This is a genomic window from uncultured Parvibaculum sp., assembly GCF_963975745.1.
Lineage (GTDB): Bacteria > Pseudomonadota > Alphaproteobacteria > Parvibaculales > Parvibaculaceae > Parvibaculum.
Map to the genome: position 1 here is coordinate 1 of NZ_CAXBIB010000019.1, position 57,671 is coordinate 57,671.

At 66.2% G+C, this 57,671-nt stretch carries 47 protein-coding genes (1 of these 47 running past the window's edge); 10 read left to right on the forward strand and 37 right to left on the reverse strand.

Annotated features, from left to right (window positions below):
* Positions 1 to 61: 61 nt before the first annotated feature.
* Positions 62 to 547 carry a MarR family transcriptional regulator gene (locus AAC071_RS14050; protein WP_339833594.1) on the reverse strand — a complete coding sequence of 162 codons (486 nt, stop codon included), beginning with the start codon at positions 545 to 547 and terminating at the stop codon, positions 62 to 64.
* Positions 548 to 688: 141 nt separating this feature from the next.
* Between AAC071_RS14050 and AAC071_RS14055 the strand changes: the two genes are divergently transcribed.
* The 3 genes from AAC071_RS14055 (at position 689) to AAC071_RS14065 (ending at position 5,640) form a co-directional block, all read left to right on the forward strand.
* Positions 689 to 1,864, forward strand: a complete 1,176-nt coding sequence (locus AAC071_RS14055) for an efflux RND transporter periplasmic adaptor subunit (protein WP_339833597.1) — start codon at positions 689 to 691, stop codon at positions 1,862 to 1,864.
* 22 nt (positions 1,865 to 1,886) lie between these two features.
* Entirely contained in the window at positions 1,887 to 5,021 is a 3,135-nt protein-coding gene (locus tag AAC071_RS14060; RefSeq protein ID WP_339833599.1) for an efflux RND transporter permease subunit, read from the forward strand.
* Positions 5,022 to 5,103: 82 nt separating this feature from the next.
* Complete coding sequence (locus AAC071_RS14065) at positions 5,104 to 5,640, forward strand: hypothetical protein (protein WP_339833601.1); 537 nt, start codon at positions 5,104 to 5,106, stop codon at positions 5,638 to 5,640.
* On the opposite strand, the gene AAC071_RS14070 is transcribed toward AAC071_RS14065, so the two are convergent.
* Positions 5,637 to 6,263 (reverse strand): GNAT family N-acetyltransferase, encoded by a 627-nt coding sequence (locus AAC071_RS14070; protein ID WP_339833603.1) that lies wholly within the window; start codon positions 6,261 to 6,263, stop codon positions 5,637 to 5,639. The two genes, AAC071_RS14065 and AAC071_RS14070, sit on opposite strands and share 4 nt — an antisense overlap.
* 97 nt (positions 6,264 to 6,360) lie before the next feature.
* On the opposite strand from AAC071_RS14070, the gene pepN reads away from it, so the two are divergent.
* Positions 6,361 to 9,000 (forward strand): aminopeptidase N, encoded by a 2,640-nt coding sequence (pepN, locus tag AAC071_RS14075; protein WP_339833606.1) that lies wholly within the window; start codon positions 6,361 to 6,363, stop codon positions 8,998 to 9,000.
* A gap of 231 nt (positions 9,001 to 9,231) precedes the next feature.
* Entirely contained in the window at positions 9,232 to 11,055 is a 1,824-nt protein-coding gene (locus tag AAC071_RS14080; RefSeq protein ID WP_339833609.1) for an ATP-binding protein, read from the forward strand.
* A 385-nt stretch (positions 11,056 to 11,440) separates the two neighbouring features.
* Here the strand turns inward: AAC071_RS14080 and AAC071_RS14085 are convergent, their stop codons facing one another.
* The 18 genes from AAC071_RS14085 to ccmI all read right to left on the reverse strand — a co-directional run bounded on the left by AAC071_RS14085 (position 11,441) and on the right by ccmI (position 33,376).
* The gene (locus AAC071_RS14085) at positions 11,441 to 12,826 is read right to left on the reverse strand and encodes a glutamine synthetase family protein (protein ID WP_339833612.1); all 1,386 of its coding nucleotides are present in this window, start codon (positions 12,824 to 12,826) and stop codon (positions 11,441 to 11,443) included.
* Positions 12,827 to 12,838: 12 nt separating this feature from the next.
* Positions 12,839 to 14,179, reverse strand: coding sequence for an FAD-binding oxidoreductase (locus tag AAC071_RS14090; protein WP_339833614.1), 1,341 nt, complete (start codon positions 14,177 to 14,179; stop codon positions 12,839 to 12,841).
* 46 nt (positions 14,180 to 14,225) lie between these two features.
* Positions 14,226 to 14,759: a periplasmic heavy metal sensor gene (locus AAC071_RS14095; protein ID WP_339833615.1), complete on the reverse strand. Its 534-nt coding sequence runs from the start codon at positions 14,757 to 14,759 to the stop codon at positions 14,226 to 14,228.
* Positions 14,756 to 15,250, reverse strand: coding sequence for a hypothetical protein (locus AAC071_RS14100; protein WP_339833618.1), 495 nt, complete (start codon positions 15,248 to 15,250; stop codon positions 14,756 to 14,758). The genes AAC071_RS14095 and AAC071_RS14100 overlap by 4 nt, the downstream gene beginning before the upstream one ends.
* 28 nt (positions 15,251 to 15,278) lie before the next feature.
* The gene (locus tag AAC071_RS14105) at positions 15,279 to 15,851 is read right to left on the reverse strand and encodes an RNA polymerase sigma factor (protein WP_339833620.1); all 573 of its coding nucleotides are present in this window, start codon (positions 15,849 to 15,851) and stop codon (positions 15,279 to 15,281) included.
* A 98-nt stretch (positions 15,852 to 15,949) separates the two neighbouring features.
* Complete coding sequence (locus AAC071_RS14110; protein ID WP_339833622.1) at positions 15,950 to 16,687, reverse strand: EF-hand domain-containing protein; 738 nt, start codon at positions 16,685 to 16,687, stop codon at positions 15,950 to 15,952.
* Positions 16,688 to 16,901: 214 nt separating this feature from the next.
* The gene (locus AAC071_RS14115; RefSeq protein ID WP_339833624.1) at positions 16,902 to 18,200 is read right to left on the reverse strand and encodes an aminomethyltransferase family protein; all 1,299 of its coding nucleotides are present in this window, start codon (positions 18,198 to 18,200) and stop codon (positions 16,902 to 16,904) included.
* Positions 18,197 to 19,750 carry an NAD(P)/FAD-dependent oxidoreductase gene (locus AAC071_RS14120; RefSeq protein ID WP_339833626.1) on the reverse strand — a complete coding sequence of 518 codons (1,554 nt, stop codon included), beginning with the start codon at positions 19,748 to 19,750 and terminating at the stop codon, positions 18,197 to 18,199. The genes AAC071_RS14115 and AAC071_RS14120 overlap by 4 nt, the downstream gene beginning before the upstream one ends.
* Positions 19,751 to 19,754: 4 nt before the next feature.
* A complete protein-coding gene (locus AAC071_RS14125) occupies positions 19,755 to 21,353 on the reverse strand; it encodes an NAD(P)/FAD-dependent oxidoreductase (protein WP_339833628.1) in 1,599 nt (532 codons plus the stop codon).
* A 214-nt stretch (positions 21,354 to 21,567) separates the two neighbouring features.
* Positions 21,568 to 24,537, reverse strand: a complete 2,970-nt coding sequence (locus AAC071_RS14130) for a bifunctional [glutamine synthetase] adenylyltransferase/[glutamine synthetase]-adenylyl-L-tyrosine phosphorylase (RefSeq protein WP_339833630.1) — start codon at positions 24,535 to 24,537, stop codon at positions 21,568 to 21,570.
* Between the two features lie 68 nt (positions 24,538 to 24,605).
* A complete protein-coding gene (locus AAC071_RS14135) occupies positions 24,606 to 26,006 on the reverse strand; it encodes a HAMP domain-containing sensor histidine kinase (protein ID WP_339833633.1) in 1,401 nt (466 codons plus the stop codon).
* Positions 25,993 to 26,670: a response regulator transcription factor gene (locus tag AAC071_RS14140; RefSeq protein ID WP_339833634.1), complete on the reverse strand. Its 678-nt coding sequence runs from the start codon at positions 26,668 to 26,670 to the stop codon at positions 25,993 to 25,995. The genes AAC071_RS14135 and AAC071_RS14140 overlap by 14 nt, the downstream gene beginning before the upstream one ends.
* A 182-nt stretch (positions 26,671 to 26,852) precedes the next feature.
* The gene (locus tag AAC071_RS14145; protein WP_339833636.1) at positions 26,853 to 28,310 is read right to left on the reverse strand and encodes a DegQ family serine endoprotease; all 1,458 of its coding nucleotides are present in this window, start codon (positions 28,308 to 28,310) and stop codon (positions 26,853 to 26,855) included.
* Between the two features lie 134 nt (positions 28,311 to 28,444).
* The gene (locus AAC071_RS14150; protein WP_339833639.1) at positions 28,445 to 28,918 is read right to left on the reverse strand and encodes a cytochrome c-type biogenesis protein; all 474 of its coding nucleotides are present in this window, start codon (positions 28,916 to 28,918) and stop codon (positions 28,445 to 28,447) included.
* 4 nt (positions 28,919 to 28,922) lie between these two features.
* Positions 28,923 to 30,911 carry a heme lyase CcmF/NrfE family subunit gene (locus AAC071_RS14155; RefSeq protein WP_339833641.1) on the reverse strand — a complete coding sequence of 663 codons (1,989 nt, stop codon included), beginning with the start codon at positions 30,909 to 30,911 and terminating at the stop codon, positions 28,923 to 28,925.
* Positions 30,908 to 31,390 (reverse strand): cytochrome c maturation protein CcmE, encoded by a 483-nt coding sequence (ccmE, locus tag AAC071_RS14160; RefSeq protein ID WP_339833644.1) that lies wholly within the window; start codon positions 31,388 to 31,390, stop codon positions 30,908 to 30,910. Before ccmE ends, AAC071_RS14155 begins: the two co-directional genes overlap by 4 nt.
* 113 nt (positions 31,391 to 31,503) lie before the next feature.
* Positions 31,504 to 32,436: a peptidoglycan-binding protein gene (locus AAC071_RS14165; protein WP_339833646.1), complete on the reverse strand. Its 933-nt coding sequence runs from the start codon at positions 32,434 to 32,436 to the stop codon at positions 31,504 to 31,506.
* A 73-nt stretch (positions 32,437 to 32,509) separates the two neighbouring features.
* On the reverse strand, positions 32,510 to 33,376 hold the full coding sequence (ccmI, locus tag AAC071_RS14170; RefSeq protein ID WP_339833649.1) for a c-type cytochrome biogenesis protein CcmI: 867 nt from the start codon (positions 33,374 to 33,376) through the stop codon (positions 32,510 to 32,512).
* 161 nt (positions 33,377 to 33,537) lie between these two features.
* On the opposite strand from ccmI, the gene AAC071_RS14175 reads away from it, so the two are divergent.
* Positions 33,538 to 35,697 carry an acylase gene (locus AAC071_RS14175; RefSeq protein WP_339833652.1) on the forward strand — a complete coding sequence of 720 codons (2,160 nt, stop codon included), beginning with the start codon at positions 33,538 to 33,540 and terminating at the stop codon, positions 35,695 to 35,697.
* Between the two features lies 1 nt (position 35,698).
* Here AAC071_RS14175 and AAC071_RS14180 read toward each other — a convergent pair whose 3' ends face one another.
* Entirely contained in the window at positions 35,699 to 37,528 is a 1,830-nt protein-coding gene (locus AAC071_RS14180) for an ATP-binding protein (protein ID WP_339833653.1), read from the reverse strand.
* Positions 37,529 to 37,760: 232 nt separating this feature from the next.
* Between AAC071_RS14180 and AAC071_RS14185 the strand changes: the two genes are divergently transcribed.
* Both AAC071_RS14185 and AAC071_RS14190 read left to right on the forward strand, forming a co-directional pair.
* Positions 37,761 to 38,993: a CoA transferase gene (locus AAC071_RS14185; RefSeq protein WP_339833655.1), complete on the forward strand. Its 1,233-nt coding sequence runs from the start codon at positions 37,761 to 37,763 to the stop codon at positions 38,991 to 38,993.
* 2 nt (positions 38,994 to 38,995) lie between these two features.
* On the forward strand, positions 38,996 to 40,012 hold the full coding sequence (locus tag AAC071_RS14190) for a D-cysteine desulfhydrase family protein (protein ID WP_339833658.1): 1,017 nt from the start codon (positions 38,996 to 38,998) through the stop codon (positions 40,010 to 40,012).
* On the opposite strand, the gene AAC071_RS14195 is transcribed toward AAC071_RS14190, so the two are convergent.
* Positions 40,009 to 41,436, reverse strand: coding sequence for a hypothetical protein (locus AAC071_RS14195; RefSeq protein WP_339833661.1), 1,428 nt, complete (start codon positions 41,434 to 41,436; stop codon positions 40,009 to 40,011). The two genes, AAC071_RS14190 and AAC071_RS14195, sit on opposite strands and share 4 nt — an antisense overlap.
* Positions 41,437 to 41,710: 274 nt before the next feature.
* Between AAC071_RS14195 and AAC071_RS14200 the strand changes: the two genes are divergently transcribed.
* Entirely contained in the window at positions 41,711 to 41,917 is a 207-nt protein-coding gene (locus AAC071_RS14200) for a cold-shock protein (RefSeq protein WP_293509728.1), read from the forward strand.
* A gap of 120 nt (positions 41,918 to 42,037) precedes the next feature.
* Complete coding sequence (locus tag AAC071_RS14205) at positions 42,038 to 43,405, forward strand: YihY/virulence factor BrkB family protein (RefSeq protein WP_339833669.1); 1,368 nt, start codon at positions 42,038 to 42,040, stop codon at positions 43,403 to 43,405.
* Positions 43,406 to 43,943: 538 nt separating this feature from the next.
* On the opposite strand, the gene AAC071_RS14210 is transcribed toward AAC071_RS14205, so the two are convergent.
* From AAC071_RS14210 to AAC071_RS14280, 15 genes are all read right to left on the reverse strand, one after another.
* Entirely contained in the window at positions 43,944 to 44,429 is a 486-nt protein-coding gene (locus tag AAC071_RS14210; protein WP_339833671.1) for an RT0821/Lpp0805 family surface protein, read from the reverse strand.
* Positions 44,430 to 44,545: 116 nt separating this feature from the next.
* Positions 44,546 to 45,916, reverse strand: coding sequence for an ATP-binding protein (locus AAC071_RS14215; protein WP_339833673.1), 1,371 nt, complete (start codon positions 45,914 to 45,916; stop codon positions 44,546 to 44,548).
* Positions 45,906 to 46,577 (reverse strand): response regulator transcription factor, encoded by a 672-nt coding sequence (locus AAC071_RS14220; RefSeq protein ID WP_339833676.1) that lies wholly within the window; start codon positions 46,575 to 46,577, stop codon positions 45,906 to 45,908. The genes AAC071_RS14215 and AAC071_RS14220 overlap by 11 nt, the downstream gene beginning before the upstream one ends.
* A gap of 24 nt (positions 46,578 to 46,601) precedes the next feature.
* Positions 46,602 to 46,964 (reverse strand): PepSY domain-containing protein, encoded by a 363-nt coding sequence (locus AAC071_RS14225; protein ID WP_339833678.1) that lies wholly within the window; start codon positions 46,962 to 46,964, stop codon positions 46,602 to 46,604.
* A 73-nt stretch (positions 46,965 to 47,037) separates the two neighbouring features.
* Entirely contained in the window at positions 47,038 to 47,709 is a 672-nt protein-coding gene (locus tag AAC071_RS14230) for a nitroreductase (protein WP_339833680.1), read from the reverse strand.
* A gap of 28 nt (positions 47,710 to 47,737) precedes the next feature.
* Positions 47,738 to 48,751 (reverse strand): acyl-CoA dehydrogenase family protein, encoded by a 1,014-nt coding sequence (locus AAC071_RS14235; RefSeq protein ID WP_339833683.1) that lies wholly within the window; start codon positions 48,749 to 48,751, stop codon positions 47,738 to 47,740.
* Between the two features lie 10 nt (positions 48,752 to 48,761).
* Complete coding sequence (locus AAC071_RS14240; RefSeq protein WP_339833685.1) at positions 48,762 to 49,913, reverse strand: acyl-CoA dehydrogenase family protein; 1,152 nt, start codon at positions 49,911 to 49,913, stop codon at positions 48,762 to 48,764.
* Between the two features lie 10 nt (positions 49,914 to 49,923).
* Positions 49,924 to 50,715, reverse strand: coding sequence for an SDR family NAD(P)-dependent oxidoreductase (locus tag AAC071_RS14245; protein ID WP_339833688.1), 792 nt, complete (start codon positions 50,713 to 50,715; stop codon positions 49,924 to 49,926).
* 140 nt (positions 50,716 to 50,855) lie between these two features.
* On the reverse strand, positions 50,856 to 51,062 hold the full coding sequence (locus tag AAC071_RS14250; protein WP_339833689.1) for a hypothetical protein: 207 nt from the start codon (positions 51,060 to 51,062) through the stop codon (positions 50,856 to 50,858).
* Between the two features lie 165 nt (positions 51,063 to 51,227).
* Complete coding sequence (locus AAC071_RS14255) at positions 51,228 to 51,437, reverse strand: hypothetical protein (protein WP_339833691.1); 210 nt, start codon at positions 51,435 to 51,437, stop codon at positions 51,228 to 51,230.
* 49 nt (positions 51,438 to 51,486) lie between these two features.
* On the reverse strand, positions 51,487 to 55,395 hold the full coding sequence (locus AAC071_RS14260) for a glycoside hydrolase/phage tail family protein (protein WP_339833694.1): 3,909 nt from the start codon (positions 55,393 to 55,395) through the stop codon (positions 51,487 to 51,489).
* A 3-nt stretch (positions 55,396 to 55,398) separates the two neighbouring features.
* On the reverse strand, positions 55,399 to 55,842 hold the full coding sequence (locus tag AAC071_RS14265) for an NlpC/P60 family protein (RefSeq protein WP_339833697.1): 444 nt from the start codon (positions 55,840 to 55,842) through the stop codon (positions 55,399 to 55,401).
* 1 nt (position 55,843) lies between these two features.
* Positions 55,844 to 56,728: a DUF2163 domain-containing protein gene (locus AAC071_RS14270; protein ID WP_339833700.1), complete on the reverse strand. Its 885-nt coding sequence runs from the start codon at positions 56,726 to 56,728 to the stop codon at positions 55,844 to 55,846.
* A 3-nt stretch (positions 56,729 to 56,731) separates the two neighbouring features.
* Complete coding sequence (locus AAC071_RS14275) at positions 56,732 to 57,364, reverse strand: DUF2460 domain-containing protein (protein ID WP_339833702.1); 633 nt, start codon at positions 57,362 to 57,364, stop codon at positions 56,732 to 56,734.
* Between the two features lies 1 nt (position 57,365).
* Positions 57,366 to 57,671: the 3' end of a phage tail tape measure protein gene (locus AAC071_RS14280; protein WP_339833704.1), read on the reverse strand. The gene runs 324 nt beyond the window's last position; 306 of the gene's 630 nt are visible here — the last part of the coding sequence; the start codon falls outside the window, past its right edge; the stop codon is at positions 57,366 to 57,368.

Sequence of the window (57,671 nt, forward strand, 5' to 3'; positions counted from 1 at the left end):
AGTTTCAGGGCGACGGGCAAGTTTCAGGGCGACGGGCAAGTTTCAGGGCGACGGGGGCCGTTCAGGCGTCCAGGCCCTCGGCATCCTGCAGATTGGCCTTGATGCGCTCGAGGAATTCCATCAGTTGCGCATATTCGGCCGGGCTGAAACCCCGGACCGCGGTGTCGAACATGCCGAAGGCGGCCTGCCAGAGATCGCCCGTCAGTTCCTCGATCAGCGGCGTGACATGGACGCGGCGGACGCGGCGGTCGGCCGGGTCGTTGCGACGTTCGACCAGGCCCTGCGCTTCCAGCGCGTCGAGCAGGCGGCCGAGCGGCGCCTTTTCCATTTCGACCGCTTCGGCCAGTTCGGTCTGGGTCAGGCCGTCGCGTCGGCGCAGTTCGGCCAGGATGCGCGACTTGGCCGGATTGATGCCGGTGCCGGAGGTGGCGAGACGGCGCGCCCAGGCCTTGCGGAAGAGGCGGTAGACATCGTGATGTAGCCAGCCGAAAGCCTCGTCCGGGCGGACGCCCTGCCGGTCTGCCTGCTGTCCGGTTCCTCCGGCCATCGGCGCGGGTTCCCTTGCGATTTCGCTTCCCCGATATCGTAACCAACGATACGATAACCTTCCATACGATTTTGCGGCGCCGTGCCGGCCGGGCTCCCTGCCCGTCCGGTACGCGGCGTCATGCCAGCGAGAGGCCTGCCGATGTCTGCCGGATTCGCGTTTTCCTCCCTGTGGCGGCCGATGGCGGCCGGGCTGCTGGTGCTGGCGCTTGCCGCCTGCGGCGAGGAGGCCCAGGAGGAAGCGGCCGATCCGCAGGCCGGCGCGATCGGCGTCTTTGCCAGCACGGTCGGCTTGCGCGAACTGGCCGAGCCGATCACCGGCACCGGCACCATCGCCGCGCACAAGACGACGACGCTGGGGCCGCGGGTCGACGGCATCATCGAGGAGATCATGGTGCGGGTCGGCGACCGGGTGAGCGAAGGCCAGCCGCTATTCCGCACGCGCGACGTCGAACTGCGCCTCAAGGTGACCGAACTCGAAAACCAGGTGCAACTGGCCAAGGCCGATCTGCGCAATACCGGCCTTGCCTTCTCGCGCGCACGCGAACTTCACGCCAAGGGCTTCGTCGCCGACGGGCGGCTCGACGATGCGCGCGCCGCGCGCGACGCCTCGCAGGCAAGGCTCGGCATCGCCGAGGCGCAGCTTGCCGGCGCAACGCAGATGCTGACGGATTCGGTCGTCACTGCACCGTTCGACGGCGTCATCACGCGGCGCGATGTCGACGAAGGCAAGTTCATGGCGACGCGGATGGGCGGCATGGGCGGCATGGGCGATGCCGGCGGCGGGGGTGTGCTTCAGATCATGAAGATCGACATCGTGGCGGCGATCGTGACCGTGCCCGAAATCCATCTTTCGAAGATCGCGGTCGGGACCAAGGGCCGCGTCTTCATCGACGGCATCGAGCGGAGCTTCGACAGCTATGTGGCGATCCTCAACGACTATGTCGATCCGGTGACGCGTTCGGTCGAACTCCGGCTGCCGATCCGCAACGAGGACTACACGGTCAAGCCGGGGCTGTTCGCGCGGGCCGAGATCTATCCCGAACCGCGCCAGGGGCTGGCGCTCGACCGGCGCATGCTCTATGGCGCGGAGACCGACCGGCATGTCTTCGTGGCGCAGGACGGCATTGCGCGTCGGGTCAGCGTCAACGTGCGCCAGATCGATGCGCAATCGGTCGAAGTGCTGTCGGGGCTTGCCGAAGGCGACCGGGTGCTGGGCGGACCCAATGCGCCGCTGCTGGCCGACAGCCTGCGGGTGCGGATCGAGGCCGAGCCCGGCCAGGTCGCGGCCGGCGCGCCGGACAGCGCCACCCCCTAACGAGAGCCGCGGGAGAGAGCCGATGTGGATTTCCGACGTTTCGATCCGCCGCCCGGTCTTTGCGGTCATGGTCATCGGCGCGCTGGTGGTGCTGGGCTGGATCTCGCTGGGGCGGGTCGGCGTCGATCTGTTCCCCAAGGTCGAGTTCCCGGTGGTGTCGGTGACGACGGTGCTCGAAGGCGCCTCGCCCGAAGGCGTCGAAAGCGACGTGACCGATCCGATCGAGGAGCAGGTCAACACGATCTCGGGCATCGAGACGCTGTCCTCGACCAGCGCCGAGGGGCTTTCCCAGGTCGTCATCCAGTACGACCTCAACGAGAATGTCGACGTCAAGGCGCAGGATGTGCGCGACAAGGTTTCGCTGGCCCGCGCCAATATTCCGCCCGAGGCCGAACAGTCGATCGTGCAGAAGGTCGATCCCGACGCACAGGCGATCATGTCAATCATGATTGCCGGCGACATGCCGATCCGCGCCCTGACGCATTTCGCCGACAAGGTGGTCAAGGAGCAGCTGCAGCGGATATCGGGCGTCGGCTCGATCGAGCTGGTCGGCGGACGCGACCGCGAGATCCGGATCTGGCTCGACGCGGTCAAGATGCGCGCCTATGGCGTGACGGCCGAAGACGTGACCAGCGCGCTCAGGCGCGAACATGCCGAAATTCCCGGCGGGCGGCTCGAGACGCCGGGCCTCAAGGCCGAATTCCCGGTCAAGACCAAGGGCGAGGTGTCGAGCGTTCCCGACTTCCGCAGCATCGTCGTCGCCTTCCGGCGCGACGGCGCGCCGACGACCATCGGCGACGTGGCGCAGGTCGAGGACGGTATGGCCGACGAGCGTTCCTATGCCGAACTCAACGGGCGGCGCGGCGTCTCGCTCGATGTGCGCAAGCAGTCGGGCCGCAACACGGTGGAAGTGGCGCGCGCGGTGCGCGAGGCCGTCGCCGAGATCGCGAAGAGCGCACCAGCCGGGCTCGAAATGCGGATCGCGCGGGACACGGCGGTCTTCATCGAGGGGTCGGCGGCCGACGTCTTTGTCGACATCCAGCTCGGCATCGTGCTGGTGGTGCTGGTGACGCTGGCCTTCCTGCTGTCGGTGCGGGCCACCGCGATCGTCGCGGTCGCCATGCCGACGGCGCTGATCTCGACCTTCTTTGCCTTCTATGTGATGGATTTCACCATCAACATGATGACGCTGATGGCGCTGTCGCTGGCGGTCGGGCTGCTGGTCGACGACGCGATCGTGGTGCTGGAGAGCATCTATCGCAAGCTCGAAAGCGGATTGTCGCCGGTCCGCGCCGCGGCCGAGGGCACCAGGGAAGTCGGGCTGGCGGTGCTGGCCGCCACCTTCTCGATCTGCGCCGTCTTCATTCCGATCGCCTTCATGAGCGGCGTGGTCGGACGCTTCTTCTTCCAGTACGGGCTTGCGATCACCTTCTCCGTTCTGGTGTCGCTGCTGGTGTCGCTGACGCTGACGCCGATGCTGTGTTCGAAAGTGCTGAAGCGGCAGGACACCGATCCCTCGACCTATGGCCGCGTGGCGCGCTTCTTCGACAATGGCTATGCGGGCCTCGACCGCTTCTACGGGCGGCTGCTCGACCGGGCGCTCGGCGCGCGCTGGGCGGTGATGCTGGGCGCGGTGGTGGCCGTCGTCGCCGGGGTGATGGTGGCGCGGACGCTGCCGATGGCCTTCGACTCGCGCGCCGACCGGGCCGAGTTCCTGGCGAGCGTCGAACTGCCCTTCGGTGCCGGGCTGGAGGAGACGCGCGGCGCGGCCACGCGCGTCGCCCAGGCCATCCGCAGCGTCGGCGAGGTCGAGACCGTGTTCTTCACCATCGGCTCGGACGCGCAGAAAAGCGTCAACAAGGCGTTCTTCCATGTCGGACTGACGGCCAAGGATGCGCGCGACGAAAGCTTCATTCCGATCATGGACCGGGTGCGCGTGGCGATGCTGGCGGCCGCGCCGGACGCCAAGCATGTCTCGCTCTCCGACGTGCCGTGGATTTCGGGCGGCGGGTTCTCGGAATTCGCGATGATGTATGTGCTGCAGGGGCCCGATCTCGCGGTGCTGGAGGCCCAAGCCAACGAAGTGACCGGCCGGATGCGGGCCAGTCCGCTCTTTGCCGACGTCAAGACCAGCTACGATTCCGGCAAGCCGGAGGTGCAGGTCGAGATCGACCGGCGGCGCGCGGCCGATCTCGGCGTCTCGGTGCGGACGCTGGCGGAAACGCTGAGAACGACGGTGGGCGGCGTCAAGGCCGGCTCGTTCGAGGAATTCGGCCAGCGCTACGACGTGCGGGTGCGGCTCGGCGAAGCGCAGCGCGACGACATTTCGAAGCTCTCGATGATCCAGGTGCGGGCGGCCAACGGGCAGTTGATCGACATGCCCAATGTGGCGCGCTTCAACATCGACAGCGGACCGGCGCAGATCGAGCGGCAGAACCGGGCGCGGCGCATCGCGCTGCTGGCCAACAATCCGGAAGGCGCGGCGCTGGGGCCGGCCTCGGCCGAGATCGAACGCTATCTCGAAGAGCTGAAACTGCCGCAAGGCTACAGCTGGAGCGCCGAGGGCCGCTCGAAGCGGATGAAGGAGACCGGCGCGGCGATCGGGTTTGCCTTCATGCTGGCGCTGATCGCGCTCTACATGATCCTGGCCTCGCAGTTCAACAGCTTCGCGCAGCCGGCCATCATCATGCTGTCGGCGCCGCTGTCGTTTGTCGGCGCCTTCGTGGCGCTGAAGATCTCGGGCCAGGAAATGACCATGTTCAGCCAGATCAGCCTGCTGGCGCTGATGGGGCTGGTGATGAAGAACGGCATCCTGCTGGTCGACTACACCAACCAGTTGCGGACGGCCGGCGCCAGCGCCTTCGAGGCGGCGCGCAAGGCCGGACCGGTGCGTCTCCGGCCAGTGCTGATGACGCAGATCGCGACGGTCTGCGGGCTCATTCCGGTGGCGCTATCGACCAGCCAGGGGGCCGAATTCCGCAACGCGATGGGCATTCTGGTAATCGGCGGGCTGATCTCCTCGACGCTGCTGACGCTGGTCGTGGTGCCGGTCGCCTATACGCTGATGGAGGAGGCACGGGCCGGGATCGGCGGCATGGGGCAGCGTTTGCGGCGGCTTTCGGCCCGGATCCGTCCCGGCGGCGCGCCTGCCGAGTAAAATCCGCAGTATTCCCTTAAGGCGGCGCTAACCGGCGTGGCGGATACTGAAGGCTCCAACCGAGCCGGAGGATTCCCGTCAGATGGCCAAAGCGCAGTTCCACAAAAACCAGCGCGTCTATGTGCGCCCGGTCGGCACCTGGGCCGTGATCGAGCGGATCGTGCCCCAGTGGGTCAAGGACATGGATGAGCCCCTGCGCATCCATTACGACGTCGGGCTCGGCCGCGAATTCGCCGCCAAGGAGCTTGAGACCGAGGAGGTTTCGGCGCTGTCGCATCTCGATCCCGAGATGGAGGACTGGCAGGTGGTGCGGGTGCCCAACAAGTGGCGCTCGGCAGAAGAATGCGCCGGCCATCCGGTGCCCGGCACGCATCCGGTGGTCATCACCGGTTCCCACGAGGGCGGCGGCTGGCGCGTGCCCGGCGTCGAATACGACCTGACGCCCGACCGCGTCGAACTACAGGCCAAGGTGATCGCGGCAGCGCCGAAATTCATGGTGCTGCTGCAGCGGCTCGCCGATTATGCGCGCAGCAATGGCGAGAACCTGCCCGACGACGTGATGGCGGTCGCCAGCGACGCCGACATGCTGATTTCCAGCATCATGGGGCCGCAGGCCTAGAGTTCAATTCCAAACCAGACCGTCTGCCGCGGCGGCTTCGCGCGCTCCAGTTCGCGGAAGCCACAGGCGCGGTAGAAGGCAATGCCGCGTGTGTTGGCCGTGCCGACGCCGAGATGGGCGCCGGCGGCACCGCGCGCGCGCATCCGTTCGAGCCAGCGATCCATCAGCCGGCGGCCGAGGCCCCTGCCCTGCAGACGCGGCAGCAGGTTGATGTGGAGATGCGCCGGGTACGGGCCGGCGATGCGGGCCGGCGTGCGGCCCGGATGATGGATCGACCAGCAGCGCAGTTCGTCGGCGTTCCAGCTTTCGGGCGGTGTGACGGGCGCGGCGTAGCGCGCGCGCAAGGCCGGCCACCATTCGGCTTCGAGGCGCGCCTCGAAGGCCTGCGTGTCGGCCGTGCCGACGATATAGCCGCCGACCCCTTCGCCATCCTCGACCACGAAGGCGCTTTCCGGTTCCAGCCGCGCATAGGGCGCGGCGAAGATATGACCGATCAGCTTCGGATCGCCATGGAGCGCGGTCGCGTCGGCGCCGTTGGCGCCGGTCTTCAGCGCGACCTCATAGAGAGCATCGAGATCGGCCGGCCGGACCGGACGGATCGCCGCGTCATTTCCCTCATCCATGGCGCTCTTCCCCCTTGCTTCGACGCCCTATTTCCGCCATTCCGGTCGCGAATGCTAGAGTGGCATTCGCGGCCCACGCCCTTTTTCGAGTATTCCCATGCGCACCGAAGATCCCCGCCCGATCCGGCTGAAGGACTATACGCCGCCCGCTTTCCGGATCGACGCGGTCAGGCTCGAGATCGAACTCGATCCCGCCGATACGCGGGTCCGCGCGCAACTGCAGATGCGGCGGCAGGGCGGCACGGGGCCGCTGGTGCTGGACGGCGAAAAGCTGAAACTGCATGAGGTGTCGATCGACGGCGTCAAGCTGGGCCCCAATGCCTACCAGGTCGACGCGGAACATCTGACGATCCTCGATGTGCCCGACGCGCCCTTCACGCTGGAAACGCTGACCAGTTGCGCGCCGGAAGCCAACACGGCGCTGACCGGGCTCTATCTCTCGGCCGGTATCTATTGCACGCAATGCGAGGCGGAGGGTTTCCGCCGCATCGCCTATTCGCTCGACCGGCCGGACGCGATGTCGGTGTTCACGACGCGCATCATCGCCGACCGCAAGGCCGCGCCGGTTCTGCTGTCGAACGGCAATCCGGTGGCGCAGGGCAAGCTTGCCGACGGACGTCATTTCGCCGAATGGCACGATCCGTTTCCCAAGCCGAGCTACCTGTTCGCGCTGGTGGCGGGCGACCTTGCCCATGTCGAAGACAGGTTCGTCACCATGTCGGGGCGCGAAGTGACGCTCAGGATCTTCGTCGAGCGCGGCAACGAGGATCGCTGCGCCTATGCGATGGAAGCGCTGAAGCGGGCGATGAAATGGGACGAGGAGAGGTTCGGGCGCGAATACGATCTCGACATCTTCATGATCGTGGCGGTCAGCGCCTTCAACATGGGGGCGATGGAGAACAAGGGGCTCAACGTCTTCAACGACAAGTACATTCTCGCCCGTCCCGACACGGCAACCGATGCCGACTACGCGGCCATCGAGGCGATCATCGCGCATGAATATTTCCACAACTGGACCGGCAACCGCATCACCTGCCGCGACTGGTTCCAGCTCTGCCTCAAGGAAGGGCTGACGGTTTTCCGCGACCAGGAATTTACCAGCGACATGCGTTCGCGTCCGGTGAAGCGGATTTCCGACGTGCGGCTGCTGCGTGCGCATCAGTTCACCGAGGATGGCGGGCCGCTGGCACATCCGGTACGTCCCGACAGCTATATCGAGATCAACAATTTCTACACGGCAACCGTCTATGAAAAGGGCGCCGAGCTCTGCCGGATGATCCATACGCTCAGCGGTCCGAAGCACTTCCGCAAGGGCATGGACCTCTATTTCGCGCGGCATGACGGCGAGGCGGCGACGGTGGAGAATTTCCTCGATGCGCTGGCCGAAGGCGCCGGGCTCGACCTCGAACAGTTCAAGCGCTGGTATTCGCAGTCGGGCACGCCCGAGGTGCTGGCATCGGGGCGCTACGACGCGGCGCGGCAGACCTATACGCTGAAGCTCAGCCAGATCTGCGCACCGACACCGGGACAGGCGCACAAGGCGCCCTATCACATTCCGATCGCGGTCGGTCTTGTCGGTCCTGACGGCAAGGACATGAAGCTGCAGCTCGACGGCGAAGAGAAGCCCGGCGCCACGACACGGGTGCTGAGCCTGACCTCGCAGGAGGCAACATGGCGCTTCCGCAACGTGGCGGCGCGGCCGGTGCCGTCGCTGCTGCGGGGCTTCACCGCGCCGGTCAAGCTCAATGCCCATCTCAAGGAACGCGATCTCGTGTTCCTGATGACGCATGACAGCGACAGCTTCAACCGCTGGGAGGCCGCGCAGCGTTACGCGACGGGCCTGCTGATTGCGATGGTCGAGGCACACCGGACGGGCGGCGCCGCGCGCAAGGGGACGGCGCTGGCCGACACGTTCCGCCGGCTGCTGGGCTCGAAGAAGACCGATCCCGACTTCGTGGCGCAGATGATCGTGCTGCCCAGCGAACAGACGCTGGCGCAGACGATCGGCAAGGATGTCGATGTCGACGCCATCCATGCGGCACGCGAAGGCCTGCGCCGATCGATCGCGGCGCAGCTGAAGGACGAATTGCTCGCCACCTATCACGCGCTGAAGATCGACGGCCCCTACAGTCCCGATGCCGCGCATGCCGGCCGCCGCGCGCTGCGCAATGCCTGCCTCGCCTATCTGGCCGCAGCCCCCGGCGACGAGGGCGTGGCGCTGGCGGAAGCGCAATTTGCGCAGGCCGACAACATGACCGACCAGATCGCCGCTCTTTCGGTGCTGGCCAATATCGATTGTCCGGAACGCGTCGCAGCTCTCGAAGCCTTTCATGCGCAGTGGAAGGACGACCATCTCGTGATGGACAAGTGGCTGTCGATCCAGGCGATGTCGGCGCTGCCGGGCACGCTCGACGAGGTGAAGCGGCTGACGACACATCCCGCCTTCACGATGCGCAATCCCAACAAGGTGCGGGCGCTGATCAGCGGCTTTGCGACAATGAACCAGCTGCATTTCCACGGTGCCGACGGCAAGGGCTATGCCTTCGTCGCCGACAAGGTTCTCGAACTCGACGCGCTCAATCCGCAGGTTGCCGCGCGGCTGCTCGGCGCCTTCAAGAGCTGGCGGCAGTTCGAACCGAAGCGCCGGAACCTGATGGCCAGGCAGCTCAAGCGGATCGCGGCGGCCGAACGGCTGTCGCGCGACGTCTACGAGATCGCCAACAAGACGCTGGCCTGAGCCGGCCCGAACCGAAGCGGCACAGGCGCTTAACCGGGCGTTAACCCCGTTTGCCCTTGATTCGGGTGAGTCCGATCTGCACCGGTTAACAAAAAGTAAACACAGCCTATGGACATCCAGACTCCGAGGCCGAATCATCATTCGAGGCCGGTTGATTCGGAGGGGACGATGCCCTCCGGCGATCGCAGATCGAATCCGGTTTCCAGACGCATCACCGGGGCAAGGCGACGCATGTCCGACGCGACCACCACGAGATCCGAAGCGCTGAAATGGGAAGAGGCTGCCGCACCGCGCCGCCGCGTGCTGCCGGCCGGCCTGCTGCCGCGCATCGCGCTCGGCATTTCGGGTCTGGCGCTGGCGGCGCTCAACGTCGCGCTCTATTTTCAGGACGGGCCGTCGCGCGCGCTGATCTTCTCGGCGCTGCTGTCGGGCGGCTACATGGTGCTCGCCTATATGCTGGTGCGCCTGCGCGAGAGCAAGATCGAGGCGGATGTCGCGCTGGTCGAGAACCAGCATCGCTTCGACATGGCCTTTGCCGGCGCGCGTTGCGGCATCTGGGACTGGGATATCGCCACCAATCGCGTCTACTGGTCGTCGGCAATGTTCGACATGGTCGGCCTGAAGCAGCCTTCGAAGCGGCTGACGCCGGCCGAGATCAAGGCGCTGGCGCATCCGGACGACGAAGGCGCGATCGACGAGATCATGGATGCGGCGCAGCGCGCCTCGCGCTCCTACGACACGACATTCCGCCTGCGCCACGCCGATGGCGGCTGGGTGTGGATGCATGCCAAGGGGCAGGTGTGGGGCGGCGGCCGGTCGGGCAGCGAACGTCTGGTCGGCATCACCATCGACATCACCGACCAGAAGATCGCCGAGGCGCGCGTTTCGGAAGCCAATGAGCGGCTGCGTGACGCGATCGAAAGCGTCGGCGAGGCCTTCGTGCTGTGGGACGCCAACAACCGATTGGTGACGGCCAACAGCAAGCTTGCCGAATTCCTCAATCTCGACGAGCAGGCGCTGCGCGCCGGCGCGACGCGCGCCGACGTGATGGCGCGGGCGGGCCTGAGCGACGTCTGGCCGGAAGCCGATGCCGGCGCCGACAGCGTCAGCGAGATCCGCCTGCCGAGCGGGCGCTGGCTGCAGATCAGCGAGCGGCGCACCAAGAGCGGCGGGCGCGTGAATGTCGGCACCGACATCACCGCGATCAAGGAACAGGAAGCGGCGCTGACCGACAACAAGTCGGCGCTGGAAAAGACCGTGCGCGATCTCGAATCGTCGCGGCGCAAGCTGCAGGAACAGGCGCGGCAACTGGTGGACCTCGCCGAAAAATACGCTGCGGAAAAGACCCGCGCCGAAACGGCCAACCGCTCGAAGTCGGAATTCCTCGCCAATATGAGTCACGAGCTGCGGACGCCCTTGAACGCCATCATCGGCTTTTCGGAAATCATGGAGTCGGGCCTGTTCGGCGATCTCGGTTCGCCGAAGTACAAGGAATATGCCACCGACATCCGCGCCAGCGGCGCGCATCTGCTGGAACTGATCAACGACATTCTCGACATGTCGAAGATCGAAGCCGGACGCATGACGCTCGAGACGCAACGGCTGCCGATCAGGGAAGTGGTGGAGGAATCGCTGCGCCTCGTGTCGGGCCGCGCCGAAGTCGCCAGCGTCAAGATCGTCGATGCGATCGAAGACATGCCGGCGCTCGAAGCCGACAAGCGGGCCGTCAAGCAGGTGCTGCTCAATCTACTTTCGAATGCAATCAAGTTCACGCCGGCCGGCGGTTCGATTTACCTGCGCGGCAGCGCGCAGGACGGCATGGCGACGATCGCGGTCGAGGATACCGGCATCGGCATTCCGGCCAGCGCCCTGCCGAAGATCGGCCGCCCCTTCGAGCAGGTCGAGAGTCATCACGCCAAGTCGCACAAGGGCACGGGGCTTGGCCTCGCGCTGTCGCGCTCGCTGGTCGAGATGCATGGCGGCACGCTGACCATCGAAAGCACCGAGGGTGTCGGCACCAAGGTCAGCTTCACGCTGCCGCTGGCGCAGATTTAATCCGTCCACAGACAAATAGCGGCGCCGCAGGGGCCTTTTCGGCAGCGAAAAGCACAGCGGACCCCCCCTCTGTCACGGAACTGTCATAAAACTGTCACAAACCGACTTGTCCCCGGGGGACAAGTGCACTTATCCCCGGTTGTGAGCGAATTCCGGAGACGAATTGCGTGCTCTGAAAGGTGCTTTCCGGCGCCTCTGTGCGATTTTCGATGCGTTTGAGAGAGACGTAAAAGGTGCTTTTTTCGGTGCGATCCCGGGGGCCGCGTTCGGCATGGGGTTCACAGACGTCATTGCGGATGGGAGCGATGCGACAAGGATACGATCCGTGTACGCCGCAACCGCTCATGGACCCCGGCTTGCGCCGGGGTGACATTCCTGTTTCAGGCTAGAGATACCAGTCATATTCCAGCGGCGAGATGGCGCGCTGGAACTTGTCGTATTCGAGCATCTTGGTTTCGGCATAGACGTCGACATAGCGGTCGCCGAAATATTCACGCATCACCTGCGAATTGCGCAGACGCTTCAGGGCACTGGGCAGGAAGAAGGGGATGCCTTCATCCATGATCTCGCAGGCATTGCCTTCGGCCGGTTCGCCCGGATCGATCTCGTTGACGATGCCGTGATGGATGCCGGCGAGGATCGCGGCCAGCACCAGATAGGGGTTGGCATCGGCGCCCGAGACGCGGTGTTCGACGCGGCGCGATTCCGGCGAGCCGTTGGGCACGCGGAAGGCGACCGAGCGGTTGTTGTAGCCCCAGGTGCGGTTGACCGGCACGAAGAGATTGGGGCCGAAGCGGCGGAAGGAATTGAGGTTCGGCGCGAAGAAGGCCATGGCGTCGCCGAGCGTCGCCTGCAGGCCGCCGATCGCGTGACGCAGTTTCACGGAGCCGTCCTCGGTGCCGTCGTTGAAGATGTTGTTGCCCTGCTCGTCCATCACCGAGCAATGGACATGCATGCCGTTGCCGGTCTGGTCGACGAAGGGCTTGGCCATGAAGCTGGCCAGAAAGCTGTGCTTGCGGGCCAGCGCGCCGATCAGATGGCGCAGCATGACGGCGTGATCGCCGGCGCGCACGGCATCGTCCTCATGCTTCAGGTTGATCTCGTACTGCCCCGGCGCAAACTCGGCCGTCGCACCCGAGGCCGGCACGCCCTGCGCGGCGGCGGCCTCGTCGATGTCCTTCAACAGGCCCATGAAGCCGTCGAGTTCGGTGATGCCGTAGACTTCATGCGCGGTCTCGCGCACGCCGGTCGCCGGATTGACCGGCGGCTGCGGCCGGCCCTTGCGGTCCATATCCTTGTCGAGCAGATAGAATTCGAACTCGCAGGCGACGGTTGCCTTGAGGCCGATCTCGTCGAGCTTCTGCACGACGCGGGCCAGCACATTGCGCGGTTCGAGCAGGAGCGGCGAACCGTCCTCGTCGACCATCGTCATCAGCACCTGGGCCTGTTTCATCGAAGCCCATGGCACCGGCACGATGGACCCGGCGACGGGATGCGACTGCGCATCCGGGTCGCCGTCGGAAAAGCCCATGCCGAGGATGTCCTCGTTGACGCCGGTCACATCGAAAAAATAGATCGACTGCGGCATCTGGACGCCATCGCCGAACACCTTGTCCGCCTCTTCGGAGGGGAAGCGCTTGCCGCGCACGGTGCCGCACATGTCGACGAACACGGCATCGAGATAGTCGATCTCGCCATGCTCGGCGAGGAAGGCGTTGAACTCGCCCAAGGTCGCCCACGCCGAAGGTGCGGGCTTCTGACGGTCACTCATGATTTTCCAAGCTTATTTATCCTGGAGGCGATAGTAGCCGAGAGCCCCCCGAAGATACCAGCGCCGCAACGCCGGAAAGGGAATGGCCGGCGGGCGGCCGCGCATCGGCGCCGGAATATCGGACAATTCGGCTTTGCCGCCAATGAGTTGCGCCAGAAGACGTCCCGACCAGGGGGCTGCCGAAACGCCGTCGCCATGATACGCCAGCGCGAAAAACACGCTGTCATCGTCCGCCATGCGTCCGATCGAGGGGGTCAGGCGGCGGGTCATGCAGACGAAGCCGCGCCAGTTATGCGTGATTTCGACATCGCGCCAGGCCGGAAAGACCTCGCCGAGACGGCGCTGCATGAAGCGGCGCATGCGCGCGGCATCCTCGGGCTTTCCGGTCAGGTCGCCGCGGGCGCCGAAGAGGAAGCGGTTGCCGGGCAGCATGCGGTAGTAGAAAAGCAGGCGGCGCGTGTTGGCGCAGGGCCGTTCGGTGCGCCAGTTCTGCGCCGCAAGCTCGCCGGCCGTCAGCGGGCGGGTGACGATGATGTTCGACATCACCGGCATCAGGTTGCGCGCAAGACCCGGCACGACCTCATCGCGGGTGAAGCCGTTGGTCGCGACGACGAGGCGGCGCGCGCGCAGCGTGCCCGACGGCGTCCGCAAACGGTGCCAGCCGTCGTGCCTTTCATGATGCGTCACACGCGAGGCGCCATGCAGCTTCGCGCCGGCCCGTGCGGCGGCGGCGGCGAGGCCGCGGGCAAAACGCAGGGGCTGGAGGCCGAAGCCGACCGGATTGTGCAGGGCGCCGAATTGTTCGGTCGAGTCGTATTCGGTCTCGGCGACTTCGGCTTTCGGCAGCAGCCGCGCGGCGATGCCGAAGACCCGGTTCAGCAGATCGCGTTCCTCTTCGAGACCGGCCATGCAAGCCGGGTGATGGGCGACATGCAGCGTGCCGTCGCCCTGGGGCTGCAGATCGATCGCCTCGTCGCGCGCCAAACTGCGCACGAGATCGACGGCCTCGACCTGCGAGGCGATGAAACGTCCGGCCTCCGCCTCGCCGTAATGGGCGATCAGTTCGCCCAGCGACCGTCCTGAAGGCGGGTAGGTGCAGAAGCCGCCATTGCGCCCCGAAGCGCCCCAGCCCAACGGGCCGGTTTCGAGGAGACGGACGTCGAGATTGAAATCGCGCGCCAGATGAAGGGCGCAGGACAGACCGGTATAGCCGCCGCCGACAATCGCGACATCGCAGGTTTCATCGCCGACAGGGCCGAGATCGACGCCAGGGCCGAGCGGCGGCGCTTCCTCTTCCCAGAGACTGCCGACCGGCACGCCCGCATCGTACATGCCCGGATGATACCAGCTCATTGCCACCCTGCCCGTTCCGCTGTCCGGAACGGCCAGCCGGTGCCTGTCAGTCCCGCTTCTCGTCGCGGCGTTCGCGCCAGCGCATCCGGCCGCGCTCGCTGTCCTCGCGCATCGTCTGCGCAATGCGCTGACGCTGTTCCGGCGTCAACTGCGCGAACCCGGCCAGCATAGCGTCGCGGGTGACGATCGTCATCCCGTGCATGGCACCGGCCATGGAATCGAAAGCGGCACGCACCGCCGCCTCGTCATAGGGGTCGGCCGCCAGCGCGTCGGCCAGCGCCAGACGTGCCGCGCTCATGTCGCGCAGATGCGGACGGATGGCCGGAAAGTGACCCCGCATCGCCTCGCGGATCGCCTGGCGGTCCTCGCGCGGCAGATCCTTGAGGCTGCTGTGGAACATGCCCGGCATCGGTCCCATGCCGGCGCGCATTTCGCCGTGCCAACCGCCGGTGAAGACGGGCACCAGAATCAAGGCAAGCAGAAAAAGGTTCAGCGCCAGCGAGCCCAGCAGCGCCGGGCCGAGCCAGCGCCGCGGATTTCCCGCCGGCGCGGTTTCAGGTGTCGTGACGCTGTCGCTCATTGTATCCACTCCTCGGGCCAGTCGATATCGGCCATCGCCAGTGCCATCAGCTGATCGTCCGCCACCTCGGCGGCCAGTTCCGCCGTATCGGTCAGCGGCGAGTAATTGCCGGTGCTGCCGACCATCACGCCCAGCATGATCGATGCGGCCAGCGTGCCGGCCGGAATGGCCGGCGAGCCATAGGGCCAGACCGCCTCGATCAGCGCGCGCCAGCGCCGGCGCGGGGCGCGCGTTGCGGCGGACGCCGGTGCGACGGCGCGCGGGCGGGCGGCCATCAGCCGCGCCATCAGCGCTTCGGAGGGTGCTTCGGCCGGGGCGGCGTCGAGCAGGCTGTCGAGGCGTTGCGCCGCCGCCACCAGCCGGCGCGCCTCGGCAGACGACGCCAGCAGCGCCTCGGCGGCAGCGCGTTCGGCCTGCGGCCAGCGGGCGGGCGACGCCCCCCAGGCGCCGACAATCTCCTCCAGCCGCTGCAGCGAAATTTCATTGTTCATCAATCCGGTTCCATATGCCCCAGACGCCTCAGGCGCCCGTTCTCATTATACGCGCGACATCGTCCCTTTCCGTCGCCAGCGTGTCGCGCAGCTGACGGCGGGCGCGGCCCAGCAGCGATTCCACCGCCTCGACGCTGACTTCGAGTATTTCGGCCGCCTCGATATTCGAGAGGCCCTGATAATGCGACAGCACGACCGCCAGGCGCTGACGTTCGGGGAGCGCCTGCAAGGCGGCTTCGACCCTTTCGGCCAGTTCGCGGCGTTCGAGATTTTCGTCCGGTTGCGGATCACTGCTGGCGGGCTCGGGAATGTCGTCGATGTTTTCGGGCCGGCGCTTGCGCAGCCGGTCGAGGCAGAGATTGGTTGCGACGCGGTGAAGCCAGGTGCCGAACTGCGCCCTGCCCGGCTGCCAGCGTTCGGCATGGGTCCAGACGCGCAGAAAGACCTCCTGTGCCACATCCTCGGCGTCGGCCTGATTGCCCAGCATGCGGCGCGCCAGCGCGACCATGCGCGGCAGATGCCGCTCCATCAGGCGGCGGCAGGCCGCCTCGTCGCCGCGTGCTACCGCCGCGACCAGCTCATCGTCCGATGGTGCGTCCAAGCAGCATGTCCCCTTCGATCATCCGGCAAGGGCGCCGGACGGGCGGCAGGGATGCCGGCCGATGCCGGCATCCCCGTTTTTCGAACCAGATGCCGAGCTTACTCGGATCCGGCCTTCTTGCCATGACCGCGACGCATCTCGCCGGCTTCGACCTTGCCGTCGTCATTGCGGTCCATGCGTTCGAACATCTTCTGGCCGGCGGCATCGAATTCGGCCTTCGAGATGCGGCCATCGCCATCGGTATCGAGACGGGCGAACATGTCGCCACGTCCGGCGTGGCCGGGTTTGCCTTCGTGCTTGCCTTCGCGTCCGGCACGATGCGGATGGCTGGCCATGGCGGCCTGCATTTCCTCGCGCGTCAGGGCACCGTCCTTGTCGGCATCCGCCGTGTCGAAACGCTGCTGCATGCGTTCGGCATGGCGTTCGGCGCGTTTGCCGGTGCCGTCCTTGCCGGCGGCCGCCTTGCGCGCCGCGGCCGCATCCTTCATTTCCTGAAGCGTCAGCTTGCCGTCGCCATCGGCATCCGCCGCGGCGAAACGCTCGTCCATGCGTTCGGCGCGCTTCTCCTGCCATTGCGACCGCATCGCCTCACGCGCCGCCGTCATTTCATCCTTCGTCACGAAGCCGTCGCCATCGGCATCCATGGCCGTGAAGCGTGCATCGCGATGGGCGGCGAACTCGGCCGCCGAAACGGCGCCATCCTTGTCGGTATCGATCATCGCGAAATATCCGGCACCATGCCCCTTGCCGCCCCAGGCGGAAGCGGCCATCGGCAGGGCCGCTGCCAGCGCCAACGCGGCCGTACCGGCCATCAGTCCAAATCGTGCCTTGCGCATCTCGTGTTCCTTGTCTTTCCAGGTTCTGTACCCCTGGTGTTTCCGGGCGCTCCGCCCGCGCGCCAGATCGGCATGGCGCAAGAGCGAGAGCCCGAGCGGCCGACCGGGCTTCGCCCGTTCGGGGGGACAAAAGGGCAAATGGCCCTGCCAGCCGCTCGTTGACAATTCAACGGGCTGGACCGCGTATTCCGTCGCCGGGAAAGACGGCCTTTCTTCAGGCTTTCAGCGGGGCCGGCACGGCATGGCGGCGGGCCGGCGCCCAGACCGGTTCGGCCAGCAGGCGGGCCGGCAGAGCCAGGCGGCGAAGCGTCAGCCCGTCGCGGATCTCGGCATCGACCGAGAGGGCCGCCGACAGGGCGCCGGTCTCGACGGTGGCCAGCGCGATGTTGCAGCCCCAGGCCGGCGAGAAGCCGGTGGTGGTGGCGATGCCGACCGGGCGGCCGCCAGCCATGACGGCGGCAAAACGCGCCGGTTCGAGCCCCTCGACCGCCAGACCGACCAGACGGCGGGGCGGGGTCTGTCCGGCACGGCCGAGCAGCGCGGCACGGCCATTGAAGAGCGGCTTGCCGAAATCGACCTGCCGCTCGGCGCCGTACTCGAACGGCGTCAGCGCATGGGCCGGATCGATGGCGGCAAAGGCGCCGAGCCAGTCGCGCCCGGCGCGGGACAGACCGGCCTCGAGCCGCGCCAGCTCGCGCAGAACCATGCCGGCGACCCGCAGGCCGAGCGGCGCGCCGGCCTGCATCAGATGGCGCCAGACATGCGGCGCCTCTTCCGGATCGACCCAGAGTTCGTAGCCGAGATCGCCGCCGATGCCGGTGCGGCTGACATAGAGCGGCATGCCGGCCATGGCGGTCCAGCGGCCTGCCATGGGGGGCAGGTTCTCGATGCCCGCCAGACCGGCGGCGGACAGACAGGCGGCCGCCAGCGGGCCCTGCAGGCTCATCGCCGCCAGCGTGTCGCCGACATCCTCGACGCGAACGCGCAAACCGATGGCGCTGTCCATCAACCAGGCCAGATGCGTTTCCTCCGTGACCAGACGATATTCGTCGTCGGCCAGGCGGAAGAGCAGGCCGTCGCCCAGCAGCAGACCGTTTTCCTCGCAGAACAGCACATGCATTGCGCGGTCGACCGCCAGCGGCGCGACCCTGGCGGTCACCAGCCGGTCGAGAAAGGCGCCGGCGTCGCGCCCGGCGATGCGGTATTTCGTCAGCGGCGAGATGTCGGTCAACGCCGCCGCGCCGCGCAGCGCGCGATATTCGTCGTCGAAGCCGGTCAGCAGCGCGGCGACCGTGAAACCGTTCCAGGCGGTCCAGCGGTTGAGGCGGCTTTCGGCAGCGACCGCCAGATGGAGCGGGGTCGTCAGCACGGCACGCGCAAAGGGCGACGCCTCCGCGGGCTGTTCGAACAGCGCCGGATCGACGGCGGCGCGCTCGTCCAGCGGATCGATGTCGGGCCGGGGCCGGTCGCCGGCATCGGACGCGTCCGGCGGCGGCAAGGTGTCGGGCGTCATTGGCGCCTCCTTTCCGCGGCAATCGTCTCAGCCAGGGCATATCCGGGCAAGCCGGTGACGCCGTCGCCGGGATGGGTGCCGGGACCGCAGAGCCAGAGACCGGCCACCGGCGCCGCCTGACCCGCGGCGCGGGCCTCGTGGATGGCGGCCGGTGCGAGGCTGCCACGATACCAGTTGCCGCCGGAGGCCCCGAATTGCGTTTCGATGTCGGGCGGGGTCAGCAGTTCGGCCGCAATCAGGCGGCCGGAAAGACCGGGCGCATATTGATCGAGCATGCGCAGCGCGCGCTGCATCAGTTCGTCGCGCCGTGAGGCCCAGCCGCCCTCGACCGCATAGGGCGTGAAGGGCAGCAGCACCGACATCACATGATGGCCGGCCGGGCACAGCGCCGGATCGACCGTGCCCGGCATGGTGATTTCCATGACGGGGTCGCCGGCGATGCCACCGCGTGCGGCTTCGACGGCCGCATGCTCGACCGCTTCGAGCGAGGGCGCCAGCAAGAGGCGCGCGCCATGGAGCGCGGCGGCCAGTCCGGGAAATTCGGGCAGCCCGTCCAGCGCCAGATTGAGCTTGCCGACATTGCCCTGCGGCCGGGCCGGCGGCAGGCGGCGGACGAAGCCGGTTTCGAGATGCGCCGTACCCAGAAGATCGAACATGGTGGTTCGCGGATCGAGGGCGGAGACGACCAGCGGCGCGATGATGGCGTTGCCGTCGTCGGTTTCGACGCCGGCGACGGCATTGCCCTCGAGCAGCAGACGCACGACGCGCGTGCCGGTGCGGATCTCGCCGCGCTGCGCGGCAACGGCGGCGGCCAGCGCATCGGTCAGCGCGCCCGGACCGCCGAGCGGAATCGACGGACCGCGGCCGAGACCGCGCATCGCCCGGCGATGCAGCAGGCGGAAGGCGGTGCCCGGCGCATAGGGGCCATCGGAGGTCCCCAGAACCGCGTCGAGCGCCAGCGCGCCCTTCAGCAGCGGCAGTTCGAATTCCGCGTCGAGCAGATCGCCGACCGATTGCGGCAACAGCTGCATCAACCGGCCGAGGCTGTCCGGCCCGTGCCATTCGGCGCGCCAGACCAGACGGCGCAGCAGCGTGCGGCGCGGCGCGGCGTCGAAGAGAAGCGGCGCCAGCATGGCCGCCGCGCGGCCGATGCGGCTGTCGAAATCCGGCCAGGCAGCGGCGTCCTTGCGATTGACCTCGGCCAGGGCCGCCAGATCCTTGCGGTTGCGCGGCAGCACCAGATGCCGGCCGTCGCGGTCGAGCATGACGGTCGGTATGTTGCGCGCCGCCAGGCGCAGGCCGTGGCGCGCCAGTTTCAGATCGCGTTCGATGCGGCGCGGCAGGGCTTCGAGCAGATGGGCGACCGAGGGCACATTGTATTCGGGGTATTCGGGTCCGACCGCAGCGGTGACGCCGGTGCCGCCCAGTTGCGGTCCGGCTTCGAGCAGCAGTACACGCTGGCTCGCACGCGCAAGACCGGCTGCCGCCGCGAGCCCGTTGTGGCTGCCGCCGATCACGATCGCATCATATTTGCGCCCGCCCCATGCCATGCCGCTATCTCCGCTTCCGGCGCAGCGCCAGCACATGCGCGGCCGCATTGGCGCCGGCCTGACCGGGCATCAAGGGGCCCGGATGGACGCTGGGCGAGCAGAGATGGAAATTGCCCACCGGCGTGTCGTAGCCGCCCGAGCCGGGGAACGGGCGATTGACGAACATCTGGTCGAGCGTCGTTTCGCCATAGGCCGTGTCGCCCGCGGTCAGGCCGATATCGTTTTCGAGATCGGCGGCCAGCAGCACTTCGCGCGCCAGGATGCGATTGCCGATGCCGGGGCTCGCCGCTTCCAGCCGTGCCAGGACAAGATCGCCCAGCGCGTCGCGGCGGGCGGCGCTCCAGCTGCCGTCATGCAGCGTTTCCGGCACATATTGCACCTGAACCGAGGCCACATGCGCACCGGCCGGCGCCAGCGCGGTATCGGTGAGGGAGGGAATCAGAATCCCGATCAGCGGATCGCGCGGCGGCATGTGCGCCCGCCAGTCGTCGAAGGCGCCCTGCATGGCGGCGATCGACCCGGCCAGCCGCACACCACCGGCGATGGCGGGGCAACCCTCAGGCAGCGCCGGAAAGCGCGGCAAGCCGTCGAGCGCCAGATTGACCGTCGCCATCACGCCTTTCATGCGGAAGCGGCCAACGCGTTCGACCAGCCCGTCGGGCAGGTCCTTCCACTGGAACAGGCTCAGAAAGCTGCGCTTCAGATCGAGGCCCGAAAGGATGCTGCCCGCCGCGATCTCCTCGCCATTGGCCAGCACGACGCCGCGGGCCTTGCGGTCCCTGATCGTCACATCGGTCACTTCGGCATCCAGGCGCAGGCGGCCGCCATGCGCCTCGATGGCCGACACAAGGGCCGCGACCAGCGCGGCGGGACCGCCCTGCGGCAGCAGCAGATCGGGCGCGCCGCCATACGCATCGCCGCCGGCCGACAGCCATGGCGTCAGCAGGCGCGCGGCGCTGCCCGGCGAGAGCGGGCCGAGCGTCGCGCCCATCATCGCGGCGGCGGCCAGATGGGCCTTCACCGCCTCCGACTCGAAATATGAATCAAGCAATTCGGCGGCCGGCAAGGTCCAGAGACGGAGGGCGACGCGGATCGCTTCATCGTCCGCGGCCGCTGCCCGGTCGGCGAGGCCCAGCCGCGCCTTCAGGGCGGCAAAGCCGCGCGACAGCGGCAAGCCGGCCGCGCCTTCGAGGAGCGGCTTCAGCGCGCGGGCCGCGCGCAGCATGTCGCGGCGATAGCGCGTCCATGCATCGGCGTCGCGGCGCGAGAAGCGGGCCATCTCGCGACGATGGACGACACCGTCGCGATAGGCGGCGTGACAGGTGCCGTCGGGAAACAGGGTGACGCCGCCTTCGGCGCGGAGAAACCGCAAGCCGTGACGCGCCAGATCGAGATCGGCGACGAGGCGGGGCGGCAGCGCGACGGCGCCCGAGCGATAGCGCGACAGGCGGAAACCCGGCGCCAGTTCATGCGATGCGGCGAGACCGCCCGGCGCCGGATTGCGGTCGAGCACCAGAACCCCGAGACCCGCACGGGCCAGGCAAGCGGCGGCGATCAGACCGTTGAGGCCGGCACCTATGACGATCGCATCGTGACGCTCCATGCGTCGTTACTCCACACGCGCTTCGTCCGCCGCAGGTTCTACCTACCTGAAACGTGCCGGATTGACACGTCCCTGTGGCGAACGTCTCCGGGCGATGCGCAACAGCACCCGGCGATTTACCAAGTATGTCCGGGATTTCCATCAATCCGGCGCGCAAACACAAAGCATGGTTAACGCACCTTCGTCCCGGCCAGCATGACCGCGTTGCAAGTTGTCAGCCAGCCGGCGTGCCTGCGGCCGCGACGACGACCGCATCGAAAGCCTCGCGGACACGGGCCTGACTTTCGAGCAGTTCGGCTTCGAGGGCGGCGAAGTCGGGCGCGTTGCCGGCGCGCGCCAGCAGCGACTTCAGACCGATCGTCGCTTCGGCCGGCTTGAAGACGCCTTCGACACAGATGCGGATGACCTGCGTCAGATTGTGATTGAGTTCGATGGCGGCAACCAGCATGTCGGCGGTCACGGCCGGCAGCAGGCCCGCGGCAGCGATGCGCGACAGCGCGGTGCGCGTGTGCGGATGCAGGATATCGGGATGGTCGTGCCCGTGCAGCAGTTGCAGGTACTGGCAGATGAATTCGATGTCGACCAGTCCGCCGCGCACATGTTTCAGTTCCCAGGGATCGGCGCTGACCCGTTCCCTGGCGATGCGGGCGCGCATGTCGGCCACATCGGCGGCCAGTTGCGCGCGCTCGCGCGGACGGCGCAGCACCGCGCCGATCGCCCCGGCGACACGGGCACGCAGGTCTTCGGGCCCGGCGAGCGGGCGGGCGCGCGTCAGCGCCATGTGTTCCCAGGTCCAGGCTTCGCTCTGCTGATAGCTTTCGAAACCCGCGAAGGCCGTTGCGATGGGTCCGGCATTGCCGGAGGGGCGCAGGCGCATGTCGACTTCGTAGAGCTTGCCTTCGGCGGTCGGCGCGGTCAGTGCACCGATCAGCTGCTGGCAGACACGGGCATAGTATTGCGCGGCATAGAGCGGGCGTTCGCCGTCCGACATCGCGTCGGGGTCGTCGAGATCGTAGATCACGATCAGGTCGAGATCGGAGCTGGCGCTCATTTCGGCGCTGCCGAGCTTGCCCATGGCGACGACGCAGAAGCGGCCGCCGGGGATGCGGCCATGCCTTTCAGCAACGCGGGTTTCGGCGACCGGCGCGAGGACCGCGACCAGTTCGGCGGCCAGTGCCGCATAGGCGGGGCCCGCCTCCTCGGCATCGGCGCTGCCCGTCAGCACGCGCACGCCGAGACGAAAACGGTATTCGCGCGCCCAGACGCGCACGAAATCGAGCGTGTCCTGATAGTCGACCGCATGACGCAGCGCGTCGGCGAGGCTCAGATGCAGATCTTCCGGATCGGGCAGGACCTTGAAGAAATCGGGGTCGACGACCGCTTCGAGCACGCGCGGGTTCTGGCTCAGATAGCGCGCCAGACGCGGCGCCGTGCCGCAAATGCCGGCCAGCAGATCGAGCAGGCTCGGATTGGAGTAAAGCATCGAGAAGAGCTGCACGCCGGCCGGCAGACCGGTGAGAAACTTGTCGAAACGGGAAAAGGCCGTGTCGGGGCTCGAGGTGCGCGAGAGCGCGCGCAGCAGCGCCGGCATCAGGCTGGTCAGCAATTCGCGCGAGCGCGGCGTGCGCGTCGCCGGGAAGCGTCCCGAATGCCAGCCGCGAATGGCTTCCGACATTTCCGAGACCTTCTCGAAACCCAGGCCGCGCAACGTGTCGAGCGTTTCGGGATCGTCCTCTGTGCCGGTGAAGACCAGGCTGCCGCCCTCCTCGCCCAGCGGCGGCGCCGTTTCGAAGAGCTTCGCATAATGGCCCTGCACGCAGCGCAGACGCGCCGTCAGTTCGCCGGCGAAGGCGTCGCGGTCGGCAAAGCCCATGAAGCAGGCCACGTGATCGAGGCCGTCGCCGGTTTTCGGCAGGCTGTGGGTCTGCTCGTCGTCGATCATCTGCAGACGGTGTTCGAGCTTACGCAGGAAACGATAGGCCTCCTTGAGTTCGGCCGCCGCCTCGGGCGTGATCCATTGCTTGCGCGCCAGTTCGTCGAGCATGGCGCAGGTCTGCTTGCCGCGCAGCTCGTGGTCGCGGCCGCCGGCGATCAGCTGCTGCGTCTGCACGAAGAATTCGATCTCGCGGATACCGCCGCGGCCGAGCTTGATGTTGTGGCCGGCGACTGCGATGACGCCATGGCCGCCGACCGCATGGATCTGGCGCTTCATCGAGTGAATGTCGTCGATGGCGGCATAATCGAGATTCTTGCGCCAGATATAGGGCGTCAGCATTTTCAGGAAGCGTTGGCCGGCCTCGATGTCGCCGGCGACGGCGCGGGCCTTGATGAAGGCGGCGCGTTCCCAGTTCTGGCCGCGGCTTTCGTAGTAGCTCTCGGCCGCCGGCAGCGAGACCGCGACCGGCGTGCCGCCGGGATCGGGGCGCAGGCGCAGATCGGTGCGGAAGACATAGCCGTCGGCGGTGCGTTCCTGCAGCAGCCTGACGAGGTCCTTGGTCAGGCGGACGAAGAAGTCGCTGTCGTCGAGGCCCTGTTTCAGCGGCAACTGGCCCGGCTCGTAGAAGACGACCAGATCGATGTCGCTCGAATAGTTGAGTTCGCCGGCGCCGTATTTGCCCATGCCGAGCACGGCAAGGCCGGAGCCCCGGGCCGGGCCTTGCTCGGGCACGGAACCGACCTGGCCGCGCCGGACCGCGTCGGCCAGCAGCCAGTCGATGCCGGCGGCGACGGCGCCGTCGGCGAAAGCGGTCAGGGCGCCGGTCACCCGTTCGAGGTCCCAGAGGCCGCAGAGATCGGCCATGGCGATCAGCAGGGCCGCTTCCGAGCGCGCGGTGCGCAGGAACGCCATCACCTCGGCCTGGGTCGCCGTGGCCGGCATGGCGCGCAGGCGCTGCAACAGATCGGCCAGGGCGGCTTCCGGCGTTTGCGCCAGCAACCGCGGCAGCCAGCCCGGATGGCGGCGCAGGATGCGCGTCAGATGCGGCGAGTTGCCATGGATCGCGGCCAGCAGGTGACGGACATCGCGATCGGCCAGCAGCGGCGCCAGGCCGCGCGCCTCGTCGGTTGCCTCGGCGGCCATCGCTTCGAGATCGGCCCGTTCGCGCGCGGCGCGGATCTTGTCGTGCGGTTGCGGCGCACGGGCCGCTCCTTCGCGCAGCGTGCGCGCGCCGCTTCCTTCTGCCACCTGGATCTTCCCTGTCTCGCCTGCGGTCCGGCGCGCAGCCTAGCAGATTCCGCCGGCCGGCACGCGTGTCAGCGGCCGGAAACCGGCAGATGCAGACTGACGCGGAGGCCCGGATGATTGTCCTCGAGTTCGATCCGGCCGCCATGCAGGCGTGTCACGGCCGCGACCAGGCTGAGGCCGAGACCGCTGCCCGGCGTGTTGCGACTGGCCTCCAGCCGGACGAAGCGTTCGAGGACGTGATGGCGTTCGCCGGCCGGGATGCCGACGCCGTGATCGGCAACGGCCAGAACGACGCCGCGGCCCGGCCGCTCGGGATCAGGCCGTGCCGAGACCGTGACGCTGCGGTCGGTATCGGCGTCCTGCGGCAGGCCGTGCTTGAGGGCGTTGTCGAGCAGATTGGCGGTCGCCTGGGAGAGCAGTTCGCGGTTGCCGCGAATCTGCAGCCCCTCCTCGACTTCGACATGCAGGGTGAGATTGCTCTGTTCGGCCACCGGCTCGTAGAGCTCGGCCGCGTCGCTGACGATTGCCGCCAGATCGACCCAGGTCATCGCCTCGCGCAGCGAACCGGCTTCGGCGCGGGCGATCATCAAGAGCGCGTTGAAGGTGCCGAGCAGGCTGTCGGCCTCGGCGATGGTGCGTTCGAGGGCGTGGCGGTAATCGGCGGGCGAGGCTTCCTGCATCAGCGTGACTTCGAGACGGTTGCGCAGGCGGTTGAGCGGACTGCGCAGATCGTGGGCGATGTTGTCGGTGACCTGCCGCATGCCGGTCATCAGCGCCTCGATCTGGTCGAGCATGGCGTTGAGGTTGCGGCCGAGCTGGTCGAGCTCGTCGCCGGTGCCGGCAATGGGCAGGCGCTGCGAGAGATCGCCCTCCATGATGTCGCGGCTCGAGCGGTTGATGTCGTCGACACGGGCCAGCATGTTGCGGCTCATGAAGAGGCCGCCGGCAAGGCCCAGCGCCACGGTCAGGCCGATCGCCCAGATCAGCGCGTTGGTGATCAGGCTTTCGATCTCGCGCCGCTCCTGCACGTCGCGGCCGACCAGCAGGTAGTAGCCCTCCTGCAGAAAGAAGGCGCGGGCGCGGGCGGCCTTTACTTCGGTGCCGTCCAGTGTCTTGCGGTTGTAGTTGAAGTCGAACCAGCCATCGGCGCCGGGCTCGACGCCGGGGCGGGCATCGAGCGTGCCGGCCAGCACGCGGCCGGCCGGATCGAGCACCAGATAGAGGCTCTGCCCCGGGTCGCGCGAACGCTGGATCACCGTGTGAACGAGCAGCGGCAGGCCGCCCTGGCGGTATTGCTCGGCAAGGCCGGTGATTTCGGCTTCCACCGCCTCGTCGGTCTGGCGGGCCAGAAAGCCGGCGGTGTTCCAATAGACATAGGCCAGAAGCGTGATCGCCGAGGCAGCGAACAGCGCCAGATAGATGACCGCGAGCCGAAAGGTCGAGGTCTTGAGGAGATTAGTCAGCAGCACGTAGCGAGTATCCGGCTCCCCGAACGGTATGCAAGAGCGGCTGTTCGAAATTCTTGTCGATCTTGGCCCTCAGCCGCGAAATATGCACATCGATCACGTTGGTCTGCGGATCGAAATGATACTCCCAGACGTTCTCCAGCAACATGGTCCGGGTCACGACCTGGCCGGCATGCTTCATCAGATATTCGAGCAGGCGGAACTCGCGCGGCTGGAGATCGATCTCCCGGCCCTCGCGGATCACCTTGCGGGCCAGCAGGTCGATTTCGAGATTGCCGACCTGAAGACGGGTGCGGACCTGGTCGGGATTGGAGCGGCGCACCAGCACCTCGATACGGGCCAGCAGTTCGGCAAAGGCATAGGGCTTGGTCAGATAGTCGTCGCCGCCGGCTTTCAGTCCCTTGATGCGGTCGTCCACTTCGCCGAGGGCGGAGAGAAACAGCACCGGCGTGCGCACCCCCTCCTCGCGCAGGGTCTCGACGACGCTGAGGCCATCGCGCTTCGGGAGCATGCGATCGACGACCATCACGTCGAAGGTGCTCGAAAAGGCCAGCGTCAGACCTTCCTCGCCGTCGGCCGCATGGTCGACGATGTGCCCGCTTTCGCGCAGGCCCTTGACGACATAGGCCGCAGCCTCCAGGTCGTCCTCGATCACCAGAATGCGCATGTTACGGTCCAACTCCCAGTTCTCGACACGGGCCGCAGCGGCCGACAGGCAGGCGAACCGCGCCGCCGATGCTGCGGGGGGGTGGCATCGGACGGCGCGGCCCTGCAGCCCAAATCCGGTGGGGTCCGGGCTGCATCAGTGCCATCTGTCCGCCCCATCCGTTCCCCCCGGGGCGCAAACGCTTACGACTTGCTCAGCGACAGCGCCACGAAGCGCTGCTGTTCCTCGCTGCGCAGAAGCAGCAGCACCGAACTCTTGTCGGCCTTGCTTGCTGCTTCGACGCCCGCCACGACATCGGCGGGCTTCTTCACATCCTTGCCGGACACTTTCACGATGATGTCGCCGGGGCGCACGCCCTTTTCGGCCGCATCGCTCGACGGATCGACGCTCTGCACGACCACACCGTCGGGCGTCTGGGTCAATGCCAGGCCGAGGCTCGTGGTGGTGCCGGCGGCCGGCGCTTCCTCAGCCGATGCGGCTGCAACTTCGAGCGTGTCCGGGAAGATGCCGATGTTCGCCGTCAGTGTGCGCTGCCGGCCGTCGCGCCAGACAATGATGCGGGCGCGCGTGTCGGGCTGCAGCTCGGCAACCGTGCGGCTGACCGCGCGGACGTCTTCCATTTCCTTGCCGTCGACATTGAGAATGACGTCGCCGGTCTGGATGCCGGCCTTCTTTGCCGGGCTTTCGTCGGCGACCTGCGCCACGAGAGCGCCTTTGGGCTTGTCGAGGCCCAGTGAGGCGGCCATGTCCGGATCGACCTGCTGGATCGTGACGCCGAGCCAGCCGCGCGTGACGCGACCTTCGTCCTTCAGCTGTTCGATGACACGCGATGCGATCGAGGCGGGAATGGCAAAACCGATGCCGACGCTGCCGCCGGTCGGCGAATAGATTGCCGTGTTGACACCGATCACATTGCCGCGCACGTCGAAAGTCGGACCGCCGGAGTTGCCGCGATTGATCGAAGCATCGATCTGGATGAAATCATCATAGGGCCCGGCGCCGATCTCGCGACCGCGCGCCGACACGATGCCGGTCGTGACGGTGCCGCCGAGGCCGAAGGGATTGCCGACGGCCAGCACCCAGTCGCCGACGCGAACCGTGTCGGAATCGCCAAAGGCGACATAGGGCAGATCGGTCTTGCTCTCTATCTTGACCAGCGCCAGATCGGTTTTCGGGTCGCGGCCGATCAGCTTGGCCGGCATCTCCGTACCGTCGTCGCGAACCACGGTGATGTCCTTGCCGTCGCCGACGACATGATTGTTGGTGACGACATAGCCGTCGGCCGAAATGATGAAGCCCGAGCCCAGCGCCATCGCCTGACGGCCGCGCGGCGCACCGCCCGGGCCCTGAGGCTGCAGATCCCGGAAGAAGCGTTCGAAGGGGCTGCCGGGCGGGAAAGGCAGATCGGGCACGCCGGCCGGCGCGCGCACGGCGCGTTCCTCGGCGACGCGGATGCTGACCACAGCCGGACTTACCTTTTCGACCAGATCGGCAAAGCTCGGCAGACGCTCCAGCGCGCTGGCCGCCGGTGCCGCCGAGCGCGTGTCGAGGGGCTGGGCCAAGGCGCCTGAGGCCACAAATGCCAAGGCCACGGCACCGAAGGTCATGGAAACGAGCCCGTTCTTTCCGCCAATCGTCATCGCGATACTCTCCTGTCGATGCGGTCCGCCCGCAAAGGGGCAGCAAGGTTTGAGGATCAGCATCATGTCCTGATCCTTACCAATTCATGTCTGGAATATTACAAATCTGTAAGGCCAAAAGATGGCAGGAGTTCTCAGCCTCTGTCCGCCGTTTCGGGCCCTGTCAGCGCCGCCAGCCGGGCTTCTTCCTCGGGCGTCAGACGCGTTTCCGCACGCCCGCGCGCCCGGCGCAGAACCAGCAGCGCAACGCCGCCGCCGATGATCAGCACCAGACCCGGCGCCAACCAGAGGAGCCAGGTCGCCGGCGTGAAAGGCGGCGTCATCAGCACGAAATCGCCATAGCGTTCGACAACGAAATCGAACACTTCCTCGTCGCTGTCGCCGGCACGAATGCGGTCGCGCACCACGGCGCGCAGATCGCGCGCAAGCTCCGCGTCGGAATCGTCGATCGACTGATTCTGACAGACCATGCAACGCAGCTCCTTGGAGATCGCGCGGGCGCGCGCCTCGGCGGCCGGATCTTCAAGCATCTCGGCCGGATCCAGCGCCGCATGGCCCGGCAGCGCCAGGGCCAGAAGAAACAGCATGGCTGCGAGTATCGTGCGCATGGCGTCAATCCGCCGCCACGGGCCTTGCGCCGGAATGCGCCTTCGCGCTGACCGGTGCGCCAACACGCAGGCGCCGGTCGGTCAGCGACACCGCGCCGCCGAGCGCCATGATCATGCCGCCGATCCATATCCATGGCGCCAGGGCATTGCGATAGGCACGCACAACCCATTTGCCCTCACCCGCCACATCGCCCAGCACGACATAGACGTCGGAGAACCAGTTGGTATGAATGCCGGCCTCGGTCTTTTCCTGGCGTTCGGCCGGAAAGCGACGCTTCTCGGGCATCAGTCGCGCGACAAAACGGTCGCCCCGGTCGATACGAACGACACCGGTCGTCGCTTCGAAATTCGGACCGTCGCGCATGCCGACCGCTTCGAGCGTCAAGGTGTAGCCGGCCAGTTGCGTGCTCTCGCCGGGCGCCAGTGCGACGATCGTTTCGGCGCGCCACGCCGTGACACCGACAATCCCCGCAACGGCGATGCCGAGACCGCCATGTGCCAGCGCCATGCCCCAGGCGGCGCGCGGCAGCCGGCGCGCGCGCGCCAGACTCTCGCCGAGCGGAATGGTGAACAGCTTGATGCGCCAGGCAATTTCCGACGCGGCGCCGGCCACCAGCCAGACCGCGAGCGCCATGCCGAGCGGGGCCAGCCACGGCCCCTCCCACATCAAGGCAAAGGCGATCAGCATCGCCACGAAGGCGAGACCGGCGGCCACCATCAATCGCTCGGCAGCGCCCTGAAGATCGGCGCGTTTCCAGCCGAGAAACGGGCCGAACGGAACCAGCAACAGCAAGGCGACAAAGATCGGCGCGAAGGTCAGATTGAAGAAGGTCGGTCCGACCGTGATCTTGGGTCCGTCGAGCGCATCGAGCAGCAACGGGTAGAGCGTGCCGAAAAAGACGGCAGCCGTCGCCGCTGCCAGCAGCAGATTGTTGACCAGCAATGCGCCCTCGCGACTGACGGGGGCGAAGATGCCGCCGCCTTTCAGCAGCGGCGCGCGCCAGGCATAGAGCGCCAGCGATCCGCCGACGAAGAAGATCAGGATGCCCAGAATGACGATGCCGCGCTCGGGATCGACCGCAAAGGCGTGAACCGATGTCAGAACGCCCGAGCGAACGAGGAAGGTGCCGAGCAGCGAGAGCGAAAACGCAATGATCGCCAGCAGCAGCGTCCAGCTCTTCAGCGCGCCGCGCTTCTCGGCAACGATCGCCGAATGCAGCAGTGCCGTGCCGACGATCCATGGCATCAGTGAGGCGTTCTCGACCGGATCCCAGAACCAGAATCCGCCCCAGCCCAGCGTGTAATAGGCCCACCAGGAACCCATCGCGATGCCGATGGTCAGCGACAGCCATGCGGCGAGCGCCCAGGGCCGCACCCAGCGCGCCCAGCTTGCGTCGACGCGGCCCTCGATCAGTGCGGCGACCGCGAAGGAAAAGGTCATCGAATAGCCGACATAGCCGGCATAGAGCCAGGGCGGATGAAAGGCGAGCGCCCGGTCCTGCAGCAGCGGATTGAGCCCGGTGCCCTCGAAGGGCGCCGGGTCGAGCCGGATGAAGGGATTGGAGGTGAAGACGATGAAAAGCAGGAAGGCGACCGCGATCGATGCCTGCACTGCAAGGACGCGCGCGCGCAGCGTGTCCGGCAGATTGCGGCCGAACAGCGCCACCATGGCGCCGAACAGCGCGAGGATCAGCACCCAGAGAACCATCGATCCCTCGTGGTTCCCCCAGACACCGGAGATCTTGTAGATCAGCGGCTTCGCCGAGTGCGAGTTGTCGTAGGCGAGCTTCAGCGAGAAATCGGAAACGAGGAACGCCCAGGTCAACGCCGCAAAGGCCAGCGACACCAGTGCAAACTGCAGAAACGCGGCCGGGACTGCAACAGCCATCAGCGCCGCGTCGCGGCGGTGCGCCCCCAGCATCGGAACGGCCGTCTGCACGATCGCGACAGCAAGGGCCAGTACCAGCGCGAAATGGCCGATCTCGACAATCATGGATAGGCGCCCTGACCGTAGGTCTCCGCATGCGAGGCTTCGGCTCCCTCACCCTGCCAGTTGCCGCTGCGCTTCAGTGCGTCGATCACTTCGGGCGGCATGTAGGTCTCGTCGTGTTTGGCCAGAACGGTGTCGGCCGCGAAATGGCCATCGTCCTGCAGCACGCCCTCGGCGACCACGCCCTGCCCCTCGCGGAACAGGTCCGGCAGAATGCCGCGATAGGAGACCGCGATCGTTTCGACCATGTCGGTGACCCTGAAGCGGGCCTCGCCGCCGGGAAGGGTTTCGACCGAGCCCATTTCGACGAGGCCGCCGAGGCGGATGCGCTGGCCCGGCGCGATCTCGCGCTCGGCAACGTCGCTCGGGCTGTAGAAAAAGACGATATTGTCGCGCACTGCATAAAGCACCAGCCCGACAGCCAGCGCCAGAATGGCGAGACCGACGGCGATGAAGGCGGCGCGGCGCTGCTTGCGCGTCATGACGATTCCTCTATCTCGGTCGCGAGGCTCCGGGAAGAGAGATATAGCCGGGGGCCCGGGCCGATCAAACCGCTAAATGGTCGCGGCAAAAGGGCATTTCGCCGGAATCCCGCTCAAAGCCCCAGCATCATCCGCGTCGCCGGCCCGGCGATACCGTCGGCGAAAAGGCCGTATTCCTGCTGGAAGGATTTCAATGCGCGTTCGAGCCCCTCATCAAAGACGCCGTCGACATTGATCGCATAGCCTTCCTTCGCCAGCGCCTCCTCCAGCGACCGGACATCCGCACCGGTCATGTGCGGCGTCGTCAGGCGCAGGTTGCGCGTCGCCGCATCGACGGCCGAGACGGGCACCGGCGGGCGGTAGTCGAAAATCACGGGTTCAATCCTGACGCCGCGCACCGTCACCGGCAGCGCAAGCTGCCAGTTCTTCGCCCCGATCAATGTCTCGAACGCGTCCATGCGATAGACGGTCCTGCCGAGCAGTCTGTTGGGGTGGGTTGCCAGCCAGTTTCGCCGCTCCCTCACATAGGCCGCGATCCAGGCGTGTTCGCCGGCGCGCCCCGGCTGCCCCATTTTCACCAGCGTGCGGTCGCGCATGGGCGCCCAGGCACCGTGGATCGTGCTGTCATAGATGATGGCGTGTGAAAGCGCTTCGGCAAGGCCGAGCTTCGATGCCGCCTCGGCCGAAGGCCGCCAGAAGACGCGGTCGAAGAAATTCTCCTGCGCTTCCTGCATCACCGGATCGGCGCCGGCATCTGTCAGCAGGCCGCGAAACGTCATGTCGTTGTCGAGACGCAGATCGATATCGGCAAGACGCTGCAGATAGGGTTTCAACGCCGCGGCATAGGCTGCGCCCGCGGCCGCGCAATAGGCCTTGATAAGCAGATAGAGATTACCGCTGCCGAGCGTCGTCTGCGCCATGCCATAGGTCAGGTGACCGCTGTCGCCAGCCAGCAACGTGACCCGCCCATAGTCGCCGCGCGCCTGCCCGGTCTCGAAGACATTGACGATGGCCTTGGCCGTCTGTTTCTGAAGTTCGGTCAGCATGATGTCCCTCCGCTCAGACGCGCTGTCGCCGCGCGCCAACCGCCATGCTAGCGCAGGGTCTCAGACCCGGGGATTACTCATTCGCTGCCCCGGCCTCGACAGCGGCGATCCGGGCCCTGACGGCCGGGACCCAGGCCGCGTCGTCCGGCGCGTCGGCCAGCATTGCCCGCCAGCGCGCGAGCGCCGCATCGCTGCGGCCCTCGTCATGTTCGGCAATCCCGAGAAAATACTGCGCACGGGGTTCGGCGGGATCGAGCGCGGCGGCCTTTTCGAAATCGGCTTTCGCGCCAGCCGTCACACGCCCTTCGGCCGCAAAGACGCGCGCTTCTCCGCGCGCCGCCAGGCGCTCGGCCGTTGCCCCATCGATGATGATCGCCCGCGTCCATGCGCCGGCTGCGTCATCGTAGCGGCCAAGGCGCAGATAGGTCGGCGCGATCAGTTCCCAGCCCTGCAGATCGTCCGGTGCCGCCTTCAGGCGCCGTTCGATGCGGACCACCAGCGCTTCGACCGGCAATTGGCCGGCCGGGACCGCAAGGCGCGGTGCAAGCGGCTGGTCCGGCAGGCCCGGCGATCCGGCCTGCAGATAGATGACGAGCGCCAGCAGCGGCACGCCCAGCGCCGTGGCTGTCGCCATGATCCTGCGCCGGCGGGGACTGGTACCTGCCGCCCCGTCCTGCAGTCCCTGCCGCGCCGCATCGGCGGCCAGAAGGCGGCGCGAAACTTCGACCCGCGCCGCGGCGGCTTCGGCTTCGGCGATCACGCCCCGCTCGAGGTCGCGGCCGATCTCGGCGAGCTGATCGCGATAGAGCGCGACTTCGCTTTCGCCCGCGTCGGCACGGGCGCCGGCCGCCGCCCGCAGGGGGCGCAGCAGCAGAATCACGACAATGCCAGCAAGAAGGGCCAGCATCGCAAAGAGCAGGATGTCGCCGGAAAAAGCCAAGGAGACGTCTTTCACTGAGGCGTTGCGGAATGCCCCTTGTATAGAGGCTGCAGGCGCTGCGCAAAAGCGGCGCAGGGACGCAGGCCAGCAGTTCTGCGTGCTTTGCGTATCGTCCGCCGGCCGCTAGTCTCCCGCGCAGAATTGCCACGCAGGAGGGAATGGTGCTGCGGATTCTCAAGACGGGCGTGTCCGGCCTTGCCGGCATTGCACTGACGGTGCTGGCCATCGTGCTGGTGCGCGCTGCCATCGAAGCCCCCGCTCCTCTCGATCCGGCGCCGCTGATGGCACGCGCCGCCGGCTACGACGCGGTGATCCGGCGCGACGAATGGGGCGTTCCGCATATTCTCGGCAAGACCGATGCCGATGCCGCGTTCGGCGTAGGCTTTGCACATGCCGAGGACGACTACGCGACGATCGAGGAAGTCGCCATCGCAACGCGCGGCACGCTCGCCGCGGTCAAGGGCACGGAGGCGGCCGTCACCGACTATCTCGTTCACCTGATGCGCATATGGGAAACGGTGGACGCGCGCTACGAAAGCGACCTCAGTCCCGAGGTTCGGCGCGTCATCGAGGCTTACGCGGACGGGGTCAACTACTATGCAGCGCTCAATCCGGACAAGGTCACGCCCGGCTTCCTGCCGCTGACAGGCCGGGATGTTGCAGCCGGCTTCATGTTCAAGACACCGTTCTTCTACGGGCTCGACAAGACACTGACGGCCATTTTCGAAGGGCGGATCGGCAAGGCGGGCGGCCTGTCCAAGGAAGGGATAGACGCCTTCCTGCCGACCCAGACACCGCTGCCGGTCGGCTCCAATGCCGTCGCGGTCAGCCCGGCGCGTTCATCCGACGGTGCCACACGCCTTCTCGTCAATTCGCACCAGCCCTTCACCGGTCCGGTCGCCTGGTGGGAGGCTGTTCTGCGAAGCGAGGAAGGCTGGCATGTCGCGGGCGGGTTCTTTCCCGGCACGCCCTTCATGCTGCATGGCCACAACCGCCATCTCGGCTGGGCCAATACGGTCAACGAGCCCGATCTCGTCGACATCTATGCGCTGACGATCAATCCCGAAAACGACGACCAGTATCTTCTCGACGGCGAATGGCGGGACTTCGAGAAGAAGGTGGCGGAAATCCGCGTCAATCTCTGGGGCCCGTTCTGGTGGACGGCCAACCGCGACGTTCTGTTTTCCGAACACGGGCCCGTGCTGAAGACCGAGGCCGGCGCCTATGCCGTCCGCTATGCGGGCATGGATGAAATCCGACAGGTCGAACAGTATTATGCGCTCAACAAGGCCACGCAGCTCGGTGAGTGGATCGAGGCCATGAAGCTGCATGCATTGCCCAGCATCAATTACATTTATGCCGACCGGCAGGGCAACATCGCCTATGTCTACAATGCGCAATTTCCAGCCCGCGCCGACGGGCCCGACTGGTCTGGCGTGCTGGCGGGCGACGATTCAAACCTGATCTGGCAGGGCTATCGGCCGTTCGACGCCGTGCCCAAACTTTACAATCCCAATTCGGGCTATCTCTACAACGCCAACAACACGCCCTTCCGCGCCAGTGCGGCCAATGACAATCTGAATCCGGACAACTTTCCGGCAGCGATGGGCATTCAGACAGACATGACCAATCGGGCCATGCGCGCCGAGGCGACATGGGGCGCCGATGGATCGATTTCAGCCGACGAATTCCGTCGCTACAAATACGATCTCGGCTATGCCGACGGATCGCACATGGCGCGGCTGATCGACGAGGTGTTGCAAGTCGATGCCGGCGACGACACCGACCTTGCCGAGGCGCAACGCATTCTTGCCGGATGGGACCGGGCGACCGACACGGCAAACCGCGGTGCGGCGCTTGGCGTGCTGATGGCCGAACCCGTGGTGCGCGCCGGTCTGGCCGGCCGGCCGGCGCCGGAGGCGCTCGACACGCTGCGCGATGCGATCGAAACACTCAAGACCCATCACGGCCGGCTCGATCCCGCCTGGGGCGAGGTCAACCGTCTGAGACGCGGCAACCTCGACCTGCCGGTCGACGGCGGACCCGATACACTGCGGGCGATTTACGGCGCATTGCAGGACGACGGGACGCTGACGGCACGCGGCGGCGACACGTTGATCATGTTCGTGGAATGGGACCGTTCCGGTCGGCTGAAGTCGGAAAGCGTTCATCAGTTCGGCAGCGCAACGCTGGACGAAACGTCGCCGCATCATGCCGATCAGGCGCCGCTCTTCGCGACGATGCAGACGAAGCCGGTGCGGTTCGAGGAAGAAGACCTGAAGGATCACATCGTCGAAAGCTACCGGCCTGGCGCGCGCTGAGCTAGACGGCCGCCTTTTCGTTCGACGGCGTATCGCGGCCGACAATGCGCGTCAGCGGCAGATCGACATAGACGGTCGTTCCGGCGCCGGGTTCGCTTTCGATCGTCAGCGTACCGCCATGCAGTTCGGTCAGATGCTTGGCCAGCGGCAGCCCGAGACCGGTGCCTTCATGCGTGCGCGACAGCGAGCCATCGACCTGCGTGAAGGGTGTCAGGGCCTTTGGAATGTCGTGTTCGGCGATACCGATGCCCTTGTCGACGACCGCAATCTGCAGGCTGTCGGTGGAAATTTGCGCTTCGATTATCACCACGCTCCCATTCGGGCTGAATTTCACCGCATTCGACACCAGATTGATCAGCACCTGCTTCAGTGCCCGTTCGTCGGCAACCAGGAAGAGCGACGGCGACGGCAGACAGCATTCGATCTCGATGTTGGCCTGTTGTGCGCGGTGGCGAACGATGCGTGTCGCTGCCTCGACCATGCGGTCTAGCTCGGTTTCGTCTTCATGCAGCTTGAAATGACCGGCTTCGATCTTCGACAGATCGAGAATGTCGTTGATGAGACTCAGCAGATGAACACCGCTGTCGTGGATGTCTTCGGCATATTCGCGGTAACGCGGATTGCCGACCGGACCGAAGAGCTCGCGCTCAAGGGCTTCGGAGAATCCGATAATCGCGTTCAGCGGCGTGCGCAGTTCGTGGCTCATATTCGCCAGGAATTCCGATTTCGAGCGACTGGCGGCCGTCGCCTGGTCGCGCGCCTCGCGCAGCGTCTCGGCCTCCTTGTGTCGCGCGGTCACGTCCTGGATACCGATCAGCAAGGCCGGCCGGCCGTGGAACTGAACCGTTGCGGCCGAGACCAATGCCCAGATCGGCGTTCCATCGCGGCGCTTCAGCCGGAATTCCACGGGAACGCCGGCGCGGCCGCTGACCAGCAGGCGTTCGAGACGTGCATCGATATCGTCCTCGTCGAAGAAGGTGCGGACATCGATGTCCCTGGCCTCTTCCTCGGAAATGCCGAACAGCTTGAGCGCCGCGATATTGGCCTGCATCAGGCGGTAGTCGGCCGGGTCGACCAGCGAGCTCGGCAACGGTGCCGCATAGAACAGACTCTGAAAACTCTCTTCAGTTGCGCGAACCGCCTGTTCGGCCTCGCGCCGCACTTCGACCTCGCGCTTCAACTGGTCGTAGAGTTCCTGCTGGCGCATCAATGTCAGGAAGCCGCTGCGGCGCATTCGGTTCGCCGCCCGCACCATTTCGACGCCGATGGCATTGACCACGGCGAAGAGCGCGGCGATCTGCCCGATGGCGGCCAGCGAAACATCAGCCAACCACGGAGAAATAAACACAAAGCTCACGCTCAGGATCGCCGAGAATGCCAGCGTCGATGCCAGGGCGGTCGGCATACCGATATAGAAGGCAAAGAGAACGACAACAATCGCCAGCAGGCTGGCCGCAAAGTCGACATTGCCCAGCACCAGCGATGCAGGCGCAACGATGGCGACGAGTGCCTGCGTCGCCATTGCACCGTACATGAACTGCTTGCTGTTTTCGTAGCTGGCGTAGCGCTTGAGCGCGATCAGGATGGCCGCCAGCGTTGCCAGACGGCCAATCGTCAATGCGATGAAGGCCCAGCCGAATCCGATCAGCAGATAATCGAAAACAGCCCAGCAGACAAAGATATAGACGGCAATCAGGACGGCGCGGAGGCGCGCATGCGTCTCGGGCCAGCTTGCGCGAGCAAACGCCGCCTCAAGCGTCCGATCGACGAACTCGCCGGTCCAACGGAATGCACGCTCGATCTCCGGCGCGGGCGCGCCGGGTTCGGGCAAAGCATCTCCGGCCGTGTCCTCGGACCCCCTCACGCGGCTCCCTTTCCACATATGTTTCGGCTCGGCGCGTCTCCCCACTCGTCGAGCGCCCGTACAGTAAGGTTCAAAGGCTAAATAAAATGCAAAATTTCCGGCTGTGGCCTTTCTCGCGACCGGCGCTCCGCCTATCGTTTGCGCGCCTGTCCGGTGTGCGAAAACGAGACAGAACAGGAAGTCAGGGGAGACGGACGAGATGACGGAACAGAGCGGCAGCGGCGAACCGAGCAAAGGCATTCTGAGCGGCATTCGCGTGCTCGATTTCGGCCGCTACATTGCCGGCCCCTATTGCGCGGCCCTGCTGGGCGACATGGGCGCCGAGGTGATCCGTATCGAGAGGCGGGAGGGCAGCGAGGACCGGTTCGTGCAGCCGATCGTGCCCGGCGCAGGCCCCGGCGAAGGCGGCGAAGGCGCGATGTTCCTGCAGATGAACCGGAACAAGAAAGGACTGACGCTCGATCCGATGACCGAGGCAGGCCGCGGCATTGTCCGGCGTCTGGTCGCAACGGCCGACGTGGTCGTCGCCAATCTGCCACCTTCGACACTGACGGCGATGGGCCTCGACTATGAAAGCCTCGCAGCGTCAAAACCCGACATCATCCTGACCACCGTCTCGGCCTTCGGCCATGGCGGCCCCTATAGCGAACGCACCGGCTTCGACGGCGTCGCCCAGTCGATGGTCGGCGCGGCCTATCTGACCGGCCATCCCGACGAACCGGTCAAGAGCTACGCACCCTGGGTCGATTTCGGCACCGCCTCGCTTTCAGCCTTCGGCACGATGGCCGCGCTGATGGAACGTCAGAAATCCGGCAAGGGGCAGGTCGTCGAAGGTGCGCTGCTCTCGACGGCGCTGGCCTATTTCAATTTTCACCTGATCGAACAGCAATTGCGCCAGACCAATCGCGTGGCGATCGGCAACCGCTCGCCCTATGCGGGGCCGGCCGATATCGTACGCACCAGGGATGGATGGATTCTGGTCCAGGCGATCGGCGCGCCGCTGTTCAAGCGCTGGGCGCGGCTGATGGGTGAAGATCACTGGCTCACCGATCCGCGCTTCAAGGACGATCTCGCGCGCGGCGACAACGGCGCAATCCTGTCGGAACGCACGGCCCGCTGGGCCGAAACGCGCACGACCGAGGAAGCGCTGGCCGAACTCGAGAAGGCACGCATTCCGGCCGGTCCCGTCTACACGCCGCAACAGGCACTGGACGACCGGCATATCCGCGAGATGGGCTATCTGAAGCCGCTCGATTTTCCCGGCCTGCCAGGACCGGCGCCCGTGATGGAGACACCGCTCCGGCTTTCACGCACGCCTGGCAGCATTCGCGAGCGGGCGCCGGTTCTGGGCGAGCATACGGATGCCATTCTCGGCGCGCTCGGCTATTCGCCCGGCGAGATCGCCGCATTTCGCGCCGATGGGGTCATCTGAGCATGGCAGATCCGTTCGCGCGCTTTCCCCGGTTTCCATTGGCCCATCTTCCGACGCCGCTTGTCGAAATGAAGCGCCTGCGCGCCACGCTGTCGGGGCGCATGAATGCCGAACCGCCGCGCCTGTTCATCAAGCGCGACGATTGCACCGGTCTTGCGGGCGGCGGCAACAAGACGCGCAAGCTCGAATTCCTGATCGGCGAGGCGCTGTCGCAGGGCTGCAATACGGTGGTGACGACCGGCGCCCTGCAATCGAATCATGCCCGGCAAACGGCCGCCGCGGCGGCTGCGGCCGGCCTTCGCTGCCTGCTGGTGCTGTTCGAGAGCGTGCCCTATGCGGGCCGCGCCTATCGCAGTTCCGGAAATCTGCTGCTCGACCGCATTCTCGGCGCGGAGGTTCGCGTCGAGCAGGCAGATGCGGATGCCGGCGCCTTGTTCAGGCAAGTGATGGCGGAGATCGAAGCGGGAGGCGGCAAGCCCTATCTGGTGCCGGTCGGCGGTTCGAACGCCACCGGCTCGCTCGGCTACACGGCAGCCTATCTCGAAATCGCGGACGCGCTCGATGCTCTCGGTACCGGCCCTGCCCGCATCGTCCATGCCTCGTCGAGCGGCGGCACACAAGCCGGCCTCGTCGTCGGACGGCAGTTGCGCGGACACGGGCCGTCGGTCGCGGGCATCAATGTCTATCGCGCCGACAATGACGCCATGGCGGCCGGCATTCTCGCGCTGGCCGGCAAGACGGCGGCGCTGTTCGAACTTGCGGCGCCCGAAGCCGGGGCGGTGGTGCTCGACGGTGCGCATCTCGGTCCGCGTTACGGGTTGCCGACCGAGGAAATGAAAGCGGCAGTCGAGCTTGTCGCGCGCGAAGAAGGTGTGCTGCTCGATCCGGTTTATACGGGAAAGGCGATGGCCGGCTTCATCGCCCAGGTGCTGGCCGGCCGCCACGACGATGTCGAAGCGCTGGTCTTCCTGCATACCGGCGGGATGCCGGGCCTCTTTGCCTATGAAGACGAATTCTAGCTCGCCGCCTGAAGGGCAACGCCGGCGCGGCGGCGCAGCAATTCGGCCAGACGTTCTTCGCCCAGCGCATCGCGAAAGCTGGCCGCAATCTCGACAAAGGCCTCGGCATTCATGCGCGCCGTACCGCTCGCCGTCCGCATCTCCTCCAGCAACCGATCTTCATAGGTGTTGAGATAGGTCGTGATTTGCGCGCGGATACTCCGGCAGTGGCTTTGCGCACCGACGGCTTCGCAGATCGGGGCAAGACCTTCGAGGAAACGGAGACAGGCGCTCATGCGCGCCGTGCGCACAGGGTCAGGTGCGGACGAGATGTCGGGACGGAGCGGCCCGCCTCGTCCAAACTGCCCGATCTGATGCAGCGGCAATGCGCGTGGAAGGTCAGTCTCAAAGCGCGCCATTTCCTGCGATATCGCCGCCGAAAGGCGGGCACGCGCGCCCAGCAGGCGCTGTCCCCATTCGCCATGGCGCCGCAGGTCGATTTCCGTGGTGAAGCCTTTCGATATGCGGGCAAAGCGCCGCACCTCTTCACGCAGCTGGTCGAGATCCGTCTGTCCCGGACGCTTGCCCTCGGCGTTGCGGGCAATTCTGTCCATGTCGGCAAGCAACAATTCCCCGACGACCGCAAGTTCGCTGCGGCTGATCAGCATGTCGTTGCGGTAGTGCGCCACCTTCCGCGCAAGGCGCAGTATCTGCGACGGCTCGGAAAGACGCGCCATGGCCACGAAGGCGACATAATTGGCCGCTTCCGGCGAATTTTCGTGCGCTTCCTCGTATAGATCCTTGACCGCACCGACCATGGCGTCGTCGAAATCGGCAACCGGCTTCGGCAGGATCGATTGCAGTTTCAGCATGATCGGGGCAACCGAGAGGACGACCGCAATCGATGCCGCATCCTCAAGGCCACCTTCGCCGCCGAGCCGCGCCTCAATCTCGCGGCGGCGTGCCGCATCGCGACGCGCTTCGTCCAGTTCCGCGGAAATGGCCGCGGCCACTGAAGCGTGCAACACCGACACAGCCGCATCGAGGGCGACGGTGTCGCTCTTCAATGTATGATCCACAATCCGGCGTGCCATGTCCGGCACAGCGTCCGGCAGCAACTCTGTTTCAAGCCACGCCCAGAGCGGCCCGATGACAGCACGTGCAATCTCGCCGCGGCTGCGGTCTATCGACGGCGCACTGGACAGCAGATCCTCGAATGGCAGGCAGAGACGGCGCAACGGATCGGCCATGCCCGGCCGTTTGCCCTGGAGGGTTGCCAGAATCGGGCGCAGGCCGGAGAGAATAGTCTCATAGGGAAGTCCGGCGGTGCCGCGCAGCTTCTCGCGCTCGATACCCGAGGCAAGCTTCAGCACGGCCGGCGCGGGCAATTGCGCCAGATATTTGGCCAGGCGCTGCGACAGCGATGTATTCGGTTCATCGGCCATGACGTCTCGGCTGAACTCGGCGGTCCCCATGCCACCCCCAAAAGCCCAGACTACGAAGCCATGCTTAAAATTTGGTTCCGTATCGTCGCAAATGACAGAAACGCGCCATTTTCCAACATCCGGCCGAGCTGCAGCAGCGGACCCCGAATGGGCCGGTTTGCAGCCAGATTTTCGTTAGCCCGCGTGAAATTTCGGTGATAGCGTTTTGGTCCGGGCGTCGCCTTTGATGGTGGCATCCGTTCGTTCTATCTCTATGCGAGGCAATCAACGCACTATGGCTAGCGGAGTCGTGAAGTGGTTTAACGCCACGAAGGGTTATGGATTCATTGCACCTGCGGATGGCGGCAAGGACGTATTCGTCCACATCTCCGCCGTCGAGCAGGCCGGCCAGAAGACCCTGCAGGAAGGTCAGCAGATCCAGTACGAACTGGTCGAGGGGCGCAACGGCCGCTTCTCTGCCGAAAATCTGGTACTTGGCTGATCCACACATGGTATCGCGACGGGCGATGCCGCCCGTGTACGACAAGACCAAGAAACCAAGGCCCTCCCCCTCATGGCGGAGGGCCTTTTGATTGTCGGACGCCACGTCTAACATGTGCTCATGTTTGGCCCTGCGTCGCTCTTCGAGCGCCTTCATGCCCTTGTCTGGGATCAGTCTCTGGACGATCAGCCGTTCTGGCAGCGCACCATTCTGCTGGCGGCGCGGATCGGCTGGGCGGTGGTCCGCGAACTGCTGGCCGGCGCGCTGAGCCTCCGGGCGATGAGCCTGGTCTACACCACCTTGCTGGCTCTTGTGCCGGCGCTCGCCATCGCCTTCGCCATTTTCCGCGCCTTCGGCTTCGACAGCTATCTTGAAACGATCATGGCCGACTTCCTGTCACCGCTGGGCGACCAGGGTGCGGAAATCACCGACCGCATGATGGAGTTCGTGCAGCGGGTCAACGTCAATGTTCTGGGCACGGTCGGCTTTGCGTTTCTGCTCTACACGGTGATTTCGCTGATCAACAAGGTCGAGGCCGCCTTCAACAGCATCTGGCATGTCGAAGCCAGCCGCTCCTTTGCGCGGCAGTTCACCGAAATCGTCAGCATGGGCATTCTCGGGCCGCTGATCGTGCTGACGGTGATCGGCATCATGGCCGGTGCGATATCCAACAGCTTCGTCAGCGAGGTCGCCGAATACTGGCTCGTCGTCTATCTCGTCGAGCAATCGAGCAAGCTGCTGCCCTTTGCCGTACTGATCGCCGCCTTTACCTTCATCTACATGATGGTTCCCAACACGCGGGTCAAACTCGATGCCGCGCTGGTGGGGGCTGTCGTGGCAGGCGTCACCTGGGGGGCGGCGGGCTGGACCTTTGCAACCTTCGTCGTCAAATCGGCGCAATACGTCGCCATCTATTCGGCCTTTGCCAGCCTGGTCTTCTTCATGATCTGGCTGTACGCCGCCTGGCTGATCCTGCTCGGCGGCTGTGCGATCGCCTTCTACTATCAGAACCGCTCCTACCTCTCCGCCCAGTCGGGCATCAACCCGCTGACGCTGCGCCAGCTTGACCGCATGGCGGTACAGGCGCTGCTGCTGATCCATGACGCCTTCGAACGGGCGCACACGCCCTGGACCGAGGAGGCGCTGGCGCGGCGGCTGCATGTGCCGATGGAGGCCATGGGCGAAATCGCCGGCGCGCTGTGCAATGCGGGTTTCGTCACATTTTCGTCGGGCAACCCGAGCCGGTTCGTCCCCACCCGTCCCGCCGACAAGACGCGCATTGCCGATGTCATGGCCGCGGTGCGGGCACAACGCTACAAGCGCCAGGTCGACGATGCGACGCTGGCGCACGAGCCGCGGGTCGACGGTTTCTTCGACGCCCTGTCGGCGCGGGAGGCGGCACTCGCCGAGCCGACCACCATCGCAACGCTGCTTTCGGAGGCCGAGCCTGTCCCGGCCTCCGGCAGCGCCGGGTCGGCGCAACGTTAACCTGTTGATTCGCGATCAGATGGTTGCCGCGCGGCGGCCGAAGCGGTGCAGCCGGCGATGGCGCGGTCGCTCCGAAATCCCGAAATGCCAGCAATGACCGGCATTGGCCGCCTACCTGATGATGTGTGCGCAATTTCTTCACACACATTCTCTTGACGGGAGCGGCCGGGAGATTCAGGCTCTCTCTACTGGGTTCAACAATTGAAAGGAGGTGATCCGATGTCTAACGGTCTGGTGACACCGTTTGCCATCGCCAAGATTTCGATCTCGACAGAGGGTCGTGTGGCGAGGCAGGTAAGGTCGGAAACTTCCGGGGGCCTTTCTGCCTGAGCCTTTATCCTTCATCGCCGCACCGTGACCGGCGCGGCGACTCTGCAATCGAAACAGATGGACGCAAACGGGGCGGTCCAGAGACAAGACAAACTGGCCGCGTCGCTGCCGTTTCCGAACTGGCCGCCGCTTTCCTTGAAGGAGAGCGGCGGCCTTTTCACATCCGGCGTCATACCGACACGCTGTCTCACGAAGGTCCGGCTTCGCCTCAGTTCATGATCTGCCAGCTGCCGTCGGGCTGGCGGCAGGCGGTGCCATAGGCCTGTTCGGCACGGCCGCCGATATAGACGGTCTGGCTGTATTCGCGGCAATAGCCGGCATTCGACTGGTAGGAACGCTGCGGCTCGACATAGCCGTAATTGCCGCTTTCGGGATTGCGCCACTGCGTCCGGTGGCCGGTCTGGAGCGCATTGTAGGAGGCGTTCTGGACGTACATCTGGTCGGCGCGATCGAGACTGCGGCCGATATTGTTGCCGACCAGCGCACCGATCAGCACGCCGGCACCTGTCGCCCAGAGGCGCCCGGAGCCGCCGCCGATCTGCGAACCGGCGAGGCCGCCGGCAACCGCGCCGGCCAGCGTGCCGAAGCCTTCCTTCGGGCCTGTGCCGCCATAACCGTAGCCGGGGCCGCCCGTCTGGCAGCCTGCCAGGGCCAGAGCCAGTGTGCCCACAAGAAGCGTGCTTTTGATCTTCATCGCTGTACCCCGTGTCCTGTTTGGGTGATCCAACAGTCGCGAGGATAGGAAAATGCCCTTGAGCGGAGCCTGAATGCGCCGTTCATCGGGCATTCAGCTTCGGCCGCCGCGCGGCGTCATTCGGTGGCGGCCGGCAGCAGGAGTTCGGCCCGCAAGCCCCCCAGTTGCGAGGTTTCGAGCCGCAATTCGCCGCCATAGAGCTCGGCAATCTCGGTGACGATCGACAGGCCGAGGCCCGAACCCGGCTTGCTTTCGTCGAGCCGCGCCCCGCGTTTCAACACGGTCTTTCGTGCCGCCTCGGGCAGGCCCGGCCCGTCATCCTCGACCGCCAGCACGAAATAGGCCCGGCCGTTGCGCGGCGGCGCCGGCACCACGCTCAGCACCACGCGGGCGGCCGCCCATTTGCAGGCATTGTCGACCAGATTCCCGGCGACTTCCTCGAGATCCTGCGCCTCGCCGCGAAAGCCGGCCGTTTCCGGGCAATCGACCGCGATGGCGATGCCGCGATCGGCATGGATGCGTTCGAGTGCGCGGGCGATGCGCGCCAGCACCGGCGCAACCGGCGTGTTGACGCCGAGCACATTGGCCGATGCGGCCATGCGGGCGCGGGCCAGGTGATGGTCGATCTGTTCGCGCATCTGCCCGGCGAGGCGGCCGACGGTATCGCCGAACCCGTCCTTGTGACCGCGCGCCTCGTTGGTCAGCACACTGAGCGGCGTCTTCAGCGCATGCGCCAGATTGCCGACATGGGTGCGGGCGCGCTCCAGCACTTCGCGATTGCCTTCCAGCAGGCGGTTGAGTTCGTCGGCCAGCGGCTCGATTTCCGAGGGGAAGCGGCCTTCCAGCCGCGTCGCGCGTCCCGAACGGATCTGCGCCAGCGCCAGACGCACCTTTTCGAGCGGACGAAGTCCGAAACGCACCTGGATCAGCAGCGCCACGACAAGTCCGGCGCCCATCGCGGCCATGGCGACGAAGAGCCATGTGTTGAAGCCCTGGATTTCACGGTCGATCTCGCTGCGGTCGCCGGCGACGGCGAAGGAAACCCGGACGTCATAGTCCGGCAGCGACACGCGCCGTTCGGCAACACGCAGCCGCTGGCCTTCCGGTCCCGGGACGTCGAAGACCTTGAGCCCCAGATCGCTGCGGCCGGCGCCACGACCGGTCGCCACATCGAGCGACTGGTCGAAAAGCGAGCGCGAACGCAAGGCCGGCCGTTCGGCGAGCGGCGATACCTGCCAGTACCAGCCCGAATAGGCCAGGTCGAAACGCGTTTCGGAAAGGTCGCGAATGCGGACGAGTTGACCGGCAGAATCGACCTCGGTCGTTGCGATGAGGCTGTCGAGCAGGACATCGAGCCGCGCGTCGAAGCTGCGTTCGACCGAATTGCGAAATATGGCGGAGAGGATCAGACCGCCGGCGACAAGGGCCACGACGCTCCACAGCGCCGCGCCCGCCGCTAGGCGGAAGGCAAGGCTGTCAGACCGCATCTTCCGGCGCCGTCAGCCTGTAACCGAGGCCGCGCACGGTCTCGATCACATCCTTGCCGAGCTTGCGGCGCAGGCGGCCGACAAACACTTCGATGGTGTTGGAGTCGCGGTCGAAATCCTGATCGTAGAGATGTTCGACAAGTTCTGTGCGCGAGATGACACGATCGCGGTGATGCATCATGTAGGCGAGCAGGCGATATTCGAGCGAGGTCAGCTTGATCGCGCGCCCGTCGACCGTCACGCGCGAGCTGCGCGTGTCGACCCGCACCGGACCGCATTCAAGTTCGCTGGTCGCATGGCCGGTCGCGCGGCGCAGCAGCGCCCGCAGGCGCGCCAGCACTTCCTCCATGAAGAAGGGCTTGGCCACATAATCGTCGGCACCGGCGTCGAAGCCCGCCACCTTGTCCGACCAGCGATCGCGCGCCGTCAGAATCAGGACCGGCATGGTCTTGCCGTCGCGGCGCCATTTTTCGAGAACCGTCACACCGTCCATTTCGGGCAGGCCCAGATCCAGCACCACGGCATCATAGGGCTCGGTATCGCCGAGGAAGTGGCCTTCCTCGCCGTCCATGGCGCTGTCCACCACGTAGCCGGCCTCTTCCAGCGCTCCCACGAGTTGCCGGTTGAGATCGGGATCGTCTTCGACAACCAAAAGCCGCATGACCCCTGCTCCACTCCCTGTCCGCTAACGGGCACCCATGACCCGGCCCGAAGCGGCATCGACAGCCACCACGACGACCCGGTTGTCCGGTGTCCTGATCTTTACATAGTAGGTCTGGCCAGCAAGGCTCATGTCGAGGAAACGGCCCGGATAGCTCGACAGGGCCGCCTGCTTGGCCTGGCCGGCCGAAATCGCCCGGCCCTGGCGCACGGCATCGCGTGCATCGTCCTCGCCCGGACCGCGCCCCCAGTACTGTGCCTCGACCAGAAGCCCGGCTGCCGGAATCTCGGCATCGATCACCCGATCGGCAAGCGCCGGCCCGGACCCCATCAGAAGAAGGGTCGCCGCGGCGGTCGTCAGGGCGACCCATGTGCGTGTCCGTGTCATGCCCCCGGTCCTAAGCCATCGCGACTGAACCCGCGATGAACGGGCGTCGCGGTTTTCCGTCAGGATCCGGCGCTCAGAAGCCGCTGAATGTCGCGAATTCCTCGAGCGGCGCGCGATCCGTGCGCAATTGGTTAATGGGCGCCGCCTCGTCCATGTAGCCAAGCCCCATGCCGCAGAAGAGCATAAGCTCATCGGGCATCTGCACAAACTCCGCCACCGTCTTGTACCAGATCGCCCAGGCTTCCTGCGGCGCAGTATGCAGCCCGTGCTCGCGGGCGGCCAGCATCACCGACTGGATGAACATGCCGAGATCCGACCATTGTCCAAGGCCCATCTGCCGGTCGATGGCAAAGAACATCGCCACCGGGGCGTCGAAGAAGCGGAAATTGCGCGCAAACTGCGCCTGCCGTCCCGCCTTGTCCTCGCGCGTCACGCCGATCGTCGCATACATGTCCTCGCCGCATTTGAAGCGGCGCGCCTTGTAGGGCTCGGTCAGCGCTTTCGGATAGATGTCGTATTCGAGACCGTCGCCGAATGGCGTGTCTTTCTGCTTTGTCTCGACAATCGACAGAAATTCCTTCAGCCGCTCGCCGGTCACGACATAGACGTGCCAGGGCTGCAGATTGCCGCCTGAGGGCGCATATTTGGCCTCTTCGAGAATCTGGCGCACGGTTGCCTCGGGCACCGGCTTGTCGAGAAAGGCACGGCAGGTGATGCGGCTCTTCAGCGCTTCGGAGACTTTCATCGGCATTCTCTTTCTTCGGTTGCGAATCCTATCGGGCCGTCACATAGGGCCACAGCGCGTCCGCCCCGCGTGAAATCGTCTCGCGGCCGAGCCGCTCGGCCCATTCGGCACCGGCGCCGAACTCGGCGCGCCACGACCAGAGCCGGCGCGTCGCGAAATGCAGGCCGTGCTCATAGGTAAAGCCGATCGCGCCATGCACCTGATGGGCGATCGAAGTGGCGATGCTCGACGCATCGTCGGCGCGGATTTTCGCCACCGCAACCTCGAATGATGCATCACCCTTGTCCAGACTTGCACAGGCATAGTCGGCGGCAATGCCGGCAGCGGCCGCCTGCGTCGCCAGCACCGCAAGCTGCTGCTGGATCGCCTGGAACTTGCCGATCGGCTTGCCGAATTGCGTCCGTTCATTGGCATAGGCGACCGATTGTGCCGTCAGATAGTCGAGCGCGCCCGCCATCTGGCAAGCGCGGATCAGCGCTCCATATAGACGCAGCGCATCCTTCTGCATGGCGACTGGCATGGATTTCACCGGCACGTTGTTCAGCGTCACCATATCGCGCGGCTCGCGCGCCACATTGATGTCGGGCGCGATCGTCGCCCCGTCGAGCGGCACCAGCATCACCGCACCGCCGGTCAGCGCAACGCCATGCGCGGCCTGCCGGCCCCAGGGCACGCGCGGCGCAGTGCCGGAAAGCCTGTCGCCCGAAAGCGTGAAATCGCCTTCCATCACCGTCAGCACGCCCTCGGGTGCCGCGATGCCTGCTTCGGCAAGCAGCCAGTGCGCAAGCAAGGCTTCGGCAAGCGGCAACGGTGCAACATGACGGCCGGCCGCCTTCAGCACGATCGCCGCATCGCTCCATGTGCCGCCGGCGCCGCCCTGCGCTTCGGGGGCCAGCACGCGGGTCAGACCGTTCGCCTCGAGTTCGTTCCAGAGATCGGCCGGCCAGACGCCGTCTTCGGCGCTCTGGATCAGGTTCTTCGTCACCCGTTCGCCGAGCAGGCCATTGACGCTGTCGGAGAGGATCGTCTGCAACTCGTTCATGTTCTTCTCCTCACCGCAATCCGAGCCCGCGGGCGATGATGCCCCGCAGGATTTCGCGCGTACCGCCGCGCAACGAAAACGACGGCGTCGTCTGCGTCAGATAGCCCAGCACCTGTTCATAGTCGCTGCCCGCCCCGACCGTCGGTTCGATGCCCAGCAGCTCATGCGCGCGCACCGGCATGTCCTGCTCGAAGATCGCGCCGAGATCCTTGACCACCGAGGCTTCGAGTGCCGGGTTCTCGCCCTTGTCGAGCATGCCGGCGACCGAAAGCGACATCTGCCGCAGCGTCACCAGATGCGCGACGAGACGGCCGATTTCGCGTGCACCTTCCGGACCGCCGCGCTTTTCGAGTTCGCGGATCATTTCGACCATCAGGATGAAACTCGAAAGGTAACGCTCCGGCCCCGAACGTTCGAAGGCGAGTTCGGCGGTCACCTGGTTCCAGCCGCCGCCTTCGGTGCCCACCATCATGTCGTCGGGCACGAAGGCGTCCTGGAACACCACCTCGTTGAAATGCGCCTTGCCGGCCAGATCCCTGATCGGCCGGATCGTGATGCCTTCGGTCGTCTTGAGATCAACCAGAAATTGCGTCAGGCCCGCATGCTTGTTCTGCGGATCGAGATGGGTGCGGAACAACCCGATCATGTAATGCGCGGTATGGGCGCCCGAGGTCCAGAGCTTGGTTCCGTTGACCTTGTATCCGCCGTCGACCTTGTCGGCGCGGGTACGGGTCGCGGCAAGGTCCGAGCCCGAATCCGGTTCCGACATGCCGATGCAGAAATAGCATTCGCCCCTGGCGACGCGTGGCAGGATTTTCTGCCGCTGCTCTTCCGTACCGAAGCGCATCAGCAGCGGTCCCGACTGCCGGTCGCCGATCCAGTGCGCGCCGACCGGCGCACCTGCCGCCAGCAATTCCTCCAGCACGACATAGCGGTCGAAGGCGCTGCGCTCATGGCCGCCATATTTCTTCGGCCAGGTCATCGCGATCCAGCCCTTGGCGCCCAACTTGCGGCTGAATTCGGGGTCCGATCCCGACCAGGTCTGCGCCCGGGTCACCGCCGGCACATTGGCCAGTTCCTCGGCGAGGAAGGCGCGCACTTCCGCGCGCAATCCCTCCGTCTCGCCGGGCAAGGCGCAAAGATCGAAGCGAAAGGCCTGCATTACTGTCTCCTCACGTCACCAGGGCGGTCGTACCGCCATCGATCCGGATATTGAGGGCGTTGATGGCACTCGCGCGCGGACTGGCGACGAATGCGACCAGATCGGCGATCTCCTCGGGGAGAGGTACCTTGCCGGTCAGGTTGCCCATGAAATTCTTCAGCACATGCGGCTCGATCTCGTCCCATGTCGTGCCCCAGCCGCGTTCGCGACCCTGCGCGAGGAAACGTTCCTCGACCTCCTTCGTGCGGATGAGGCCGGGACTGACCAGATTGACGGTAATGCCGGTGCCCTTCAGTTCCTTGGCGAGCGACACGGTCATCGTCGCCAGTGCGCCCTTCGACGCGTAGTATTGCGGCATGCGCGCGGCCGGTTCCGTCGAGCCGATGGTGCCGAGCATCACGATGCGGCCCCAGCCCTTGCGCTTCATCGCATCCATGAAGGCGCGGGACAGGCGCATGGCCGAGAGCACATTCTTCTCATAGGCCTCGATCCAGTCCGGCGTTTCGGATTTCGCCCATGAGCCCGCATCGGCGGTGCCGTAATTGTTGATGAGGATGTCGACATCGCCGGCCGCAGCGGCGACTTCTGCCGCACCTGCATCGTTCAATATGTCGCCCGCAATGGCCGTTGCCGAAGCTCCTGCCGCACGGATCTCGGCGGCAACGGTGTCGGCCGGTCCCTGCTCGAATCCATGCACCAGCACATGCGCACCTTCGCGCGCCAGCGCATGGGCGATGGCGCGGCCCGTGCCGCGATGCGCGCCGGAAACAAGCGCCGTCCTGCCAGTGAGATGAAAATCCATAAACGCCGATCCTGCCCGTCGCCCCTCATCGTTCGGAGGCGTTTCTAGCAGGATATGGTTCGCCTGTCCGCGTGGGAACAGGGGCATTCAGGATTTGGGAGAAGGTCGCGGGGAGGTGTGGCCGAATCTTGTGCAGCAGATCAGAATTCCGCTGCGGCAAGCGTCACCGGCGCGATCTCGGCGACAACGGGCGCGGCGCCTGACAGGGATGCAATGCTGAACAGGGTGGGAAAGGTCTTGCCCGTATAGACACCGGCCGAGAACAGCATCGCGGCGCCGACGCACAAGCCCGCCACCGCCACCATGCGGCGGCGTGAGCGGCGATTGTAGAATATCTTCCGCGCCATTGGAGTTCCCCCTGACGTCTCGAGCCAGTTCGTTTCGGGGTACGCTGCAATGGTAATTTTATGGTGAAATCTTTAAGAGATTTCTAATCGGAATACCGTTATTTGATCCAATATTGAGCGAATACTATCGTACCGGCACAGAAAATCCGTGCCGGTACGATCTCTTCAGAAGCGCCGATTGGCGGGTTCTTCCTTGGCGTGCCCGACATTCAGCGCCAGGCAATCGAGCACGCGATAGAGCTTGCCGACCAGCGTGTCGTCCTTCGGCGTCGGCGTTGCGGCCGCAACTGCCGAGGCCGCACCAACGATGGCCAGCGCCGCCTCGGTCCAAGCCAGCAGGTCGACCGGCAGAATCGCAGAGAGAAGTTCCAGCATGTCTTGTTCCTCCAGTTGAGTTTTCGGGGGCAGGGAAACGATGGAATGCTCAGAGGTGCAGCGTCGCGCTGCGGCCCGCGCCATGGCCGAAACTGGCACTGAGCTGACGGACGGCGACGTCCAGCGTCGGAAATGTCGCGCTGCCGAAGTCGGCGACCTGATCGGCCACGCTGTAGATTGCGTGAGGTCCGTCCGTCGCGATGACGCGCTTTACGGTTGAACCGTCCCGAATCTCGACTTCGTAGTGTTCACTTTCCTCGCCGAGCGGTACGTCGAGACCGGCCCAGTTGTCGCCGCCGATACGGGTGCGGCGGATCCAGCCGAGTTCGATGTCGCCGCCCGGTCCGCGCCGCGCATGCAGATGGACCGGGCTCAGCGGGCGCAGACCGATGCCGTCGAAGCTGCGTGTTGCGGTCGCATAGGTTTCATCGTCGAGCGGGAGTGGCGCAGGCCCATAGGCCCAGATCCGCGACAGTCCGCGTTCGGCGTCGCTGATGCCGAGTTCCGCCACTGCCGCATCGAGCAGCACGAAACGCGCGCCGGGCGCCAGCGGCGCCCGCATCGCGCTTTCGCTGCCGGCCTGACCGCGCAGCAGACCCGACAACACGAACGTGTCAGGCGCATCCAGCAGCGCGCTCCGGAACTGGATGACTTCCCATTCGCCTTCCGGCGTCTCGAGTGCAGCCGCATTGGCGCCGTCCAGCACGGAGAACATGTCGGCGCTCGCCAGCTCTCCGCTCGACAGCTCGATTGCCAGCTCGCTTGCTTCGTCCCAGCGTCCGACCGGCCCCGGCCATAGCGGCGTCAGCGTCCGTCCCAGCGTCGCCGGCAATGTCACGATGCGATCGAAGGCAAAACCTGCACCGGCGCCCTTGAAGAAGGCGATGCCGCCCGGCCAGGGATCGGCCGCCACTGCGACGCGCGGCGCATGCGGCGTCTCCGCGCCGGTCAGCAAGGGCAGATCCATGAAGACGGCCAGCGGCACGCCATAGCTCGGCGCAATCCCGGGCGCGCGCGGACGCAGCGGCGCCGTCACCGGTCCATAGAGACTGGCTTCGGCCGCAACGCCACGACAGTTGCGGGAATGCGTGTCGGCAATCTCGACCAGGCGGAAATCTGCGGCACGATGCGGCAGTTCGAGCGTCACGACATCGCCCGGATCGAGTGCGAGCCGGCTCGGCGGCAGGGAGAGCACGGCACGTTCGCGCTCGCTCCAGGCCTTCTGCATCCGGATATCGGCGACTGCCTGTGCGGCGGCTTGCGTCAGCACCATCGGAAGCGTCGCGGTTGCCACGCGTTCGCTGCTGCCTGCCAGACGGCGCGCCTCGACCGCCGCCTGCCTGTATTCGCCGGCACCATCGATATAGGCGATCTTCGCCGTATGGGGCAGTTCGGTTTCCTGACCGCGTGTCAGCGCATAGCCGGGCGTTGCGCCCTCCCCGGCCACCGCCAGTTGATCGGGCGTCAGAGAGAGCACCGGCGCGTCACCGAAATGCCGGAAGCGGATTCGCCCTTGCGTCTCGGCCGCATCGAAGAAATGCGCCAGCATCAGCGGCTCGAGCGCAGCGCGGGGCGACATGATGCGGTCGATCACGAAGCCTTCGACCGTGCCGCCGAGTTCACCAACGTCAAAATCCTCGAATCCGGCTTCGCGCATGATTGCGGTGGCGAGATCGGCCAGCGGGGCGGCGCCCATGCGGCCATTGAGCCAGTGCCCGCGCTGCCAGTTTTCGCCGTCGGTCCAGATGTCGATGCGTTCCGGGAAGGCCGGAAAGGGCCGCGCGTCCCAGGTCCAGAGGAAGATCCGTGTCGGGTCGACCATGCGTCCGCCATAGACCGGCGAGAGCGGATTGGTGCCCGCGACGTGATCCGGATGTGCCGGATCCCAGCAGGACATCTGCGTCTCGATGAAGCGGCGCTGGATGAAATCGTCGCGCGTGCCGCGCGAGAAATGGGGCAAGGCGCTTTCGGACGATTTCGGATCGACGAAGACATTGGGCTGGTTGGTGCCCTTGTCGATCGCGGGACAACCGAGTTCGGTGAACCAGACCGGTTTCGATTGCGGCATCCAGGCCGTCGGCACTTCGCTCTCGATGCCGCCCGGCCGGTCGTGATGGGCATTCGACCACCAGGACTTGATGTCCTTGGCGCGCCAGACCCAGGGCTTGCCATAAGCGCCGTCGGTGATCGGCGTGCGGAGCTGCGCCGCGCGGTCGGCCTCGTTTACATAATACCAGTCGAAGGCCTCGCCGCCCGCGATATGGCTGCGCAGGTATTCGAGGTCGTAGATCGAACGCCAGCCTGCTTCTGTGTCGAGATGGGTATGGCCGTCGCGCCAGTCGCTCAGCGGGGCGTAATTGTCGATGCCGATGAAATCGACATTGGTGTCGGCCCAGAGCGGGTCGAGATGGAAATGGAGATCGCCCGTACCGTCATTCGGCGCGTGGGTCGCATATTCCGACCAGTCGGCGGCATAGGAGACTTTCGTTCCGGATCCGAGGATCGCCTTCACATCGGATGCAAGTTCCTTCAACGCTGCGACGGCCGGATAGGTTCCCGCCGCACTGCGTATCTGCGTCAGCGCCCTCAGTTCCGAACCGATCAGGAAGGCATCGACGCCGCCGGCCTGCGCACAAAGATCGGCATAGTGCAGCACCATGCGGCGATATGACCACTCGCCGGCGCCGGGCGCCGCGCTGCCGAAAAAGCTTTCGACCTGTGCTGCCGCCGCGGCCGTCTTGTCGGGTGTGCCGTCCCGTCCGGGCGCCGGATCGCAGGTGATCCGCCCGCGCCAGGGATAGGCCGGCTGACTCGCCCCGCCGGTCCATGGATCGGGCCGCGCATTTCCTTCGGGCACATCCATCATCACGAAGGGATAGAAAACGACGTCCAGTCCGCGCGCCTTGAGGTCCCCGATCGCCCGCAGAACCGAGGCATCGGAAGGCGTGCCGCCAAAGGCCGGTCGCCCCTCGATCTCGCTGACGGTCTGCGCCGAGGCCCGGCCGATCCCCGCCACGCTCCAGCTGCCGGGCTGCGTGATCTTGTGGCCGATCTCGACCTTGGGCCGCACCGTGCACGCGCCGCAGCGCAGATCGTCGCCGAACCAGCTCACCACCAGCGATACCGCGTCGACATTCGGGCAGGTCGCCTCGAGTTCGTCGAGCGCCACAGGCCAATCGGCGCGGCCATCCGAGCTGTGCCGATTGAGCGCGCGGCTCGACGTCTCGCTGAGGATCTCGCGCTGCGCGACCGTGTCGTAGACGAACTCGCCGGCGCCGGGAATCATCGTCACGGCACGCACCAGCCCCTCGACCTCGCTCAGCGCGCGGAAGACCTCGAAGCTCAGTTGCGGGATGCGGTTGCCGAAAGGCGTCACGTCCATGTTCTCGAAGACGATATAGGCCGTGCCGCGATAGGCGGGCGCGGCGTCCGCGCCTTCGACCGCCTCGATCAGCGGATCGGGCTGCTGGTCCTCGCCGCCTCGGTGCAACCGCCAGGTCAGGCCCGACAGCGACAGCGGCTTGCCATCGGCCCAGATGCGGCCGATGCGCGTCACCGCGCCTTCGCAGAGCGCGACCGCGAAGGAAACGCTGTAGCTGTATTCGGTGACGGTGACGCTCGATCCGCCGCCGCCCTTGCCGCCGCCGGATGTCTGCCGGCGCACATGCTCCTTGTAGTTGGTCGCCCAGATCACCTGACCTGCGAGCCGCGCCCGCCCATAGAGACGCGAGATCGGCGCGCCCTCGGTCGAGGCCATCACATGAAGGTCGTCAAGGCGCGGGCCCTGCGCATTGGCCGAGCTGCCGAAGAGCTGCGCATCGACATAGGCGCCGATCCCGGTACCGATCGCGCCGCCCAGTGCCGCGCCGCTGACGGTCGCACCGAAAAAACTCAGCCCCGACGGCAGCAATGCGCTGCCGAGCGCCGAGCCGACAGAGGAAAGAACCAGTGTTGCCATGCGTCAGTCGTCAATGCCGGGAAAGCGGAAGGCGAAGGCGGCACGGGCGCGCCACCAGCGGCCGAGAGAGGTTTCGACCACGGCGCGGCCCGACCAGGCATGGATCATCCGGTCCGGCGCGCTGAGGATCGCGGCATGTTTGGCCGGACCGCCGGAGCGCATGCGGAACAGCATCACATCGCCTGCCTGTGCATCGGCGACGGCGATTTGCGTCATATGCCGCCGTGCGGCATCGGCCATGGTTTCAGCCGCCGCCCCGCCCGGCGCCGCGGCCCAGTCCGGCGTATACGGCGGGGGCAGTTCCGGTTCGGCGCCCACCACTTCGCGCCAGACGCCGCGCACCAGGCCCAGGCAATCGGTGCCGGCGCCTTTCAGGCTCGCCTGATGCCGATACGGCGTGCCGATCCAGCCGCGCGCGGCGGCGACGATCTCCTCCCGTGTCGTCATCTCAGGCCCGCCGGCCGCCGTCATTCGGGCCATCGCCCGCGCGCGCGAGCACGAAATCATTGCCCGGCATATGCGGGAAGCCGCGGAAATTGACGCCGTTGGCGAATTTCGCGCGGCAGGTTGCGAACTGCTTGTCGCAGCCCGCCGTCACGATGAACGTGTCGCCGGGCGCGACGGTACGCGCCATGCGCCGCCAGAGCTCGAGCCGTGTGCCGTCCGGCCGCAGCGCATGGGCCTTCACTTCCATCGCCGCGCCTTGATTGGCGCCGCCCGAAAAGACCAGTTTGCCGCGCTCGAACCAGCCGGCGGCGAAGCTATCGAGCCCGCTTGCAATGACAATGCGGTCGTCTTCGGCGCTGGTCACGACGCCCATGCCGCGAAACTGATCCGCATCCAGTGCGATGCCGCAACGCGCGTCGCCGAGATCGGCATCGCAGCCATACTGAAAGATTCGTCCCGTCGGCTGGTTGAGACGATGCGCCAGGCCGCGCAGTTCGGCGCTGAAGGCCGCGCCCGACCGGGTCACCTCGCCGAGATTGCCCTTCCGGAGCAGCACACGCTCGTCCGGCGCCTGCCAGTTGACGCGCCAGATCTCGATTTCGGCGTCGTCATAGAGACCGGCCGCGAGGTCGCCCTCCTCGATCCGCGCCGAGGAGAGCGCGCCGGCGACGTCGAGATTGTCGACCGCAAGCCCCGAAGAATTTTCAAGCGCCGTCGCGGTGAAGCCGCCGGCCGCTTCATAGGTCAGGCCGTCGAAGGCGAGATCGCGGTCGTGATCGGTGAAGCCCATCGCGGCGCCGTCGGCGCGCGTCAGCTTCCAGCAGGTCGCCAGCGTCGTCGCGCCCGAGGCCAGATGTGCGGCAAGGCCGGGGGACAGGGTTTTCATGGTTCACACCCGGATCTCGATGACCGGCACGTCGGGGACGCTGCCGGCGTCGAAGGCGCCGAGATCGATGTCGAGAAAGTCGGTGTCGAAGCGCACCGGCACGTCGAATTCGAAACCCGCCGTCACGGCCGCGCCGGACGCCGGCGCCACCGTCAAGCTCACCAGACCGGTTGTCGGGTCGGCCGTGAAATCGGTCTCTGCCGTCATCTCGATGCCGTCGACCGCGACGCGCACGCTACCCGCCACCGGCTTGGCGATGTCGCGCGCATGGCTCACGCCGCCCGAGGCGTAGTGCTTGACGAGCTGGAAAGCGGTGCGCGCGCCGTCGCCCGTGCCCAGCAGCTGATCGGTCGGTGCGACGATCGCGCCCGGCGCGCAGCTCTTGCCGTCCACGCGGTCGTGCCAGCGGAAGCCGTGCAGCCGCCCGTGCCGCGCCTCGAAGAATTCGATCAGCGCGTGAATGTCGTCGAGCGCGCGCAGGCCGAGCCCGGCATTCCAGCGCCGCCGCGACATTGCCCAGGGGCTGTTGCGCTCCTCATGGCCCGAGCCCAGCGTCACGATCTCGGTGCGCCGCTCCGGCCCGCCCGAGGCGCCGAAGCCGATCGCCAGCGGAAAGCGGATTTCGTGAAAACCCATGTCAGAGGTTCCGGGCACCGCGCCGCGTGGCGCGGGCCAGCATCGCGGCGATCTGGGATTCGGAACGGCGGAAGCTCTCGGCGTCGGTGGCGGTCACGTTGAAGGTGACGTTGATGACGCCCGCGCCGGCTTCCGCCGCCACGCCGAGCCGGCCGTCGCGGCCGCGCTTCAGCGGCAATATCGCTTCGGGTCCGGCTTCGCCGGCCAGCCCCGTTCCGCCCTTCAGCGGGAAGAGCAGCGGGCTGTTGACGACGCCGCCTCTGGCGAAGGGCCGCAGGCGGCCATCGGCAAAGGCGCTGCCCTTCGC

Excerpts from the sequence above, each read along its gene's own strand:
- AAC071_RS14050 (WP_339833594.1), bottom strand. The coding sequence starts at position 547 with ATGGCCGGAGGAACCGGACAGCAGGCAGACCGGCAGGGCGTCCGCCCG.
- AAC071_RS14055 (WP_339833597.1), top strand. The coding sequence starts at position 689 with ATGTCTGCCGGATTCGCGTTTTCCTCCCTGTGGCGGCCGATGGCGGCC.
- AAC071_RS14060 (WP_339833599.1), top strand. The coding sequence starts at position 1,887 with ATGTGGATTTCCGACGTTTCGATCCGCCGCCCGGTCTTTGCGGTCATG.
- AAC071_RS14065 (WP_339833601.1), top strand. The coding sequence starts at position 5,104 with ATGGCCAAAGCGCAGTTCCACAAAAACCAGCGCGTCTATGTGCGCCCG.
- AAC071_RS14070 (WP_339833603.1), bottom strand. The coding sequence starts at position 6,263 with ATGGATGAGGGAAATGACGCGGCGATCCGTCCGGTCCGGCCGGCCGAT.
- pepN (WP_339833606.1), top strand. The coding sequence starts at position 6,361 with ATGCGCACCGAAGATCCCCGCCCGATCCGGCTGAAGGACTATACGCCG.
- AAC071_RS14080 (WP_339833609.1), top strand. The coding sequence starts at position 9,232 with ATGTCCGACGCGACCACCACGAGATCCGAAGCGCTGAAATGGGAAGAG.
- AAC071_RS14085 (WP_339833612.1), bottom strand. The coding sequence starts at position 12,826 with ATGAGTGACCGTCAGAAGCCCGCACCTTCGGCGTGGGCGACCTTGGGC.
- AAC071_RS14090 (WP_339833614.1), bottom strand. The coding sequence starts at position 14,179 with ATGAGCTGGTATCATCCGGGCATGTACGATGCGGGCGTGCCGGTCGGC.
- AAC071_RS14095 (WP_339833615.1), bottom strand. The coding sequence starts at position 14,759 with ATGAGCGACAGCGTCACGACACCTGAAACCGCGCCGGCGGGAAATCCG.
- AAC071_RS14100 (WP_339833618.1), bottom strand. The coding sequence starts at position 15,250 with ATGAACAATGAAATTTCGCTGCAGCGGCTGGAGGAGATTGTCGGCGCC.
- AAC071_RS14110 (WP_339833622.1), bottom strand. The coding sequence starts at position 16,687 with ATGCGCAAGGCACGATTTGGACTGATGGCCGGTACGGCCGCGTTGGCG.
- AAC071_RS14115 (WP_339833624.1), bottom strand. The coding sequence starts at position 18,200 with ATGACGCCCGACACCTTGCCGCCGCCGGACGCGTCCGATGCCGGCGAC.
- AAC071_RS14120 (WP_339833626.1), bottom strand. The coding sequence starts at position 19,750 with ATGGCATGGGGCGGGCGCAAATATGATGCGATCGTGATCGGCGGCAGC.
- AAC071_RS14125 (WP_339833628.1), bottom strand. The coding sequence starts at position 21,353 with ATGGAGCGTCACGATGCGATCGTCATAGGTGCCGGCCTCAACGGTCTG.
- AAC071_RS14140 (WP_339833634.1), bottom strand. The coding sequence starts at position 26,670 with ATGCGCATTCTGGTGATCGAGGACGACCTGGAGGCTGCGGCCTATGTC.
- AAC071_RS14145 (WP_339833636.1), bottom strand. The coding sequence starts at position 28,310 with ATGACGATTGGCGGAAAGAACGGGCTCGTTTCCATGACCTTCGGTGCC.
- AAC071_RS14150 (WP_339833639.1), bottom strand. The coding sequence starts at position 28,918 with ATGCGCACGATACTCGCAGCCATGCTGTTTCTTCTGGCCCTGGCGCTG.
- AAC071_RS14155 (WP_339833641.1), bottom strand. The coding sequence starts at position 30,911 with ATGATTGTCGAGATCGGCCATTTCGCGCTGGTACTGGCCCTTGCTGTC.
- ccmE (WP_339833644.1), bottom strand. The coding sequence starts at position 31,390 with ATGACGCGCAAGCAGCGCCGCGCCGCCTTCATCGCCGTCGGTCTCGCC.
- AAC071_RS14165 (WP_339833646.1), bottom strand. The coding sequence starts at position 32,436 with ATGCTGACCGAACTTCAGAAACAGACGGCCAAGGCCATCGTCAATGTC.
- AAC071_RS14185 (WP_339833655.1), top strand. The coding sequence starts at position 37,761 with ATGACGGAACAGAGCGGCAGCGGCGAACCGAGCAAAGGCATTCTGAGC.
- AAC071_RS14190 (WP_339833658.1), top strand. The coding sequence starts at position 38,996 with ATGGCAGATCCGTTCGCGCGCTTTCCCCGGTTTCCATTGGCCCATCTT.
- AAC071_RS14195 (WP_339833661.1), bottom strand. The coding sequence starts at position 41,436 with ATGGCCGATGAACCGAATACATCGCTGTCGCAGCGCCTGGCCAAATAT.
- AAC071_RS14200 (WP_293509728.1), top strand. The coding sequence starts at position 41,711 with ATGGCTAGCGGAGTCGTGAAGTGGTTTAACGCCACGAAGGGTTATGGA.
- AAC071_RS14205 (WP_339833669.1), top strand. The coding sequence starts at position 42,038 with ATGTTTGGCCCTGCGTCGCTCTTCGAGCGCCTTCATGCCCTTGTCTGG.
- AAC071_RS14210 (WP_339833671.1), bottom strand. The coding sequence starts at position 44,429 with ATGAAGATCAAAAGCACGCTTCTTGTGGGCACACTGGCTCTGGCCCTG.
- AAC071_RS14215 (WP_339833673.1), bottom strand. The coding sequence starts at position 45,916 with ATGCGGTCTGACAGCCTTGCCTTCCGCCTAGCGGCGGGCGCGGCGCTG.
- AAC071_RS14220 (WP_339833676.1), bottom strand. The coding sequence starts at position 46,577 with ATGCGGCTTTTGGTTGTCGAAGACGATCCCGATCTCAACCGGCAACTC.
- AAC071_RS14225 (WP_339833678.1), bottom strand. The coding sequence starts at position 46,964 with ATGACACGGACACGCACATGGGTCGCCCTGACGACCGCCGCGGCGACC.
- AAC071_RS14230 (WP_339833680.1), bottom strand. The coding sequence starts at position 47,709 with ATGAAAGTCTCCGAAGCGCTGAAGAGCCGCATCACCTGCCGTGCCTTT.
- AAC071_RS14235 (WP_339833683.1), bottom strand. The coding sequence starts at position 48,751 with ATGAACGAGTTGCAGACGATCCTCTCCGACAGCGTCAATGGCCTGCTC.
- AAC071_RS14240 (WP_339833685.1), bottom strand. The coding sequence starts at position 49,913 with ATGCAGGCCTTTCGCTTCGATCTTTGCGCCTTGCCCGGCGAGACGGAG.
- AAC071_RS14245 (WP_339833688.1), bottom strand. The coding sequence starts at position 50,715 with ATGGATTTTCATCTCACTGGCAGGACGGCGCTTGTTTCCGGCGCGCAT.
- AAC071_RS14250 (WP_339833689.1), bottom strand. The coding sequence starts at position 51,062 with ATGGCGCGGAAGATATTCTACAATCGCCGCTCACGCCGCCGCATGGTG.
- AAC071_RS14255 (WP_339833691.1), bottom strand. The coding sequence starts at position 51,437 with ATGCTGGAACTTCTCTCTGCGATTCTGCCGGTCGACCTGCTGGCTTGG.
- AAC071_RS14260 (WP_339833694.1), bottom strand. The coding sequence starts at position 55,395 with ATGGCAACACTGGTTCTTTCCTCTGTCGGCTCGGCGCTCGGCAGCGCA.
- AAC071_RS14265 (WP_339833697.1), bottom strand. The coding sequence starts at position 55,842 with ATGACGACACGGGAGGAGATCGTCGCCGCCGCGCGCGGCTGGATCGGC.
- AAC071_RS14270 (WP_339833700.1), bottom strand. The coding sequence starts at position 56,728 with ATGAAAACCCTGTCCCCCGGCCTTGCCGCACATCTGGCCTCGGGCGCG.
- AAC071_RS14275 (WP_339833702.1), bottom strand. The coding sequence starts at position 57,364 with ATGGGTTTTCACGAAATCCGCTTTCCGCTGGCGATCGGCTTCGGCGCC.